This is a genomic window from Moorena sp. SIO3A2, from assembly GCF_010672265.1.
GTDB lineage: Bacteria > Cyanobacteriota > Cyanobacteriia > Cyanobacteriales > Coleofasciculaceae > Moorena > Moorena producens.
The window spans coordinates 1-57,671 of the sequence record NZ_JAAHHC010000034.1 but is presented as its reverse complement, the minus strand read 5'-3'; the positions used below and the strand labels follow the sequence as shown (position 1 = coordinate 57,671).

At 43.2% G+C, this 57,671-nt stretch carries 58 protein-coding genes (1 of these 58 running past the window's edge); 36 read left to right on the top strand and 22 right to left on the bottom strand.

Features of this window, described 5'->3' with window-relative positions; genetic code table 11:
- Positions 1-827, bottom strand: partial view of a diaminobutyrate--2-oxoglutarate transaminase gene (gene ectB / locus F6K64_RS28000; protein WP_008179102.1) — the 5' portion only. 427 nt of this gene lie to the left of the window's left edge; 827 of the gene's 1,254 nt are visible here — the first part of the coding sequence; its start codon is at positions 825-827; its stop codon lies beyond the left edge, outside the window.
- Positions 828-1,147: 320 nt separating this feature from the next.
- Here ectB and F6K64_RS27995 point away from each other — a divergent pair, with 320 nt between their 5' ends.
- The 5 genes from F6K64_RS27995 (at position 1,148) to F6K64_RS27975 (ending at position 5,014) form a co-directional block, all read left to right on the top strand.
- Positions 1,148-1,966 carry a class I SAM-dependent methyltransferase gene (locus F6K64_RS27995; protein ID WP_008179100.1) on the top strand — a complete coding sequence of 273 codons (819 nt, stop codon included), beginning with the start codon at positions 1,148-1,150 and terminating at the stop codon, positions 1,964-1,966.
- Positions 1,967-1,998: 32 nt separating this feature from the next.
- A complete protein-coding gene (locus F6K64_RS27990; RefSeq protein WP_154659661.1) occupies positions 1,999-2,151 on the top strand; it encodes a hypothetical protein in 153 nt (50 codons plus the stop codon).
- 89 nt (positions 2,152-2,240) lie between these two features.
- Positions 2,241-3,260: a daunorubicin resistance protein DrrA family ABC transporter ATP-binding protein gene (locus F6K64_RS27985; protein WP_008179097.1), complete on the top strand. Its 1,020-nt coding sequence runs from the start codon at positions 2,241-2,243 to the stop codon at positions 3,258-3,260.
- 79 nt (positions 3,261-3,339) lie between these two features.
- Positions 3,340-4,230 carry an ABC transporter permease gene (locus F6K64_RS27980; protein ID WP_008179095.1) on the top strand — a complete coding sequence of 297 codons (891 nt, stop codon included), beginning with the start codon at positions 3,340-3,342 and terminating at the stop codon, positions 4,228-4,230.
- A gap of 394 nt (positions 4,231-4,624) precedes the next feature.
- On the top strand, positions 4,625-5,014 hold the full coding sequence (locus tag F6K64_RS27975) for a hypothetical protein (protein ID WP_008179094.1): 390 nt from the start codon (positions 4,625-4,627) through the stop codon (positions 5,012-5,014).
- Positions 5,015-5,157: 143 nt separating this feature from the next.
- On the opposite strand, the gene F6K64_RS27970 is transcribed toward F6K64_RS27975, so the two are convergent.
- From F6K64_RS27970 to F6K64_RS27955, 4 genes are all read right to left on the bottom strand, one after another.
- Positions 5,158-5,520 carry a late competence development ComFB family protein gene (locus F6K64_RS27970; RefSeq protein WP_008179091.1) on the bottom strand — a complete coding sequence of 121 codons (363 nt, stop codon included), beginning with the start codon at positions 5,518-5,520 and terminating at the stop codon, positions 5,158-5,160.
- A 68-nt stretch (positions 5,521-5,588) separates the two neighbouring features.
- Complete coding sequence (locus tag F6K64_RS27965) at positions 5,589-5,981, bottom strand: response regulator (protein ID WP_044492223.1); 393 nt, start codon at positions 5,979-5,981, stop codon at positions 5,589-5,591.
- Between the two features lie 31 nt (positions 5,982-6,012).
- Positions 6,013-6,633, bottom strand: coding sequence for a RasGAP domain-containing protein (locus tag F6K64_RS27960; RefSeq protein WP_202799145.1), 621 nt, complete (start codon positions 6,631-6,633; stop codon positions 6,013-6,015).
- Positions 6,634-6,766: 133 nt separating this feature from the next.
- Entirely contained in the window at positions 6,767-7,012 is a 246-nt protein-coding gene (locus F6K64_RS27955) for a hypothetical protein (RefSeq protein ID WP_008179085.1), read from the bottom strand.
- A gap of 305 nt (positions 7,013-7,317) precedes the next feature.
- Between F6K64_RS27955 and F6K64_RS27950 the strand changes: the two genes are divergently transcribed.
- Both F6K64_RS27950 and F6K64_RS27945 read left to right on the top strand, forming a co-directional pair.
- Positions 7,318-7,986: a 2OG-Fe dioxygenase family protein gene (locus F6K64_RS27950; RefSeq protein WP_287267074.1), complete on the top strand. Its 669-nt coding sequence runs from the start codon at positions 7,318-7,320 to the stop codon at positions 7,984-7,986.
- Between the two features lie 2 nt (positions 7,987-7,988).
- Positions 7,989-8,930 carry a homoserine kinase gene (locus F6K64_RS27945; RefSeq protein ID WP_008179082.1) on the top strand — a complete coding sequence of 314 codons (942 nt, stop codon included), beginning with the start codon at positions 7,989-7,991 and terminating at the stop codon, positions 8,928-8,930.
- A gap of 172 nt (positions 8,931-9,102) precedes the next feature.
- Here the strand turns inward: F6K64_RS27945 and F6K64_RS27940 are convergent, their stop codons facing one another.
- From F6K64_RS27940 to F6K64_RS27915, 6 genes are all read right to left on the bottom strand, one after another.
- The gene (locus F6K64_RS27940) at positions 9,103-9,903 is read right to left on the bottom strand and encodes a phytanoyl-CoA dioxygenase family protein (protein ID WP_008179075.1); all 801 of its coding nucleotides are present in this window, start codon (positions 9,901-9,903) and stop codon (positions 9,103-9,105) included.
- A gap of 19 nt (positions 9,904-9,922) precedes the next feature.
- Positions 9,923-11,395 (bottom strand): aminotransferase class V-fold PLP-dependent enzyme, encoded by a 1,473-nt coding sequence (locus F6K64_RS27935; protein WP_287267072.1) that lies wholly within the window; start codon positions 11,393-11,395, stop codon positions 9,923-9,925.
- A gap of 703 nt (positions 11,396-12,098) precedes the next feature.
- A complete protein-coding gene (locus F6K64_RS27930; protein ID WP_287253904.1) occupies positions 12,099-12,479 on the bottom strand; it encodes a response regulator in 381 nt (126 codons plus the stop codon).
- Positions 12,469-15,309 (bottom strand): PAS domain-containing sensor histidine kinase, encoded by a 2,841-nt coding sequence (locus F6K64_RS27925; RefSeq protein WP_287267071.1) that lies wholly within the window; start codon positions 15,307-15,309, stop codon positions 12,469-12,471. Before F6K64_RS27925 ends, F6K64_RS27930 begins: the two co-directional genes overlap by 11 nt.
- A 124-nt stretch (positions 15,310-15,433) precedes the next feature.
- Positions 15,434-17,416: a response regulator gene (locus F6K64_RS27920; protein WP_287267069.1), complete on the bottom strand. Its 1,983-nt coding sequence runs from the start codon at positions 17,414-17,416 to the stop codon at positions 15,434-15,436.
- Positions 17,417-17,547: 131 nt separating this feature from the next.
- Positions 17,548-17,982: a peroxiredoxin gene (locus F6K64_RS27915; RefSeq protein WP_008179068.1), complete on the bottom strand. Its 435-nt coding sequence runs from the start codon at positions 17,980-17,982 to the stop codon at positions 17,548-17,550.
- A 257-nt stretch (positions 17,983-18,239) separates the two neighbouring features.
- On the opposite strand from F6K64_RS27915, the gene F6K64_RS27910 reads away from it, so the two are divergent.
- The 3 genes from F6K64_RS27910 to F6K64_RS27900 all read left to right on the top strand — a co-directional run bounded on the left by F6K64_RS27910 (position 18,240) and on the right by F6K64_RS27900 (position 20,611).
- Positions 18,240-18,656 (top strand): Npun_F0494 family protein, encoded by a 417-nt coding sequence (locus F6K64_RS27910; protein ID WP_008179066.1) that lies wholly within the window; start codon positions 18,240-18,242, stop codon positions 18,654-18,656.
- A gap of 73 nt (positions 18,657-18,729) precedes the next feature.
- Complete coding sequence (gene cobQ, locus F6K64_RS27905; RefSeq protein WP_287267067.1) at positions 18,730-20,220, top strand: cobyric acid synthase CobQ; 1,491 nt, start codon at positions 18,730-18,732, stop codon at positions 20,218-20,220.
- Positions 20,221-20,371: 151 nt separating this feature from the next.
- Positions 20,372-20,611: a 2Fe-2S iron-sulfur cluster-binding protein gene (locus tag F6K64_RS27900; RefSeq protein ID WP_008179060.1), complete on the top strand. Its 240-nt coding sequence runs from the start codon at positions 20,372-20,374 to the stop codon at positions 20,609-20,611.
- Positions 20,612-20,649: 38 nt separating this feature from the next.
- On the opposite strand, the gene F6K64_RS27895 is transcribed toward F6K64_RS27900, so the two are convergent.
- A complete protein-coding gene (locus tag F6K64_RS27895; protein WP_287248821.1) occupies positions 20,650-20,790 on the bottom strand; it encodes a hypothetical protein in 141 nt (46 codons plus the stop codon).
- A gap of 50 nt (positions 20,791-20,840) precedes the next feature.
- Here F6K64_RS27895 and F6K64_RS27890 point away from each other — a divergent pair, with 50 nt between their 5' ends.
- Positions 20,841-20,975 carry a hypothetical protein gene (locus F6K64_RS27890; protein WP_267871977.1) on the top strand — a complete coding sequence of 45 codons (135 nt, stop codon included), beginning with the start codon at positions 20,841-20,843 and terminating at the stop codon, positions 20,973-20,975.
- Here F6K64_RS27890 and mnmA read toward each other — a convergent pair.
- Entirely contained in the window at positions 20,934-22,022 is a 1,089-nt protein-coding gene (gene mnmA / locus F6K64_RS27885) for a tRNA 2-thiouridine(34) synthase MnmA (RefSeq protein ID WP_008179058.1), read from the bottom strand. The genes F6K64_RS27890 and mnmA overlap by 42 nt on opposite strands.
- A 340-nt stretch (positions 22,023-22,362) precedes the next feature.
- On the opposite strand from mnmA, the gene iscB reads away from it, so the two are divergent.
- The 5 genes from iscB (at position 22,363) to queF (ending at position 25,160) form a co-directional block, all read left to right on the top strand.
- Positions 22,363-23,697 (top strand): RNA-guided endonuclease IscB, encoded by a 1,335-nt coding sequence (gene iscB / locus F6K64_RS27880; protein WP_008179056.1) that lies wholly within the window; start codon positions 22,363-22,365, stop codon positions 23,695-23,697.
- Complete coding sequence (locus F6K64_RS27875; RefSeq protein ID WP_154659660.1) at positions 23,681-23,836, top strand: hypothetical protein; 156 nt, start codon at positions 23,681-23,683, stop codon at positions 23,834-23,836. Before iscB ends, F6K64_RS27875 begins: the two co-directional genes overlap by 17 nt.
- A gap of 33 nt (positions 23,837-23,869) precedes the next feature.
- Positions 23,870-24,238: a phasin-related domain-containing protein gene (locus tag F6K64_RS27870; protein WP_008179054.1), complete on the top strand. Its 369-nt coding sequence runs from the start codon at positions 23,870-23,872 to the stop codon at positions 24,236-24,238.
- A gap of 77 nt (positions 24,239-24,315) precedes the next feature.
- Positions 24,316-24,726: a hypothetical protein gene (locus F6K64_RS27865; protein ID WP_008179052.1), complete on the top strand. Its 411-nt coding sequence runs from the start codon at positions 24,316-24,318 to the stop codon at positions 24,724-24,726.
- A gap of 14 nt (positions 24,727-24,740) precedes the next feature.
- Positions 24,741-25,160: a preQ(1) synthase gene (gene queF / locus F6K64_RS27860; RefSeq protein WP_008179051.1), complete on the top strand. Its 420-nt coding sequence runs from the start codon at positions 24,741-24,743 to the stop codon at positions 25,158-25,160.
- Positions 25,161-25,327: 167 nt separating this feature from the next.
- On the opposite strand, the gene F6K64_RS27855 is transcribed toward queF, so the two are convergent.
- Entirely contained in the window at positions 25,328-26,095 is a 768-nt protein-coding gene (locus F6K64_RS27855) for a WecB/TagA/CpsF family glycosyltransferase (RefSeq protein WP_008179049.1), read from the bottom strand.
- A 1,374-nt stretch (positions 26,096-27,469) separates the two neighbouring features.
- On the opposite strand from F6K64_RS27855, the gene F6K64_RS27850 reads away from it, so the two are divergent.
- The 15 genes from F6K64_RS27850 to F6K64_RS27780 all read left to right on the top strand — a co-directional run bounded on the left by F6K64_RS27850 (position 27,470) and on the right by F6K64_RS27780 (position 46,863).
- Positions 27,470-29,137, top strand: a complete 1,668-nt coding sequence (locus F6K64_RS27850; RefSeq protein ID WP_008179042.1) for an alkaline phosphatase family protein — start codon at positions 27,470-27,472, stop codon at positions 29,135-29,137.
- A 376-nt stretch (positions 29,138-29,513) separates the two neighbouring features.
- The gene (locus F6K64_RS27845) at positions 29,514-30,575 is read left to right on the top strand and encodes a polysaccharide biosynthesis/export family protein (RefSeq protein ID WP_008179040.1); all 1,062 of its coding nucleotides are present in this window, start codon (positions 29,514-29,516) and stop codon (positions 30,573-30,575) included.
- Between the two features lie 253 nt (positions 30,576-30,828).
- Positions 30,829-32,358, top strand: a complete 1,530-nt coding sequence (locus tag F6K64_RS27840) for a GumC family protein (protein ID WP_008179036.1) — start codon at positions 30,829-30,831, stop codon at positions 32,356-32,358.
- 75 nt (positions 32,359-32,433) lie between these two features.
- The gene (locus F6K64_RS27835; RefSeq protein WP_008179035.1) at positions 32,434-33,672 is read left to right on the top strand and encodes a hypothetical protein; all 1,239 of its coding nucleotides are present in this window, start codon (positions 32,434-32,436) and stop codon (positions 33,670-33,672) included.
- Positions 33,673-33,750: 78 nt separating this feature from the next.
- The gene (locus F6K64_RS27830) at positions 33,751-34,725 is read left to right on the top strand and encodes a glycosyltransferase (RefSeq protein ID WP_008179032.1); all 975 of its coding nucleotides are present in this window, start codon (positions 33,751-33,753) and stop codon (positions 34,723-34,725) included.
- A gap of 85 nt (positions 34,726-34,810) precedes the next feature.
- Complete coding sequence (locus F6K64_RS27825) at positions 34,811-37,150, top strand: lipopolysaccharide biosynthesis protein (protein WP_008179030.1); 2,340 nt, start codon at positions 34,811-34,813, stop codon at positions 37,148-37,150.
- 148 nt (positions 37,151-37,298) lie between these two features.
- Positions 37,299-38,324 carry a glycosyltransferase family 2 protein gene (locus F6K64_RS27820; RefSeq protein WP_008179028.1) on the top strand — a complete coding sequence of 342 codons (1,026 nt, stop codon included), beginning with the start codon at positions 37,299-37,301 and terminating at the stop codon, positions 38,322-38,324.
- A gap of 35 nt (positions 38,325-38,359) precedes the next feature.
- The gene (locus F6K64_RS27815) at positions 38,360-39,385 is read left to right on the top strand and encodes a glycosyltransferase family 2 protein (protein WP_008179026.1); all 1,026 of its coding nucleotides are present in this window, start codon (positions 38,360-38,362) and stop codon (positions 39,383-39,385) included.
- Between the two features lie 60 nt (positions 39,386-39,445).
- A complete protein-coding gene (locus F6K64_RS27810) occupies positions 39,446-39,706 on the top strand; it encodes a hypothetical protein (RefSeq protein WP_202799154.1) in 261 nt (86 codons plus the stop codon).
- Between the two features lie 573 nt (positions 39,707-40,279).
- Complete coding sequence (locus tag F6K64_RS27805) at positions 40,280-41,293, top strand: glycosyltransferase family 2 protein (RefSeq protein ID WP_008179022.1); 1,014 nt, start codon at positions 40,280-40,282, stop codon at positions 41,291-41,293.
- Between the two features lie 153 nt (positions 41,294-41,446).
- Positions 41,447-42,460: a glycosyltransferase family 2 protein gene (locus tag F6K64_RS27800; RefSeq protein ID WP_008179020.1), complete on the top strand. Its 1,014-nt coding sequence runs from the start codon at positions 41,447-41,449 to the stop codon at positions 42,458-42,460.
- 243 nt (positions 42,461-42,703) lie between these two features.
- Entirely contained in the window at positions 42,704-43,492 is a 789-nt protein-coding gene (locus F6K64_RS27795; RefSeq protein ID WP_008179019.1) for an FkbM family methyltransferase, read from the top strand.
- Positions 43,493-43,647: 155 nt separating this feature from the next.
- Positions 43,648-45,996, top strand: a complete 2,349-nt coding sequence (locus tag F6K64_RS27790) for a beta propeller repeat protein (protein ID WP_287267065.1) — start codon at positions 43,648-43,650, stop codon at positions 45,994-45,996.
- A 311-nt stretch (positions 45,997-46,307) separates the two neighbouring features.
- The gene (locus F6K64_RS27785) at positions 46,308-46,490 is read left to right on the top strand and encodes a hypothetical protein (RefSeq protein WP_008179017.1); all 183 of its coding nucleotides are present in this window, start codon (positions 46,308-46,310) and stop codon (positions 46,488-46,490) included.
- A 235-nt stretch (positions 46,491-46,725) separates the two neighbouring features.
- On the top strand, positions 46,726-46,863 hold the full coding sequence (locus F6K64_RS27780) for a hypothetical protein (RefSeq protein WP_287248856.1): 138 nt from the start codon (positions 46,726-46,728) through the stop codon (positions 46,861-46,863).
- Here F6K64_RS27780 and dhaL read toward each other — a convergent pair.
- Together dhaL and dhaK are read right to left on the bottom strand one after the other, a co-directional pair.
- Positions 46,846-47,472 carry a dihydroxyacetone kinase subunit DhaL gene (gene dhaL / locus F6K64_RS27775; RefSeq protein WP_287267063.1) on the bottom strand — a complete coding sequence of 209 codons (627 nt, stop codon included), beginning with the start codon at positions 47,470-47,472 and terminating at the stop codon, positions 46,846-46,848. The genes F6K64_RS27780 and dhaL overlap by 18 nt on opposite strands.
- A gap of 121 nt (positions 47,473-47,593) precedes the next feature.
- Complete coding sequence (dhaK, locus tag F6K64_RS27770) at positions 47,594-48,667, bottom strand: dihydroxyacetone kinase subunit DhaK (protein ID WP_287248861.1); 1,074 nt, start codon at positions 48,665-48,667, stop codon at positions 47,594-47,596.
- Between the two features lie 409 nt (positions 48,668-49,076).
- Here dhaK and F6K64_RS27765 point away from each other — a divergent pair, with 409 nt between their 5' ends.
- The gene (locus F6K64_RS27765; protein ID WP_287267061.1) at positions 49,077-50,585 is read left to right on the top strand and encodes an arginase family protein; all 1,509 of its coding nucleotides are present in this window, start codon (positions 49,077-49,079) and stop codon (positions 50,583-50,585) included.
- Between the two features lie 136 nt (positions 50,586-50,721).
- Here F6K64_RS27765 and F6K64_RS27760 read toward each other — a convergent pair whose 3' ends face one another.
- Together F6K64_RS27760 and F6K64_RS27755 are read right to left on the bottom strand one after the other, a co-directional pair.
- The gene (locus F6K64_RS27760; protein ID WP_287257187.1) at positions 50,722-51,087 is read right to left on the bottom strand and encodes a Lin0512 family protein; all 366 of its coding nucleotides are present in this window, start codon (positions 51,085-51,087) and stop codon (positions 50,722-50,724) included.
- Positions 51,077-51,772, bottom strand: a complete 696-nt coding sequence (locus F6K64_RS27755; RefSeq protein ID WP_287267059.1) for a class I SAM-dependent methyltransferase — start codon at positions 51,770-51,772, stop codon at positions 51,077-51,079. The genes F6K64_RS27760 and F6K64_RS27755 overlap by 11 nt, the downstream gene beginning before the upstream one ends.
- Positions 51,773-52,244: 472 nt before the next feature.
- Here F6K64_RS27755 and F6K64_RS27750 point away from each other — a divergent pair, with 472 nt between their 5' ends.
- The 3 genes from F6K64_RS27750 to F6K64_RS27740 all read left to right on the top strand — a co-directional run bounded on the left by F6K64_RS27750 (position 52,245) and on the right by F6K64_RS27740 (position 53,388).
- Positions 52,245-52,427: a hypothetical protein gene (locus tag F6K64_RS27750; protein WP_287267057.1), complete on the top strand. Its 183-nt coding sequence runs from the start codon at positions 52,245-52,247 to the stop codon at positions 52,425-52,427.
- 281 nt (positions 52,428-52,708) lie between these two features.
- Positions 52,709-53,026, top strand: coding sequence for a hypothetical protein (locus F6K64_RS27745; protein ID WP_287267055.1), 318 nt, complete (start codon positions 52,709-52,711; stop codon positions 53,024-53,026).
- Positions 53,027-53,076: 50 nt separating this feature from the next.
- Positions 53,077-53,388, top strand: coding sequence for an aspartyl protease (locus F6K64_RS27740; protein ID WP_287267053.1), 312 nt, complete (start codon positions 53,077-53,079; stop codon positions 53,386-53,388).
- A 383-nt stretch (positions 53,389-53,771) separates the two neighbouring features.
- Here the strand turns inward: F6K64_RS27740 and F6K64_RS27735 are convergent, their stop codons facing one another.
- The 4 genes from F6K64_RS27735 to F6K64_RS27720 form a co-directional block, all read right to left on the bottom strand.
- Positions 53,772-54,512, bottom strand: a complete 741-nt coding sequence (locus tag F6K64_RS27735) for a PLAT/LH2 domain-containing protein (RefSeq protein WP_287267051.1) — start codon at positions 54,510-54,512, stop codon at positions 53,772-53,774.
- A 134-nt stretch (positions 54,513-54,646) separates the two neighbouring features.
- Complete coding sequence (locus F6K64_RS27730) at positions 54,647-55,084, bottom strand: hypothetical protein (protein ID WP_287267049.1); 438 nt, start codon at positions 55,082-55,084, stop codon at positions 54,647-54,649.
- Positions 55,085-55,551: 467 nt separating this feature from the next.
- Positions 55,552-55,755, bottom strand: coding sequence for a hypothetical protein (locus tag F6K64_RS27725; protein ID WP_287267046.1), 204 nt, complete (start codon positions 55,753-55,755; stop codon positions 55,552-55,554).
- 31 nt (positions 55,756-55,786) lie between these two features.
- Positions 55,787-57,070 carry an RNA polymerase sigma factor gene (locus F6K64_RS27720; protein WP_287267044.1) on the bottom strand — a complete coding sequence of 428 codons (1,284 nt, stop codon included), beginning with the start codon at positions 57,068-57,070 and terminating at the stop codon, positions 55,787-55,789.
- A gap of 52 nt (positions 57,071-57,122) precedes the next feature.
- Between F6K64_RS27720 and F6K64_RS27715 the strand changes: the two genes are divergently transcribed.
- Entirely contained in the window at positions 57,123-57,410 is a 288-nt protein-coding gene (locus F6K64_RS27715; protein ID WP_287267042.1) for a hypothetical protein, read from the top strand.
- The last annotated feature ends 261 nt before the right edge of the window (positions 57,411-57,671 follow it).

The window sequence follows — 57,671 nt, the reverse complement described above, 5'->3', positions numbered from 1 at the left end:
ACCACAGCCATCGGGTTTCCATAGGCGCTTAAAGATTTAGCCAGACAAACTAAATCAGGTTTTAACCCTGCCCGCTCAAAGCTAAAGAAAGGACCAGTTCGACCACATCCCACTTTAATATCATCAACAATTAGCAAAATTTCTCGCTCTTGAGTGATCTGGGCAAGGCGTTGAAGCCAAGGAACACTAGCAACATTAATTCCTCCCTCAGATTGAACAGTTTCTAGGATAACTGCTGCGGGTTTTTCCTGATTTATGCTCAGGTCATCAACCAGTTTTTCTAAGTAATCAAGACTGTCGTCTTTGGTGCCATTTTTATCCTCGAACGGGACCGTTAAGACATTACCGAGGGGAATGCCCGCAGCCTTTTGATAGGTCGGATTAGGTGTAACAGCTAGGGCACCTAAAGTATGACCGTGGTAGCCTTTGGTAAAACAGATGACTGTTTTTCGACCAGTCACTTTACGGGCTAGCTTCAAAGCAGCCTCCGCAGAATTAGTCCCTGTAGGACCGGTAAACATAACTTTATAGTTTAGTCCTCGCGGTATTAAGATTACTTCGTCGAAACGTTCGAGAAACTGCTGCTTGGCAGAGGTAAACATATCGAGGCTGTGGGTGATGGCATCTGACTCAATGTATTCGAGGAGACGCTTTTTGAGCTTGGGGTTATTATGTCCGTAGTTGAGGGCACCGGCACCTGCCAAGAAATCTATATAAGTACGCCCACTCTCATCTATCAAGGTATCTCCCACTGCCTTGGTAAAGACTGTTGGGAACAATCGACAGTAGCTTCGGACTTCTGACTCAAGCTTGGTGAAAATGTTCATATGCTAAACCTGCCTATTGTTAGTATTTTCAAGTAGGTGAGACAATTGTGTGTGGTGTACAAAACGCGAAGCTATTCCATTTGCTTCACTTTACTTTACGAACACCGAAACCTAGAAAAATATATACTATTTAGGGTGACTATAGCAATCCTAGATCATTTGTGAAAACCAAAATTATCCTTAAAAATCTTATAAGGCACAACAACTGGTATACCCTGATCAAAGAGCCAGTTTAACAATTAAAATAGGATTGCTATAGTCTAAATTTTTTTGATCAGTATCAGAAACCAACAAGAGCGTGGAATTAACTGGGATTAACTATGCAAAAAAGTAAATTTACTGAAGCTCAGACCGAGGCATTGTTTGATGATCGCGAACGAGACCAACGTTTCCGCAGTTTCTGGGATCCAGAAGGCAGTCTCCACTGGGGTTACTTCGAAAACTTAGCCAAGGCTCGGCCTGAGGACTTTGTGCCAGCCTGCAAGCGCTGGGATGAATATATGCTGGCACAGAGCGGTATTACTGCTGACTCCCGGGTACTAGAAGTTGCTTGTGGAAATGGCAACGCTGCCGTTTGGCTGGCTCAGCAAACGGGATGTGAGGTAGTAGGAATCGATATCAGTAGCAGTTATATCGAGAATGCTCGAGCGAAGGCTAGTAATTTTCCCTCTCTGCGGGTGAGCTTCCAAAAGGAATCAGCCCTTAACCTACCTTTTCCAGATGGCTCCTTTACCCATGCCTGGAGTCAAGGCGCTCTTTATCACATCCACGAGCGCGAAAAGGCTCTGGCGGAAGTTTATCGTGTCCTAGGAGCAGGAGGCATCTTCCTGTTTGATGACTTGGTAACGCCAGTACAGGAAATCAGCGAAACAGCCCGTAAGTATGTCTACGACAGACAGAGGGTTGATCCGACATATAGTCCCGAAGTCTACACAGAAAAACTCACTCAGATCGGATTTAACGTGTTGCAGGTCAAGGAAATGAGCGAACACCTGAAAAAGAGTTACGAATTGGTGTCCGAGCTGGCTCGGGAGGCTTATCCGGATTTGAGCGTTGCTTTTGATAAAACCCAGGAGGCGATTACTGCTCGTGAGTTAGGCTGGTGCTTCTACCTCTGTGACAAGGTTAGCGATCACTAATCCGTGGCAAGTTAAGACAGCTACGCCATAGGTTGAGTGTAGATTCAGTGGATGCGATTGACCTTGGCCAAAAGGCCACGCTACGGGAATGGTCACGCGGGGCGCGATGCTCGGTACGAGCCGCTACGCGAACGCATCTACGGGCTGGGCTATACACCCAATCACTCCTCAGCAGTTTTGCCTAAAAACCTTAAATTTTACCCCTAACCAGCGCAACCGGCTACAATAACAAGTGTTGAGATTTGTGTAGTCGTGACCGGCATAGGGAAAGCTTATGGCTGCCGCTGTATTAATCCAGAACCTCCAAAAACGCTATGGAGATGTCCACGCCGTCAAAGACATCTCCTTACAAGTCGAACCGGGTCAAATTTTTGGCTTACTCGGTCCTAATGGTGCCGGTAAAACCACCACCATTCGTTGCCTATGCACTCTCACGGCACCGGACGCTGGAAAAATTGAGGTATCTGGCATTTCAGTACTACACAATCCTAGGGCAGCACGCCGCCGCCTAGGCTATGTAGCCCAAGAAGTTGCCCTAGATAAGGTACTCACTGGTAAAGAACTACTCCAATTGCAAGCTGACCTCTATCACCTCCCCAAAGCAGTTGCCAAAGAACGCATCAATAAACTGCTTGACATTTTGCAGCTCAAGGAGTATGCCAATAAAAAAACGGGCGTTTACTCTGGTGGTCTGCGTCGGCGGCTGGACTTAGCCGCTGGCTTACTCCACCAACCCGATGTTTTAGTACTAGACGAACCCACAGTAGGTCTTGACATTGATAGCAGATTTGTGGTATGGGAACTGTTGCAAAAGTTGCGAGACTCAGGAACCACATTACTAATCACCAGCCACTACCTCGAAGAAATAGACGCATTAGCTGACCAAGTCGCAATTATTGACAAAGGCTTGATCATAGCTGAGGGGACACCATCTCAGTTAAAGGATAGTGTTGGAGGCGATCGCATTACCCTGCGCATCCGGGAATTCTGCCCCATGGAAGAAGCTAAGGAAGCCAAAGATATGCTTCAGTCCTTGCCCTTTGTGCGAGAGGTGATTATTAACAGCAATCAGGGCAATTCCCTTAACCTTGTGGTTAAACCCCAAAGCGATGCCTTAATGATCATTCAGCAAGCCTTAAAAGACGTTAGTTTACCAACCTTTGGCATTGCTCAGTCGCGACCTAGCCTAGATGATGTTTACCTGGCTGCCACAGGTAAAACCCTGATGGATGCTGAACTGGCTGAGGCTGGGAAACGGGATCCCAAGGCAGAGCGTAAACAAAATATGGCCTAAAGGAGAGATAGGACAGAGCTTAGTGGAAAGTAAATAAAGATTGCTCCAATTATTGTAAGAATCTATTGTAGAAATAAATATGAGTGAAACCTTTACCCCTCCTAAATCCGACCTTAACTGGCAACCAGACCTTACTGCACCAATCCCAGTCAATGATACTCCTGGTGTAAGTGAATTTATCCAAGAAACCCTAGCCCTAACCAAACGCCTGTTTATTCAGCTGCAACGGCGACCTTCTACCTTAATGGCTGGTATTATCCAGCCCCTAATGTGGCTAATCCTATTTGGGGCATTATTCCAAAACGCTCCTCAAGGGATTTTTGGCGAGAGTTTGAGCTATGGCAAATTCCTAGGTGCAGGTGTGATTGTGTTTACCGCCTTTGCTGGAGCACTCAATGCTGGCTTACCGATCATGTTTGACCGGGAATTTGGTTTCCTCAACCGCTTACTCGTAGCTCCGTTAGTATCTCGTTTCTCTATTGTTGCAGCCTCAGCCATATATATAATCGCTCTGAGTTTGTTGCAAACTGTGGCAATTGTCACCGCCAGTGCCTTTTTAGGAGCCGGTTTACCCAACCTAGCTGGTCTGGCTATGATTGCCTTGATTGTATTCTTGCTGGTGGTGGGAGTCACAGCCCTCAGTCTAGGACTAGCATTTGCTCTACCGGGTCACATTGAACTAATTGCAGTCATTTTTGTTACCAACTTACCCCTACTGTTTGCCAGCACAGCCCTTGCTCCTCTGTCCTTCATGCCGAAATGGTTACAGGTAGTAGCCAGTCTTAACCCCCTCAGCTATGCCATTGAACCAATTCGCTATCTCTATCTCCACAATGACTGGTCTTTTGGTAGTCTTGTGATGCAGGCTCCTTGGGCATCTATTACCTTTGGCCAATCCCTATTGGTATTGCTTGGTTTTAGCACAGTCGTATTACTCGCAATTTCTCCACTACTGAGCCGCCGCTTGTAACTATTCACCCTAGAGCCTTAGCCATAGGCCGGTGTTACCCTTGCTAGCCGGGGGCGGGGAGATGGGGAGATGGGGAGATGGGGAGATGGGGAAAACCCGAAAGACCTCACTGCATCCCGACTCCCTACTCCCTACTCCCTACTCCCGCGCAACCCATAAATTTGTACCTCACCCAATTGAAAACTGCTAGAAGCCATTGCCAATAATCTAGTAGTTGAGTTGATAGCTTTTTGTTGATGGTTGATGCTTGACGGTTGACTATTGACAGGGTCGCGTCAACCGTCCAAAATGAACCTGTAACAATTGTGCAGGTTAACTCAGGTTAACTCAGGTTAACTATATATAATTCTATAGCAGTATACCAGCGAGATTTATCCATTGAGGGGGGATTCCTATGACGATCAGCAACCAATCTGTTGTTACTGTAGCTGTATTGAGTGTAGCCCTTGGCATTACTACAGCGTTACTGCACGGGTCCGCTACTGCCCAAAGTATAGGTACTATTCGAGCGGATGAAAATTTTAATAACCCTAACGAGCAAGACACATTTGGGGGGTTTGGAGACAGTGGTTTCAACGCTTTTGATTTAATCCATAATGCCCAATTGGGTACAGTTGATATCGATCAGTTCAATCAGGGACAGTCTCAGAGACTAGACGATGCTGCTTCTGAGTTTCGGCGTTTACAGTTGGAACGGTTGCGCAATCCCCAACTAGCATATCCAGAAAACCAATATCCACAAAACCAACCTACTACATCTGGGGCTAGCGAAAGTTACCGATAATCTTAGAGACTTTGGATCAGGTTTGGATCAGGTTTGATATCAACTCCGGTTAATCCCTTGGTTTACGGGTTATCCCATGGATGGTATAGCAGTTCTCAATACCCAATTGAGAACTGCTATTTTATGATATAAACTTTGGGAAATCAAGCTAAGGAATCACAGGAGATAGACCTTGAGGTAAACGTTTTAGGCATCGGGCAATTATCCCAGCTGTAGTTTAACATTAGATGCAAGATATGATAGATTCCTGTGTGAATCAAGTTTTCTAAATACAGCTTATGCTCTGAGGATAAGTGACGTAATTCTTGGCTTTTTGATGATGGTTCAATCTTGTCTAGGGCTTCGTAATGATTCGGAATTCTGCTGAGGACATAAGCAATTAAATCCTGGCGTATTTTAGACTGAGAAAACACGTCTTGATAGGGAAACTCCGGATACGTTGCTAAGACGTTTTCAATTTCTTGAATCACTATCGGTGTAGTTACGTGAACAAGGGTTTTACCCATCGTTTACACTCCTTTTGCAAACCGATTTATTATGGCGAACTGGTTTTTTAATTAGTAAATAGCTTGTTTTAAGCCCTGTTTGAAGTCAAGGGAAGTATTCTTAACTGCTGATTAATTGCTGCTAACAGTTCCCGACTATCTACAGGTTTGGTTAGATAATCATTGGCTCCAAGTTCCTTAGCGCGAGCATAGCCATCCTCCTTTGACTGACTGGTTAGAAATATAAACGGTGTTTTCGCTGTCTTTAACCTATCTCGTAATATCTGGAGAAGCTCATACCCATCAAGGGATGGTATATTAATTTCACAAATAATTAAATCAGGTCGGACAACTTTAGCTAAATTTAAACCGAGCCAACCATCGTCTGAAGTAAGGACATTAAATCCTTCTAATTCAAGTAAATCGGAGAAATTTGAGCGCAATACTTTATCATTTTCAATTAATAAAATTGTTTTGTTCATCGCTCCAGGCTTTATAAATTCATGATCAAGATTAATCCCCAACTTGCATAATCCGTTCTAGCAAGAGGCGATCGCTAGTTGAGCTACCGAACCATAACTTATCTTTTGCCAGAGTACTGAGAGATAACTGACCATTCGGTTCAATGCTAAAATCTTGACCCAACACTAACCCTTGCTCCTGAAGCTTCTTGATTGCGACAGCCATCGCTACTGCCACTAAGTCAAGTTCGGGCATCAAATAATCGGGATGACGCAATAGCCAGTAACAAGCATCAAGGTTAATCTCTGGTAGTCGATAAACCGCTGCCAGTAAGACTTGCTCAATATAAGTGGGACTGGGTAAAACAGTCAGAAAGTCTTTAAGAGATTTGATAAATGTTGAGTCTTGACTCTGAAATACATCCACAGCTAATCCGATGTATGACTCATAGTCCTGGGCTTGGCTGGTGGTACCCATGTTTCCTTCCTTGGTCAAAAGCAAACTGTTGATACCCAGGACAACTGGTGTGAAGGTTTGTCTCCTCTGGTGCTCTGGGTGGTGAGGATAAGCTAAATCGATCGTAGGACTGATCGTGGGACTCAGGGATAATTGCTCCAAAGGAGTGGCGTTGGAACAATTACTGGAACTGCTACCTTTGTTTGAAAAAATCATACCCATACCCCGAAGTTCAACCCAAGATCGATTTACCTTACCTACAAATACAAATTAGGGCGCAAATGTGAAGATACTGTGATTGGGTAGGCTACCAACTTAGGGGTAATCTGTAAGATCTCAAAGGTGAGTGCTATCGAATCGGGAGCATCCCAATTATGCAAATCTTAACCAGAGGTCGAGGGGGGATATCTCGGGGATACCGAAGATGGGGAAGATTCCGAAGATGGAACTGAGGTGATGTTCCATCATACCAAGTTAATTCATACATCGCACCTTCTTCCCCCTCCTGCTTGGGAATGGTGATATCTTTGAACCCAGGGCAAATGCATCTAAAGTATAGAATCCTTACCATCAAGACAAAGATTTCAAGATTCATACGCAAAACTACGTTATAGTATGAATCTGATATGCAGTAAGCATTTCAAAATAAGATACCTTTACCCTGGGGTCTAAGAAGGCAATGCTCTAACAAAGCTTGGCCATTCGCTACGCGAATGAACACATTCACAGAAGCTTTAGAAGCATAACGGAGCCGCCATGTCTGATCGCGCATGTCAATTGGCTCAAGCAGAATCAGGACGTGTTTGCTGCTTACAAAGCCTCTTTGGGCTATGTTTGGTCTTGATTTTTGTCTAAGTTCCGATAGGAGAAAGAATTTAGGAGAAAATATTCATCAGAACTATGTCTAGTTTAAGAAAAGAAGGATATCTTCATTTGCAGTTGGACGACGGATCAATAAAGCCTAAAAATCCAGATTTTTTGAATTACTGGAATCATTTAGTAACTGATACCTATATTGAAGGCGATCATAAATTTAGGCAGAGAAGATATTCAAACATAATCTTTCACAGAAATAGTGAGATTGAATATTTGAGATCAACTTATTTTCAGGGAGAGAGATTTAACAGGCTGTTTGGAGGTCAAAGCAGAATTTTTGAAAAGATAGATGACAATTTATTGACTGATCCAATTTTCATTGACTTAATAAATTATGATTTTTGTTTTTTCTTAAAACATGGCCTTATAACTAGTAAGGAATATAATATGGGAATTCACCAAATTAGAACTCTTACTACAGCCCAAAATACTGGGCGAGTAACACCTGAAGGTATCCATAAGGATGGGCATCCTTTTTTCGCAATTCATTTCATAAATAAAAGTCAGATCACAGGAGGAACTACTAAAATATATGACAACAATCTGAAGTTAATAGAAGAAATAAACTTAAGTAATTTTGGAGAGACTATCTTTGTCCTTGATACTCTGGTTTACCATGGAGTAACAGATATAAAACCATTGCCTGGAAGTGATAAAGGGTTTCGAGATGTTTTGATAATAGAATTTTATTAAAGATGGCAATATATACTAATATAAGCTCTTTTGAGTTAGAAAAAATAGCTTCATACTATGGTATTGAAGCGATCAATTCTTTTCCTATTAATGGAGGAAATGCTAATTCAAACTACTGCTTACAGTCTAAAGATGGAAAATACATAGTAACTGTCTTTGAAGAAGCTTCTCTAGAAAAAATATGCACGATGGGGTATCTTCTTCAATATTTAGAAAGATACAAATTCCCCACTTCTCAAGTTCAAACAACTTATTCCGATAAAATAGTAACTCAATGGCATGAAAAACCTGTTCTAGTCAAGAAATGGATTAACGGAACAGTGCCTACTTTATTAAACGAAACTCTCTTAGAACAGGTTGGTCGTGTTATGGCACAACTACATAGAGTTCCTGCTCCTCCTTATTTACCTCAGTCACACGATTATGGACTGGAGCTTTTTTCAACAGTTTTTGGCAAGTCAATTGATCTGTCTTATGAGTCATGGCTCAAGAATCAGTATCAAGATCTCAATTTTTTATTGCCCATTAAGTTACCAATGGGCTTAATTCATGGTGATCTTTTTTATGATAACATTTTATATGAAAAAAATAACTTGAAAGCCTTTATTGACTTTGAGCAATCTTGTTACTATTACCTCTTATTTGACTTGGGAATGGGAATCCTTGGACTATGCCAAAACCAAGAAAAAATTGATATTGTTAAAGCGAAATATTTCATCAAGGGATATGAACAGGTTCGCTCGTTAGAGCCTCTAGAAAAAGAGCTTTTACAGGTATTAATCGGTTATGCGGCAACTGCAACCTCTTTCTGGAGATTTTGGAAGTATAATATTCATTCACCTAATATAGAGTTGAGAAATGAGCATTGGAAGATGGTTAGGATAGCTGAGGATGTAAAAAGATGTAGGCAAGAAGATTTCCTATCAATATTTGATCCGGCTTGATTTCTCCAGAGCTAGGGATGATGCCTGTTCAAGTGTTAAATTAGACCGAATAAAACGGGGGAAATGCTGGAACTCGTCGGATAAAATAAAAGCATGACCGGCATGAGCTCCACTCCTGTCTACCATTAGAACTCTTGCAAAAGTAGCGATCGCTACTTTTCAAGAGATATTATCACCTATCTACATCCCAAATACCCATAGGTAGATCTTTAAGATTGGGTTTATAGCGAGATCTAGGATCTTCATAGCAGCCTAGGAGTTGATTCCAAACAGGGTTATCTGTTTTTTTATGTCTTCTAAAAATATCCCGTGAAGCCAGCCATCTAAAACTATATCCATAAAAAAGAGCTTTCCTTGTAACGCTAGAGATATTTGGGCTTCGAGCATGCCAAACCCTTCGATCGAAAAATACAGCATCTCCTGGGGCAACAAGCATCGGGACTGCTTTTTCAAAATCTGCTTTGGAAAGAGATGATCTTTCCATCTTGTGGCTCCCAGGAATTATCAGAAGATTTCCCCGATTTGGCTTTGATACATCACTGAGCCAGTAAGAAACCTTGACAGAAAACATATGAGTTTTCAATACATTGAGATCCATTTCTATGATGTCACTATCTCGATGCCATTCTAGCTTCTCTATCGGCAATGGTTGTTCACCCGGTAAGTTGACATCTAAATGAGAATGGAATAAGAAAATGTTAGAGCTTAATAGGTTGACAACTTTAGTGATAGTTTTATCCCAATCTAATAGATTAAGAAAGAAATCTTCTTCTTCTACAAAGTCAAACAAGTGAATAGATTGAGATTCTGGCTCTTTCTGTTTGTGCTTTCTCCATAAATCATCGACCTTCTCTAAAGCTAATGTCACTACATCATCAGGTAAGACGCCTTTCAGTATTAAGTATCCATTGTCATCAAAAAAAACTCTTTCTTCTTCTGTTAGCGGGTAACGCTTATTAGTCTTTTCAGTCATTCCTAAAGTCTCAGTTAAATTAATGGACAAAACTACGTGAAAAAATCGTTGTCATTGCTTCTTGAGCTTGACAGTCTAGATTGATACTTGCTTGTGATTTAGAGTTTCGATATCTATCATACAAATAGTCTTGACTCCATTCTTGATGCCGATTGGCTAGCTGTATTATACTATCTGCTATGAATTTAATTTCTTCATCCATCATGACAGGGTGGAGGGAAACTCTAATCCACCCTAATTGTGGGTTGTGCTGCTGGTTATAATTGAACCTATCCTCTTGACTTTCTGGCTTACCTTCTTTTAGAAGACTATACCCGTAGCTTCCTGGTGCTGCGCGACTGGCTTTGCACTGTATTGCAAATTTATCGTTGAGCAATCTTGCTCCTATATACGAGTCCAAATTATCTATGTAAAATGAGATAATAGGAAGCCTATCTCGATGCTGAGATGCCATAATATGAAGGTTAGGGATTATTTCGAGTTTCTTCCACAGCATATTCAAAAGAATCTTATCTCGTGAGAGTATTTTGTCAACCCCCATCTCTTCTTTCAAGCGAATACACATAGCTGCTCTTATTGTCTGGAGTAATGCCGGAGTTCCGCTGTATTCTAGTCTTTCAATTTCTTTGATAGTTTTGTAATTGTCAAAATGCCTTGGTTGATTTTCTCTAGACTCTCCCCTAAAGAGGAAGTTAACTTGATGATAGAGTTTTCTGTTAAATGCTAAGATACCACACGAACCAGGTCCTCCCAAGAATTTATGAGATGAGAAAAAAATAGCATCTAAGTGAGTATTCTCTTGAGGAGGGTGCATGTCAATATCAACGTATGGGGCAGAGCAGGAAAAATCAACAAATATGAATCCTCCGGCTTCATGCATGATTTTTGCTATAGAGTTAAATGGTGGACTTATACCAGTAATATTAGAGCAGGCTGTGACTGACGCCATCTTGAGGGGACATTCCCTATACTTGTGTAGAAGTTCCTGCAAATGCCCAAGGTCAACTAGCCCAGTACAATCGGGATTAATGACTTCGACTGTTACGTCAGTCTCCATCCAACTATCATGATTGGAATAATGCTCCATATGTGTTACAAATACCACTGGCTTTTTGTTGCTCGGGAGAGATTGCGTGACATTTGTTTTTGGTGTCAATCCCAGCATTGCCTGAAACCTTTTGATTAGCATAGTTGCACCTGATGATGCAGTAATAATAATATCGTCTATACTGGCATTGATATGTTCTGCAATAAGTTTTCTGGCTGTCTTGTATGCATGTGTCATTGCTGTTCTTGTGTAATTGACTTCCGCTTCAGTATTCGTGATTAGGGGCATTATTTCTTGCTGTATTCTGGCCTCAATAGGCAGGTAACTTCGTCCACTTCCAGCCCAATCTGCATACACTAATTTTTTATAAATGCCATCAGCAGTCGGTATGGTTTTATTGACTCCAGCCATGCCAGATCTAAACTGTAAAAAGTGTTTTTCCATTATTTTTTATTAAGAAAACTAATGAATTATATAGTGCCTTGATGCTATCCATATTATAAGCTTTTTTAAAACTCTACTCCACAAGGTTGGACTGATTATTAAAAAAAATACTGCGATTCATAATAGCCGGATAGACTTTCTTGAAATTAATAGTTATTTTTTAATAATGATATCCATGGTCAAGCAAAATAGTAATTGTAGTAATGTTGACTGGCTTAGATTTGAATTAATCAATATTGACTGGAGTTTATGAGGGGGTGATATGAGCCCTAAAAAGCTTAGTATATAAGGCTTTGATACCAATTAACTCATGGAAGATACAGTCGGAAATTAACCCTCGATTCATTGTCTTGATGCAAAGCCCGAATGGGGTGGTCTCCTTTGAGCGCGCTGCATCGCTGTGTTTAATTTGTTGTCCAGATATTGTGGCGCAAGTGAAAGCGATCGCTTTCACGAAAATGAGAGTTATTAACCGCTTTGTTGCAGGAATAGGACTTACGCAAAGTCTCTATTTGTAGGGTTTGTTAGCGAAGCGTAACGCACCTTTACCTCTATATCTGGTGTAGCTGCGTAAGTCCTGAGCAATTAATTAAGTAAGGTAAGTTTACTAAGCCGACTAATTTACCAGCAATTAATCCTAATCAAGTTCCTTATGATTTGCTGCAGGTTTGGGAGTTTTAATAAAACCTAACACTTCGATGAGTCAATCGAGCCAATTAAGAATCCCTTGGATTTCCTCGACCAATTCCATAGGTTTAAACGGCTTGGTAATAACTCCAGTTACCCCCAAATCTAGAAACTGCTTTTGCTCGCTGCTCCTAGCTTTAGCGGTTAGCAAAATGGTTGGGATATTCGCCGTTACTGCATTAGCTTGTAACTGTCGAAAGGTAGCCGGTCCATCCAGCTCGGGCATCATGACATCTAGCAGAATAGCATCAGGCTGATCTGCCTCAGCCTTAGCTAATCCCTCTTTACCAGAAGCAGCTGTCAACACTTCCCACCCTGCTGCTGCTTCTAGAGAAAATTGGATGATTTCTCGAACCCCATCATCATCATCAATCACTAAAATGCGCTTAGTTGTCATGGTGATCACCTTCTGCTGCTGCTGCTGTTTGTTGTGGTAAGGTAAAATAAAAACTGCTGCCTTCACCAACAGTACTCTCAACCCAGATTTTTCCTCCGTGCTGCTCCACTATATTACGGCAAATCGCTAACCCCAAACCCGTCCCTCCTTTTTTACGGGCATCGGAGGCATCAACCTGTTGAAAACGCCCGAATATGCTTTCAAGTTTGTCAGCAGGAATTCCCCTACCTTGGTCTTTAACAGTAAATAAGATAGTGGCACTGTTTGGGTCAAGGGGTGAGGTGGTTTCTAGTTCCTCTGGGTGTTGCAGTTCCACTGTTAACCATAGACTAGAACCTCTGTCTGAAAATTTAATCCCATTGCTAAGTAAATTGGTTATGACTTGAATAATGCGATCGCTATCAGCCTCGAATTCAATCTCAGATTCAATGGCTTGGGGCGAGACTTCCAATTTAATCCCAGCTCGATTAGCCATCACCTGCACCTGATCAACAGCTTTAACCATCAACTCAGCTGCATTCACTGGCTGCTTCGACAAACGGATCTTACCAGATTCCAGACGTTCGAGTTCCAAAATATCGTTAACTAGTCGCACTAAACGCTCAGCACTGTCAGCGGCAATGCCAATCACACGCTGTCCTCGTTCAGACTGAGGTTGAATTAGACCAGTTGATAACAGGTTCAAGGCACCATGAATCGAGGTTAAGGGGGTACGGAGTTCGTGGCTGACCACGGAGGTGAATTCATCTTTCATCCGTTCAATAGCGTAGCGCTCGGTAATATCTTCCCCAATACTCATGGTGCCAATTGCCTCTCCTTGGACATTTTGGAGTAGGGTATTATTCCAAGCAATAATTTTTTCTTGCTTTGACTTAGTTAGAATCGAGTGCTGATAGTGGGATTGAAAGTCTGGATCTAGGATGTCCTGGAAGTATTGCTGTACTGACTGTTGCTGGGAATTGGGTAGGAAGTTTTCAAACCAGTCCTTGCCTAAAACTTCTGCTGCTGTGTACTTAGTCAATTCTAGGAAGAAGGGATTGACATACTCCACCTTACCCTGTCGGTCTAGTCCCACCACCACCAGTCGCACATTTTCGAGAAGGCTGCGCCACCGTCGCTCTGATTCCTGTAAACTAGCAATTAACTGGGTACGTTCTTCTTCAAATCGTTTGCGTGAACTAATATCTCGCTGCAACACTAAGATATAACTAATGTTTCCTTGGGTATCATGAACCACTGAGCAGGAGGAGTCTGTGGTAAGAACAGTGCCATTTTTGCAGACAAACTCAATTTCTTGACGATGGGTTCCCTGCTCCAGTAAAACTGGAAACTCTTGCTGGCAAATGTTTTGGTATCTGGGGGTAAAGAACTCTTCTAACCGATTACCGATCAATTCTGATTCAGAATAACCGGACTGCTGGATAACAGCGGGGTTGACTTGCTCAATCATGCCCTGAGTATCTAAGATATGGATAAAATCTGGGGCAGATTCAAACAACGAGCGGAATCGTTGTTCACTTTCGAGTAAAGCAGCTGTGCGCTGTTGAACCCTAATTTCTAATTCTCGATTGAGTTGTTGCAGTTCAGCTTCTTGCTGTTTACGCTTGGTGATATCCGTAGTGATGCCGTGAAGATGTACAGAGGTGCCATTATCACGGATAACCACATGAGCGCGATCGTTCAGCCAGCGAATTTCTCCATTACTGAGCTGAATTCTATATTCTAAATCCCACGATTCACGACGGTTTTCTTGAACAGCTCGCCATGCCTTCTCAACACGATCACGGTCTACTGGGACAATAAACTGTCGCCAGAGGTTGTCTTGATCGCTGAATAGCTCGAAAGTTGGGCGACCGTAAACTTGCTCGAACGCTATATTAACATAGCGCAGTATCCCAGAAGGGAGTGATACTGACCAGACCACGTCTTGAAGAGAACTCATAATTGCTTCGAGCCGCTCTTGGTTGGACTTCAGCGCCTTTTCATTTTCTTGCAATGCTTCTTCTGTCTGCTTGCGATCGCTAATATCGGTAATTGATCCAACCACTCGCACTGCATCACCTGCTTCATCCCACAGTGCTTGTGCCTGGTCAAGAATCCATTTGTAGCTGCCGTCGTTGCACTGTAAGCGATACTCTTGAATATAATAGGAGGTTTTTTGTGCTAAGTGATCCTCCATAGCTTTGATCACCTGGTCTACATCATCGGGATGGATGTGTGTCCACCATTGATGGTTATAGTTTCCGATGTCGTAGTTTTCATCATACCCCAGCATTTGCTTACATCGGCTGGAGAAAAAGGTTTCATTGGTTTTAGGGTTCCAGTCCCAAATTCCCTGATTAGCTCCGTGTAGTGCTAATTGCCAGCGTTGCTCACGTTTCCGTAAGGATTGCTCTGTCAAAATACGCTCTTCAATTTGAGATTTTAGCTCCTGGTTGAGCTGCTCAAGTCCAGCCAGACTAGGTGAATTTTGGATTCGAGGTAGAATAAAGTAGAATTTTATGGCAGTGTAGACAGAAACTATAGCTGTAATTGCTTTAATAGAGCCTGATAGCCAGTAAGCTGGATCCCAAACGGTCCATACTTCCATCAGGTGAGTGGTGCCACCGCAAATAATAAACGCCCCAAACAAAATCAAGAGTCCCTTGAAAGGCAGATTCTGCCGCTGCCTGATCAAGTACACTAGCAGTATAGGAATCACATAGTAGACTAGGGTAATGAGAGTATCACTGATCAGGTGTAGCCAGATTACTTTAGGCTGCCCAAGGTAGCAGTTACTTTGGGAAATAAAGGTTTCGGCCAATAAGATATAGTCAAAGAAATTGATCATAATTAGGTTGACAATTGACATGATTGCTGACAGTCAACCGTTAACCATCAACTGTGAATAAAATGTGATCAACTCTACTATGTCCGATCTGCCAATTCTACGTCCACTAACTGACCAGGGTTATTTATTTATCTGACAACATTTGATTTTTCTGTGCTATCATCTTAAGTCTTAGTTGACTGCGCTCAATGCGATTCAACACGCGAGCCAATAGCTCCGGGTCTCTTATTGGCTTTTGTACGTAATCATCTGCCCCTGCCATAAACACTTGCTGCAAAGTTTCAGCATCTTGAACAGCAGAGAGAAACAACACGGGTAACTCACCCCAGCGAGGGTCATTGCGTACCACCTGGCACAGGTCAATACCACTAAACTGCGGCATTTCCACATCCAAAATCAGTAAGTCGGGAGTACACTGCTCTATGGTCTCCCAGAACTGTTGTGGATCGTTTAGCAAAGTCAATTGGAATCCCCAAGGTTCTAGCACAGTGCGTAGCTGATCCAGGATTTGAGGGTCATCGTCAACAATCAATAGCTTTGCCTGTGGTGGACCGGATTGTTGCAACGCTTTAGCGATCGCATCCATCACCTTTTGGGGTGCTACAGGCTTCTGAAGAAAACCCCTTCCCCCCAAACGAGCCACTCTGACTCGTTCAGCAAAACTTTCTTGAGCCGTAAATACTACAACAGGTACAGGGGGCTGAGTTGTTTTCAGTTCTTCTAACAGCTCGAAACCATTTCCCAATGATTCAGGAAAACACAAGTCTAGCAGAACCACATCTGGGCGGTTACCAGCAATTGCCTTTCTCCCTTGAGATATATCACCTGCCACCTCAACCTGCATTTTCCAGGCTGCTAGCTCTGAAGCTAACCCTTGCGCTAGTGTTAAATCATCATCCACAATCAGTAGTCGTGGGGAGTTGGAAATAGGGAATGGGGAGTGGAAAGTGGAGAGTGGTTTACTTTGACTAGGTTTTGGAAGGTTAGGCTCTGTCTCTAGTTGTTCTCCTAGTTCTACCACTAGTTGAGACATATGTGCTATGGTCTCTTTGCTAACTTTTTTCGCAGATTTCAATATCTGCTCAATCTCACGGGATTTGAGAGAAGCTTGATCAAAACCAAAGCTACCGAGGGAACCAGCTAGGGTGTGTGCCTCCCGTAAAGCCTCCTGTTCCAATTTTCCGCAGTCGTCACCATCTCGCCAAGCCGTCACCAACTGCTCCAATACATTGATCCGCTTGATATAGTTTGACTTCTGCTGTTCCCAAATAGCACTTAATCCTGATTGCTTTGGTTCTTGGGATTGAGCCTTAGGGAATGGGGAAACGGAACTATCACTCTTGCTCTTTGATTGTTTGAGGTTAGATGGTGTCTTTTTAGCTACTTTTTTGCCTTTGTTTTTCTCAGTCTTTGTTTGAGCTGAACCTTCCTCAGGGGGTTGTCTGAGCCGATACCCCAAGCCGTAGACAGTTTCAATTAAATCATTTTTGGCTCCAGCTTGCTTGAGTTTCCGCCTTAAACTTTTGATATGAGCTCTAACGGCATTTTCTGTAGGGGGTTCTTCAAAAGACCACAGATTATCTAGCAGGAAACTTTGGCTAAAGATGCGGTGGGGGTTCCGTAAAAACAGCTCTACTAGACCATACTCCTTAGGTGTCAGATGCAAGAGTTCCTGATCGTAGCTGACCTGGCAGTTACTGGGGTCAAGGTGGAGCAATCCCCACTCCAGCACCGGCAGTAGGGGGGTGCTGCTGCGGCGCAGCACTGCTCGAATTCTGGCTAATAATTCAGGTATGTCTAAGGGCTTGACTAAATAATCATCTGCTCCTGCGTCTAAAGCTTCGACTTTGTTAGTGCTGGTGTCTTGGGCAGTCAGGAGGATAATTGGAGTGCGATCGCGTGCGTTTCGCAGCTGCTTGCACAAGTCAATCCCAGTGAGCTTGGGAAGCATCCAATCTAGCAAAATCAAGTCATACTTAAGTATCTCTGCTAGTGCTATCCCCTCATCCCCATCTGTAGCTAGATCAACCTGATAATGTTGACTAGCTAGCGCTGCCGTTACTACTTTGGCAATACCTTCATCGTCTTCTACTAGCAGGATTCTCACAGGGACCTAACAGCTCCAGCACTAAGGGGATGAGTTAGTTTCTAAATTAGATATATAGGGATTAAATAAATAGTGACGACTTCGCCCAAATTCACAAAAATTTAGACGAAGTTTGATGGTTTTGACTTTGTTTAGCCCATGGCTGCCAAGATATCTTGAGCGTGGGTAGCGGTTTTTACCGTCTCATCAACGTGAGTAATTTTGCCCTCGCCGTTGATAATGTAGGTTACACGCTTGGAGTAACCGCCACCATCTACATCATAAGCCTTGGTAATTGCGCCATCCGTATCCGCTAGCAGGGTGAAAGGCAGACCATACTTTTCCTTAAATTGTTTGTGGGATGCCTCATCATCCATACTGACCCCAAGTACCACCATGTCTTTACCTTGATACTCAGTGTAGTTATCCCGAAAGCTTTGGGCTTCCTTGGTGCACCCTGGAGTATCGTCTTTGGGGTAAAAATAAAGCACTACAGTTTTTCCCGCAAAGTCCGACAGTGAAACGGTATTGCCTTCGTCGTCTTTGACAGTAAATGCTGGTGCATCCATGCCAACTTGAAGAGCCATAACTTTGGTTTCCTATAAAAATATACTGAACTTATGTATAAAGTTTACAGTAATACGACTTACGTAGTAACTTGACTTTTAGGGTGCCTTTTCTGTAAGCACCATTATACATAAGCACGCTTGTTGCCCAGTTTGCCCTAGGTCTTGAGTAAATTCAAAAATTTCTAGAGTAAATTACAATAGGTTGGCCTCTAAAGTCAAAAAAACCTTAATATAGAGATAATCGGCGGTCAGTATAGTTCTGAGATTTAGTAACTGTGGCAAGAACTTCAATTCAGTCTCAAGGTAGCCAGCCTATTCAATATCCTGACCGAACTACTAAGCGTGCAGAGCAAGCAATGCGCTGTTTGCCATTCCGGATGCCTCTATTGGCAGCGATGCGTTCTAGCAGTGTTCCACTCTTATCTATAGTAGGTCTTGAAGGTGTCGAGAAAAACTACACAACGCGCCCTAGGTCTGAATTGGCAGTAGAAAACGATTTAATGTGGTTGATTCAAGTGGGTGTATTACGTCGAGAAGTAGACGGTCAGGGAATTACGGATAGTTTTCGATTGACACCTTTGGGTCGTCAGTTGTTAGAAAAGTGGGAACGGCTTGGAGAAACCTTACCTCCACCCTCATTATCAGATCGACTCGATCATACCTTGAATCGCTGGCTAAGATTGTCGGTTTAAATCAAGTTGGTGACAGGGTGATATCTAAATTTATTGATCATCTAGGCTAGTTCTGACGCCCTAACCCTGAATTATGAAAGCGATTATGGTGGTGGGTACTACATCCCACGCAGGAAAATCCTTGATAACCACAGCTCTATGTCGCCTTCTATCGCGACAAGGCTGGCGTGTCTGTCCCTTTAAGGGTCAGAACATGGCTCTAAATGCCTATGTTACACCCAATGGTGGAGAAATTGGACATGCCCAAGCAGTACAAGCTTGGGCTGCAGGTGTCATTCCCTGTGTGGAAATGAACCCAATTTTACTCAAACCCCAGGGTGACATGACCTCCCAGGTGATTCTTATGGGTAAAGCCGTAGGGAAGGTTAGTGCTGCGGAGTACTACGAAAAGTACTTTGATAAGGGTTGGCAGGTGATTGAAGAATCACTGCGACGTTTAACCAATGAGTTTGATTTAGTCGTGTGTGAGGGAGCTGGTAGCCCAGTAGAAATTAATATCAAGCATCGCGACTTGACCAATATGCGAGTGGCGCGGTACCTCAAAGCTCCCACCTTGCTGGTGGTAGATATTGACCGTGGAGGGTCTTTTGCTCAGGTAATCGGTACTCTCGAACTGCTCGAACCAGAGGAGAGAGCTTTGATTAAAGGTGTCGTGATTAATAAGTTTAGGGGTCAGCGATCGCTGCTCGAACCCGGGATAAAATGGTTAGAAGAACGCACTGGTATTCCTGTAGTTGGAGTTATTCCCTGGATTGATATACTGTTTCCCGCTGAAGATTCCCTTGACTTACTAGATCGCAACACCAGGAACAAGTCCAATAAGGAAGTCACTATCGTAGTAATTCGTTTACCTCGAATTTCTAACTTTACTGATTTTGACCCCCTGGAAGCTGAACCCAGCGTCTTTTTGAAATATCTGTCACCAAACGAAACCTTGGGATATCCAGATGCAGTTATTCTCCCAGGGACAAAAACTACCATTGCGGACATGATGGTACTCCAAAAAAGTGGCATGGCTGAGCAAATTCAAAACTATGCTGCCTCAGGTGGGACAATTTTGGGAATTTGTGGGGGATTTCAAATGCTAGGCAAAAGCCTAGTTGATCCTGATGGCTTAGAAGGTAAACAGGGACGTCATCCAGGATTAGGCTTGTTGCCCTTAAAAACCTTGATTACTAGTGGCAAAGTTGCCCGTCAACGGATGGTGACATCAAATTATCCTCAAGTTGGCTTACCGATTACCGGTTACGAAATTCATCAGGGGCGTTCGCGACTGCTTGAGGCGGAGATGGGAGACAATAAATCTGCTTATCGAGCTTTATTCGATGACCATGGTTTGGGCATTGTTGACGTGAATCAATCAATTTGGGGCAGCTATCTCCATGGAATGTTTGACAATAGTCCTTGGCGACGTGCCTGGTTGAATCAACTGCGCTCCAGACGAGGGCTACCTTCTCTCCCTACTGGGGTTGTCAACTATCGGGAACAACGAGAAGCGCTTTTGAATTCACTGGCTGATACTATCGAATCTCATCTTGATTTAACCCCGATTTTAAGGTCTTAGACCGTTAACTATCAGATTAGTTTTGTCAAAAGGAAAAAGTAAACTTGAGAATGGAAAATGGAAAATGGAAAATCGTTAAGGGAAATTATAAATTAAAAATTAACTAAACAATTAACAATAAAAAACTAACAAATGAAATGACTAATCAAACATGAGTGTAAGCGTTCGCTTTCTACCAGATGATGTGACAATTGAGGCCGAAGTTGGAGAACCCATCCTTCTAGTGGCTGAAAGGGCTGGTGTGTTCATTGCCACAGGTTGCCTGATGGGTTCTTGTCATGCCTGTGAGGTAGATATAGAAAATGGACCGACTGTTTGTTCTTGTATCACTGCTGTACCTGCAGGTTATGAACAGCTGACGATTAATCTATACTCTGACACCAATTGGTAGTCTATTATTGTAAGCATTCAGCGGTCAGCAGTCAGCGGTCAGCTTTGTGACACAGGCTCCAAACCTGGGGCTTTAGTAACATTAAACGAATGTTTAACTGTTTTCTTCAAAAGCTGTTCGGTGTAGCGTTCGCGTAGCCCATTAGCTGATAGCTGAATGCTTAGGTATATTACTACCATGGCAATCGGCTTTCGTCAAGGTCACTAGTTGATTTAACTGTCCACTAACCTTGGCCTTTCGGCCACGCTACGCGAACAACCTACCCTACACCGAATCGCCTTGGCCGAACAACCTTCAACCTTCAACCTTCAACCTTCAAACTTCAACCTTCAAGCAATTTGCCATTGGCTATTTTCTCTGGTAGCTGCTCAATAATGCCACCTCCGAGCACCAGCTCCCCGTCATACAGAACAGCAGCCTGTCCTGGGGTGATGCTGAATTGTGCTTCATAGAACACTAATCTGATCCGATTTCCTTCTAGAGGAATCACATTCACAGGTACAGCAGGTGAGCGATAGCGAACTTGCACAGAAGCTCGAATCGGAACAGTAGGTTGCTGAATCGATACCCAATTGACCCGATGAACCGTACATTCAGCTTGGGTGGCTTGGTGGCGTTCCCCTACAATTACCCGATTCCTGGCTGCATCCAGGGCAATCACATACAAGGGATTGGGAGCAGCTATACCTAGCCCTTTCCGTTGTCCAATGGTGTAGTGGTGAATTCCCTGATGTTGCCCTACCACATTTCCATCCAAGTCCACGATGTCACCTGTGGTTTGGGAAATATACTTGTCCAGGAACTTCTGCATGGAACCGTGGGATTCGATTAAACACAAGTCCTGACTTTCTGGTTTATCAGCAGTCTTGAGATTATACTCAGCAGCCAGGCGTCGCGTTTCCGTTTTCTTAAGTTCTCCCAAAGGAAATAGGGAAGCCGCCAACAGGTCTTGAGTCAAGTCATACAGGAAGTATGACTGGTCTTTTGTCAAGTCTATTGCTCGCCGCAATTGATAGCGATCGCATTCAGCATCATAAGTAATCCGGGCATAGTGACCTGTGGCTATTTTATCAATCCCCAATGTCTGATGGGCATAGCTCAGCATCGGACCAAACTTTACTGCTTTGTTGCACTGAGAACAGGGGAGTGGAGTAATCCCAGATTGGTAACCCGAGACTAAGTAATCCACAATGTTTTCCTGAAAAACATCGCGACTGTCCACAATGTGGTGGGGAATTCCTAATTGTTCACAGATAAACGCTGCATCGACCATTCCCTCAGAGCAGCATTGACCCTTGCCTTTCATTAACCAAAGGGTCAATCCTACAACTTCGTATCCTTTGTGATAGAGGGTGGCGGCAGCTACGGAACTGTCTACCCCGCCAGACAAGCCAACGACAACTTTATTCATCAACTCAACAGATTTCTGCCTTAGGGAGGTATTGCATTGTATAGTATTATTGTAGTCCTCCTGACCCCTAAGTCCGTCTACCTTAAGTCGAGTCAACTACCGCACACTGACCCTAACGGGTACAGTGTGGGCTTGAATAAAGCTTGTTGACCAGACGGCTAGAAAAATCTAGCAGCCGTTAGTGCCAAGAGTTAAAGTTCGTACCTTGGGATGCGTGCCAGTTCCAAGCTCTACAACCGGGTAATTAAACAGGCCATACGGGAAAGCCAGTGTTATTCGGAAAGTACCGAGCACTAACACCGTCGAGGCAAACCTTACCAAGAAATTGAGACGTGCAGTAATGTACACTTTTGTTCTAGATAAAAACCTCAAACCCCTAGACCCCTGCCATCCGGCGCGGGCAAGAAAATTACTCAATACGGGACGCGCTAAGGTGTTCAAGCGTTACCCATTTACGATCGTCCTACTAGACAGGACGGTCAAACATTCACTGACCCATCCCCACCGATGCAAAATTGATCCAGGTTCCAAAACTACGGGTATGGCTGTAGTTCAAGAGCAGACCGGACGGGTGACTAATGCTTTGGAGATAGAACACCGAGGACAGCAAATTAAGAACGCTCTTGACTCTCGTAGACAGTTAAGACGGGGGCGACGCAGTCGAAAACTCCGGTATCGCAAGCGAAGGTTTCTTAACCGGACTCGCTCAGAAGGCTGGCTCCCACCATCCCTTGAAAGTCGGATCGCGAACGTCGAAACCTGGGTTAGTCGGATTCTAAAGGTATGTCCTATCACTGCACTTTCTCAAGAGTTAGTGAGATTCGACATGCAGAAGATGCAGAACCTCGAAATTAGCGGCATTGAGTACCAGCGAGGAGAACTGTTCGGTTTTGAAGTGAAGGAATATTTACTTCAAAAATGGGGCAGAAAATGCGCTTATTGCGGCACTGAGGGAACCCCGCTCGAAATCGAACATATCCGAGCCTTAAGCAAGGGGGGGTCGAACCGAGTGAGCAACCTAACCCTAGCTTGCCGCTCTTGCAATCAAGCCAAGGGCAACAAGCCTGTCGAGGTGTTCCTCAAAAAGAAACCCATGGTATTAAAGCGGGTGTTAGCGAAAGCATTAGTCCCGTTGAAAGATGCAGCAGCGGTTAATACGAGCCGATGGGAATTGTTTAGGAGACTCAAAGCAATCGGATTGCCAGTAGAAATGGGCTCTGGCGGTCAGACTAAATTCAACCGTAAACTCCGGGGTATTGCCAAAACCCACTGGGCGGATGCGGCTTGCGTTGGGGCTTCTACTCCCGAAAGACTATTCCTGAAAGGGGTCAAACCTCTGATCGCCAAAGCCAAAGGTCACGGAAGGCGGCAGCGCTGTCGAACCGATCGCTATGGCTTTCCATTAGGGCACGCTCCCTCACAGAAGTTCTTTATGGGATTTCAAACGGGGGACTTGGTCAAAGCCGACATTCCTAAAGGAAAGTACGCGGGACAGCATACGGGGCGAATCGCAATTCGTTTTAGGCCGAGCTTTAAGTTGAGCACATTAGAAAAGCGATGCAGTCGGCCAAAGGAGGTTTCCCCCACTCGCGACTGCATCAAGAAGAGCTTTGACGTGCATCCGAAATACCTAAAAACCATTCAGCGAGCGGACGGCTATGAATACAGATTTTAAACAATCGACTCGCTACCGCTCGAAAAATTTGTTGGCGGTAATTCCCCGGACGCTAACCCTAACCGGTATAGTCGTCCGCCCCCTTACCGCTATTTTTTGGTGGGCAAAGTGGGATTTCACTCCTATCCTGGAATCATAGAGTATTACGATAACTCTGGGAGTATCAGTGTTCATGGCTGGTTTTGGAAATTTGGTTCAAAAAGCGTTTTATCTAGGCGTCGGTATAGCTGCTGCTGCAGGGGAGAGAGCTGGGGGAACCTTGTCAGAAGTGCGAGGTCAAGCTCAGAAACTGGTAGATGAACTGGTAGAAAAAGGGGAGATGACTACCGAGGAAGCCCGTAAACTGGTTGAAGATTTAGTGCAACAGGGGCAACAGCAATCCTCTCAAGCTAACCCTAATGATCCTAAACCTGAGCCGCGCCGGATTGAGATTATTACTGATGAGGAAGAAGAATCAGCACCACCCGAAGAGCAGGATGTTGACAAACTACGCCAGCAGGTGCAAGCTATGCAAGAAGAATTGCGTCGGCTAAAGCGCTAACTTATAGCACTTATCTAGCACTTATAATTAATTTGTGGACAACAACAGGGGTTGAGCACATGATGGTTTTTGAGTGAATGTTTACCATGGAAGATGATTGGTCTAAAAGTATTTTTGAAACCCTCGAATCAGTGGCTAATATGGTCGATGAGTTCTTCGAGGGTGTCAGTGAGGTGGTTGAGGAGTTTGCCAATGAGATAGACAATGCCCTTGGTGCGGAAATTGACCAGTGTTTGCAAGAGATTGTTGAACCGTTTGTTGAGATTTATTTTGACTTTGAGGTTATGGTCAGTGAAACAGACGAGGATTTTCCTGATTCCGTGACACCATCCTCACAGAAACATCCCGCTTGCATAGGTTGCCGTCATTATCACGGTCAAGCCTACGGTGGAAATTTATTAGTCTGTGCTATGCATCCCTATGGTTGGGACACAGAAGATTGTCCTGACTGGGAATCCCATCCTAGAAATTCCTCAAATCGTTTCTAATCCTAGCAAAACCAATGAGTAATTCCTTTACCCAGGAACAAGCATCACCAGAAGTAGACACACCCGAGATTAAATACGGTGAACAGGAGATTGCCCAAGCAAAACTTATTACTTTTCCCAATCCCCGTATCGGTCGTCCCTATCACATTAACATCACCTTACCGGAGTTTACTTGTAAATGCCCCTTTTCAGGTTATCCGGACTTTGCCACGATTTACATTACCTACGTTCCCAATGAACTGGTGGTAGAACTAAAGGCCCTTAAGTTGTATATCAATACCTACCGCGATCGCTACATCTCCCACGAAGAGAGTATCAACCAAATTTTAGATGACTTCGTAGCCGCCTGTAACCCCGAAGAAGTCACCATCAAGGGGGATTTTAACCCACGGGGTAATGTTCACACCGTTGTAGAAGTGCGACACCAAAAGTAATTGGTACAAACGTAATCGGTAATCTTGAGGATCCAGTTAGCTTGGTCAGTGACCTGACGAGAATGGCTCAATGATCAATTTTGTGCCTTCCTCCCTTCCTGTCCTTTGGATCTTCGCGGTTTTCCTCCAAACAATTCCCATATAAACCGAAACGATATCACTTGGGATCAATTCAGATTGACCCTAGCTGGTGGCAACATAGAACTCTTGAGTTTTTGTTTCAACACTAACCAAAGGAAGACCGGAGCATCAAACAGGTATCGCCGCCACAATCGTCGCGGTTCAGATAATAGCCTGTGTAACCATTCCAATCCTACATCACTCATCCATTCAGGCGACCTTGGTTTAGTGCCTGCTTCAAAATCAAGGGTGGCACCTACTGCCATGAATATTTTGATGTTTGGTAATTGATCTTTGTACTTATGTATCCACTTTTCTTGTTTAGGTGCACCAACTCCCACAGCTAGTACTGTAGCTCCAGAGTTCTTAACCATTTCGATGATTTCTCGGCATTCAGCATCATTCTTCTCAAATCCGAATGATGGGGAGTGCGCAGCGATAACAATTTCTCTGCCAACTCTAGCATTGACATTTTCTTGAGCTTGTTTAGCGACTCCTTCTCGTCCACCTAAGAGAAATATTTTAATAGTCTTATTGTTTCTGTGATAATCATAAAAAGCTGGAAAAAGGTCAGATCCAGAAATTTTCTCCTGTATGGGTGACCCCAAGAACCTCGACGCATAATACACAACTTTACTATCACATAATCTATAATCGGCAATTCGATATGCCTTCATGAATTCAGGGTCTTTTTGTAGCTTGACTAAGTGATCGACATTGGGAGTGAAAATCACCCCGGTATCGAGCCGCTTTAACAGCTCTGACTTGGATATATTATCAATCTCTAAGTTTAGTATTTTCACTATTTCTCTCATGTTTAACCTTTTTACTTTACGATGTCTCTCCTACCTAAGGAATAAGCACTAAAAACAGCCGCCAAGCTTTTCCCAACAATCTTCAGACTTGGAGCCGAACTCAGTCAATTTGCCATTTCCCGATCGGCTACCCAAGTTAGCTTGATACTGTTTCGAGCAAGAAGATTTTATTTGGAAAAGAATAAAATTACATTATCACAGTTTTAGTAATTTGACTATAGTAGCTCTGAAAAATTATTGGTAAATACCCTTAGGTGCCCTTGACCCGTAATTAAATTCGCTCAAGGTGCGCGCCTCCTAGGGCGAGTAAATCGCCCTAGGGTCGCACCTTTCGGCAAAGCCGACGCGGGGCGCGTTCGGGTCCCACCTGTTTTCTAGATAGCTGAACCTATAAATATTCCCTAATTAAACAACAGTAATCCCTTGAGGTAGATTACACCAGGGTTTGATAACAATGATCTCAGTAATTTGACATAAATCTATTTTGGTATTAGCATTAAACTCTAGTTCACTGTGTTAAGAAGCGATGAATTATCCCTCAGGACAGTGTTAGGTAATTCACGAAATATTCAATCTCATTGTCACAGCGTGAACTAGAACGTATCGAGGGGAGAATTGGTTACTAATCATAACGTTATAGATTAGAGTCAACTCTGATTGAATCAATCATGCTGTCTGGGAATGAATTAAGTTTTCCCTCCTCCTAGTAACTCCCAATCTGCTTAGATGCTTATAGCTTAAAAACCTCAAGTCAATTCCTCTCTATAATACTTAGGAAGAATAGCTTTATTTAGGCTTTATTTAGGCTTTATTTATTTGTTATGTATTAGGGATTTACTTTAATTAAAATTACTGGTTTTTATGGTTGCACCAGTCCTCCGTTATGGTTCATTGATGGTTAGTTAATGGTTAATTATACCATTAATATCATAGCCTATGGGCGAGTCCAGCCTAGTATTTTCTCTGAACTTAATAAAATCTTTAAATATTCTTCATCGACTCTACATAAATGAGCTAACAAGGGTAATTTTTCCAGATCACGAGTCGTTGTTTTGATCAGGTAGTATTGATCAGGTCTATGCCTTATTTTAAGAAGATTTTTTACCAGGGAGTAGCTCACCAGTCGAGTCGGAGAACTAGTCGAGCTAACAAATGCCTCAAATCTTTGCTACTTATAGAATGAGACTACATAGTGTGATCGATAGCAGTAGTCTTTACAGAAACTTTATAAAAGCCTACTCTAAGATTCATCGATCCTTCAACCTTCATCTGTGTGAAGCCGACTATCGTTATTTGTAAGGTTAGATGCTGAGCTAAACTAGGCACACTACTTAACCTACCAGAAAATTACCCGCACATCTACCGACCACAACAATGAGAAACCCTGTAATTGCCATTGGCTTGGATGCTGCCGACCCTGCCTTGATAGAGCAATGGATATCTCAAGGACATCTGAAAAACCTGCGTCGCTTACGAGAACAGGGATCTTACGGACGTTTAAAGACATATGAATACTACCGGGCTGAGACTCCCTGGACAACATTCCTTACTGGTTGTTCTCCTGAGCAAACAGGGTACTGGGCACCTCTGAAAATTAAGGAAGGCACTTACGAAGTAGAAGACATTCAAGCCTACGACTTTGCTGAGTATCAACCCTTCTATGGCTTGGGAGATGACTATCGGGTGGCAGTCTTTGATATGCCTCAAGCTCCCCTGTCCAATCAGGTCAATGGGTTGCAAGTCCTTGCTTGGGGAGCTCACTCTCCTCAGACTCCCAGTCATTCCATACCCAAATCCTTGCTACAGGATGTGATTGATAAGCATGGTGAGCATCCTGTCTTACGCAAAGACCATGCCAGTATTATGGATGTGGCAGCACTCAAGGGTCTTCAAGCACAACTGGAGATTGGTATCGCCCGCCGGGGTGCCATTTGTCAAGACTTGTTGCAGCAGATGCCGTGGGATTTCTTCTTAACAATCTTTGGTGAAACCCATACTGCAGGGCATTACTTCTGGCACCTGAGTCAGCCGGATCATCCTCTCTACCCATCTGTAGGTGCTAAATGCCCTGGAGATCCCGTGTTAGAAATTTTTGAAGCTATTGACGAAGCCATTGGTGGCATTTTGAGCAAAGCCCCGGATAATGCCCAGGTCGTAGTATTTGCTGCCCATGGTATGGGGTCTAACGTCATGGATCTACCGAGTATGTTGTTCCTGCCAGAATTTCTCTATCGCTGGAGTTTCCCAGGTAAATATGGCATTGCTCGTGGCAAGTATGGTAAACCCCCAAAACCCCTAGTCAATGATGCCAGGGCGAAAAAGGGTTGGATGGGAAAAGTATGGAGCCTCAAGCATGAATCGAATCCACTCAAAGGTTTTTTGAGACGTCAACTCCCTACCAAACTTTTCAATCCCATCGCACCCTTGTTTGGTTCCACTCCTGCACCGGATCTCATTTCTCCGTTCAAGATGCAGGCAGAATCTGATCCATTCTTCTTCCAGAGTCCATCCTGGTACCAACCGTGCTGGCCTCAGATGAAAGCATTCGCGCTGCCTAGTTATTCGGAAGGATATATCAGGATTAATCTCCAGGGAAGGGAACCTCAGGGTATTGTCGCCCCTGATCAGTACGATGCTGTATGTGAGGAATTGACTCAAAAACTCTACCAGCTTAAAGATGCTCGCACTGGGGAACCAATGGTGAAGGAAATTATCCGCACCCGCCAATCGGCAACTGAAACTGGTCCGAAATTACCTGATGGTGACTTAGTCGTTATCTGGCAAGAAAAATATGCTACTGACGTAGTAGATAGTCCCGATATTGGACGGATTGGTCCAGTTCCCTTTAATCGTACTGGTTCTCACCGCTCTGATGGCTTTTTGGTGATTAAAGGACAAGATATTGAGCCAGGTTCTAGTTTACCAGCTGGTCATTCTCTAGATTTAGCCCCCACTATTCTGAATTTGATGGGAGCGCCCATTCCTGACTATTTTCAGGGTAAGCCCCTCTCGGCAATTAAAGAAACTGTTGTGGTTGGTTAACTTAAACTTAACTATAGCATTTGTATGTATTTGAGATGTAAACCTAGAAGGTCTTTTGTTATTTTCCAATAAAACTCCGGAGCTCTTGCCCCTCTAGCATGCATGCCTCTTGCCTCTTGCCTTTTTCGGCAATACGTGTGTTTACAACCTAGATACAAACGCTATAGTTACTTATATACTTGAATTACTCGCAAAGGGAATTGAGTGTTTTTTGTTAAGTGTTTTTTGTTGAATGTTTTTTGTTGAGTGTTGATCGTCAGTCAACACTCAAACACTGACCCAAACCCCCCTATACTAAGTGTTATCACGTGTTATCACTAAGTGTTATCACTAAGTAATAGCACTAAGTAATAGTTGTGAACCCAGAGATTCTTCAATGTCCATTCTCAAGTTTTGGATAGCAGGGTTAATTACTACCGTAGCAGCAATAGGTTTATCAGTTCCCAGTTGGGCTCTACCACTGTCTCCTGGCGATCGCCTTAGACTCTTTGTGGCTGGCGAAGAAGAAATCCCGGAAGCTGAACGCTTCAGTGCCACCTATGAAGTTAATCTGGATGGTTACATCAAATTCCCCTACCTAGACCCGATACTGGCAGCGGGTCGAGAAGTATCAGAAATCGAGCAAGACCTAGTCAAGGCTTTACTTGAAGGAGGCTTTTTTCAGGCTGATTTCCTCAAAGTCAGCATTCAACTGTTTGAGTGGGCTCCAATTCAGGTAACTGTGGGAGGAGCGGTTTTTGAACCTGGTCGGGTTTTGATTAATGATACGGATTCTAAAGGTCGAGACTTACCGGCATCGATTGCTACTGTCTCAGGAGACTATCCTCCAGAACGCTACCTAACCTTTGCCATTTTAACGGCTGGCGGCATCAAACCAAATGCCAACATTGAACAGGTGCGGTTGGTTAGGGGTGAACAGGAACAGGTAATTGATTTATCTGGTGTCTTCACCGGATCACCAGTGGAGGATATTCCCTTGATTGCTGGAGACCAAATCATTGTTCCTACTCGGGAGTTGCCTCAATATTATCTAGCCAGACCTTCCCAGCTTACTCCCTCAACTATTCCTGTGTTTCTCTCCAATCTGACTAATCCCAATAATGGACGTGACCTTAGAGTCCAGGAAGTTGAATATGGCTCCCGTCTGTCTCAAGCTGTAATTGCTGCTAGTTGTGTCGGAGGCACAGAAACCACAAATGCAGATCGCCGTGCTCTGTTACTGCAAACTGACCGTACTACTGGGGAAACTCTGGCAATAGAACGTTCTGTAGAGGACTTGGTGAAGAAGCCTAATGATGACCAAGTTAATCCAGTGCTGATGCCAAGAGATAGTGTCGCTTGCTATGATTCAACGGTCACTAATGTCAAAAGTGTTTTTGACTTTATTGGGGATATCTTCAATCCCATTCGGATTATTAAAGACATATTTATACCCTAATTCATATTGAGGATAGCTGAAATGTTATAATTAATGTATCTATCACAAGTTATAAGCTCAGGGGATCTGACTCTTCATCAGGGGTGTATTGGCTAAGGGTTTAAGCCATTGCTTGATAGTGGGGTAAAACTCTCTGCCAAGTCTTTCATAATAGAAACTATAAAAAATCATAACTTAAGACTACAACTTAAAACTACAACTTAAAACTACAACTTAAAACTCAAAATGTGGATTTGCCAGGTGAGATGCTCCAATGACTACTAATTATAATACCATAGCCCCATATCCCTATGAAAAATCAAATCTCATGCCTCTACGTTGGCTATTTTACTTGTGTTTAGGGATATCCATTAATGCCGGAATTTGGGGCTTAACATTTTTTTATTTGAAATCAGCTCAGCCAACTTATACCAGTAAATGGGCAGTATCACTTCCTGTCTCAGGCTCATCCACCAGAATTAATATCCCAGAATTAGGGGGAGCGAGTTCAGATGTTAGGTCACCATTTGGCGATCGCTCCCATGACCCGAGGGAAAAGATGAAATTCATTGCGGAAAGTAAGCCGGTGCTTAAGGATGCTGCCAGTATACTGAACATGTCCTCTCAAGAGCTGGGCAAGCCTAGGGTCAAAATTGTTGACAATTCAACTATGATGGCCTTTGAAATCACAGGAGACTCTGCTGAGGAAGCCCAACAGAAAGGTTTTGCTATGCACCAGGCTTTCCAGGAGAGACTTGAACAACTTAGGCAAGAAGAAGTAGGAGACAATCAGCTACCAATTCAAGCTGATTTGGAGGCAGCTAAGAAAAATTTAGCAGATATTCAAAGACGTCTGTCTGAACACAAAGCTAGAACTGGATTGAACTCGAAAGAACAAGTTAACCAGCTATCATCCACTATAGAAAGTTTACGACAACAACAAATCGATTTGTTAGCCCAAGGGCGAGAAGCAAAAGCCAATCTTAGCAACCTCTCAGCTAATCTCAAGTTGTCGTCTGGACAAGCTGCTGATGCTTTTGTACTTAAGGCTGACCAGATATTTCAGCAAACCCTAAGGGAATACAGTCAGGCTACGGCAGCCCTGACGGTTTTGAGTTCCAAATACGGTTCCAAGCATCCATCTGTAGTGGACGAGAAGAGCAAGCAAGAGAGTGCTAAAGCAGCTTTGCTAGAGCGTAGTCAATCTCTGTTAGGTCGCCCCATGTCTTTAGCAATTATTGACCAGCTCAGTGTTAACTCTGGGCCTGAAACTGGTTCTTCCCGGGAAAATTTGCTGCGCCAAATTGTTGAGGTGGAAGCACGGCAACAGGGTGTGGAAGCTAGAGCCTGGGTATTAACCAACCAGATTGCTGAGCTCGAAGCCAAACTCAAACAAATGAGCCAGGATGCTTTGAGGATGGAGATCCTAGAACGCAATATGCGCATTGCGGAAACTATCTATGCTTCAACCTTAACTCAATCAGCCATTGGTCGATTCAACCAATCCCTTTCCTATCCTCAAGTTCAGCTGCTAGCTGAACCCAGCTTACCCCCAGACGCGATAGCACCGAAAAAGTCATCGGCCTTACTTGGTGCAGCAGCTGGTTCATTGTTAATTAGTGCAGGACTATTTTTACTCTGGTTACGTCCCCATTTACAAGGTAAATCACAACCCTCAATGTACGGCAAAGTAGAATCGTTTAATTCTGATGTTCCACCCTTACGTTCTCAACCATCAAATAATAGTTTCACAACATCTAATAGCTTCACATCGCCAATCGGGAACCAAAGAAAAGATTTCTGATGCAACTAATCCACTTGTTATCAAGCTAGACATCATAGCATGGCACCAGTAACCTAAGCCATTAGGCAGGCTTTAATGAAACCCCAAAACTTTGAAGAAAAAGTAGTTTTCTATTATATAATTTCCACCTACTTATTATTTTTTTTAGGCGCACAGTTTGTTTTTGCCCCAGCTCTAGCTTGGCTGCTAACCTTTTATCTAATTAAGAAGCTTTGGCAGCAAACATCAGATACTCCACCGGAAGAAAGGATTCGGATTCCCATTGGAGTCTGGGTCTGGATTGTTTGCATATCAGTCATTGGCCTAGCCTTAGTTGTGGGTCATTTAGATTGGGGTTTTTCAACTGTTAAAACGATAAAATCCTTTATTAACTCCTTTTTGAGAACTTGGGCGCTTCTGGCCTTATTTCCTTTAATTGGTTGCCTCAACATCCGACCACAAATAATCTATAGAGCAATTTCTATCCTTTCCCTACAAACTCTGATCTTGGTGCCAATTACCTATGGGTTAAGTCTAACTGGGTTAGAGATGCCATTGTATACTAGCACCCTAATGGCAAAAATTGGGGGTAACAGTCAACGTTACTACGCCGTAAGTCCTTACGTGATAAAAAGTGGTGAAACACGGCTTTTCTTATTTGCGCCTTGGGCTCCAGCATTGGCATTTGCCTGTAACGTACACTTTTTCCTTAGTAGTAGAGACCCGGACATAAAGTGGCGTTTTATTGGTATGATTGGTTGTGCTGCTGCAATTGTAGGTTCATTGTCCCGGATGGGGATAATCTGCTTAGTGGGTATACCAATACTGGTAACATTTTTGGGAAATATAACCGAACCCGCCATCCAAATTACGGCAGGAATAGGGAGTTTTATTGGTGGTCTATTTGGTCCCCAACTGCTGATGATAGCTAGAAACTTGAAAGACTCTTTTTCCAGTCAAAGATCTGCTTCTTCGCGGGTTAGGTCGGCTTTAGCACGGCTTTCTCACCGTAAGTGGGAAGAAGATGCACCGATTTGGGGTCATGCCATTAAAGTAGGTAAAGGCCCTGATGTTGTCGCTGGTATGCCTATTGGAAGTCACCACACTTGGTATGGTGCTTTATATACTCATGGAATCGTCGGGTTTATTGGAATATTAATTCCTATAGTCTATACTTTTATAGAACTTTTAATTAAAGCTCAAAGGAGTAAAGTTGCCACAACAGCACTAACAATACTATTAATTTGTATCCTGTTTTCCTTTGGGGAAAATCTAGAGGGATTAGCTTACCTCTACTGGCCTGGTTTGGTTGTAGTAGGGATGGGACTAAAATAAAAATGCTCAAGGGGTTTGTCTAGACCTTTTGTGGGTAATTACCATGTACTAATTATATACAGAAAAAGGATAATCGCCATGGCCACCATATCTGTAATAGTTCCAGTTTATAACGGAGAAAAAACTATATTAGAAACGATCCAATCGATTCAAGCACAAACGTTTTCAGATTTTGAGTTAATTGCCATTAATGACGGCTCCACTGATGGGACATTAGATGTAATCAGTACAGTCAACGATCCTCGATTGAAAGTGTTTTCCTATGAAAATGGCGGATTGCCAGTGGCACGTAATCGTGGCATTCGTCGCTCTAGGGGCGAGTTTATTACGTTTATAGATGCCGATGATTTATGGAAACCCGATAAATTGGAGCTACAGTTAGCAGCACTGCAAAAAAATCCTGAAGCCGGAGTGGCTTACAGTTGGACTGCCTTTATAGATGAGAATAGCAAATTTTTGTTTGCTTGGCAACCACTCTATTGGGAGGGTAATGTTTATCCCCAATTACTAATTCGTAACTTCATATCCAGTGGTTCCAATATCATGGTTAAGCGGAAGTATATTGAAGCAGCTGGAGAATTTGACCCATGCCTGAAATCAGTTGAAGATTGGGATTATTACCTCAGGCTAGCAGCTTTATGTCCTTTTGCACTGGTTCCTAAATACCAAATTCTCTACCGTCGCTCTTCCCAGTCAATGACCTCTAAAGTGGATGTGATGGAGAATGCGAACCTAATTGTAATTGAAAGAGCATTCAAGGCAGCTCCACCAGAACTTAAGTCTCTTAAAAATAAGAGTTTAGCGAATGCCTATCGTTATCTTGCTAAGCAGTGTATAGCTAATGCTTTTGATAATGAAGCAGTAAAGCTAGCTATTAAAAAACTAAGCTATTCCATAAAGCTTTATCCAAAATTTTTGCTAAGCAAGGAAACTATGCGTCTGATTTTAAAACTATTAATAATCAAAATTATGCCTAAAAAACTAGCTGGACATTTAATCCAACTAATCGGCCAGAAAATGCCGATGGTATCTGTTGATAATCGGATGATTTAAGAGCACTAACTACCACTCTAATTTTACAGATATCAATTTCGACAGATATCAATCATCACAAGGATGGCAGGATGGGAGATCCACTGTGAAAATTGTCAAAACAATCGGGAGTCGCATTAAGCAAAAACTAGGTAACCGTAGCACTTTTACTCGCAATCTTGGTTGGATGGGAGTGGCACAGGCATTTATTCGGGTTTCCCGTTTAGCTGCAACGTTTATTTTGCCACGCTTCTTAACTCCCCATGACTTTGGATTAGCTGCACTGGTTCTGACGACCTATGAATATTCACAAACAATAACGCGGATCGGTGTTCATGCTAGAATTATACAGGCGGAAGCCGATGAGCTGGAAGACATTTGTAATAGTGCTTATTGGTTAAATTGGGTACTTTTTGCAAGTCTATTCGTTATGCAGTGCCTTGCTGCTTTTCCAGTTGCGTGGTTTTATAAGGATAACCAACTTATTTTACCCATTTGTCTATTAGCATTTAACTTTTTGATTGCTCCCTTAGGAGCAGTACAGTCAGCACTAATTCAAAGGGATAATCGAATTCAGGTAACGGCTACTGCTCGCGCTCTCAGATATGCCACCGCCAATATTTTAACCGCTGTCTTTGCTGTTCTTCATCTGGGAATGTGGGCGATAATACTTCCCATACTAATAGCTAGCCCTATAGAATTCATTACCTATCTGTTCAAACATCCCTGGCGGAGAACTGGCTCTTTCACAACCAAATACTGGGGTAAGATTTTTCGCTTTGGAATCAATTTCCTGGGGATTGAACTTTTAAAGACTCTCAGGGAAACTCTCGACTATCTTATCATTGGTCGCTTTATAGGAATTGACCTATTAGGTGTTTACTACTTTGCTTACAATGCTGGATTGGGAATTAGCTTGACTATCGTCCAATCCATTACTACTGCTTTATACCCTGCCCTATGTGAAGTCCGGACAAACTTATCGAAATTTAAGCAAACATACTTTAGCAGTCTGAAGACGATTGGGAAAGTGATTGTTGGTTTTGTTGCTTTACAAGCAAGTCTAGTTCCGTTTTATATTCCCATTATGGTTGGGGAAAAAATTCATACGGAAGGCTGGAGTATGGTTGTTCCCATCGTCATTTTAGTTTGCTTATCAGCAATTCCTAGACCCTTTGATATTGCTGGATTTCAGCTTTTAGCAGCCATTGATAAACCGCAAATTGGCTTGCTCTGGAATGTCTTATTTACTATCATCTTTTCCTGTAGTCTACTGATAGCAGTGAAATGGGGAATCATCACGGTCGCTGTATCGGTTTTACTGGTTCATGCCCTTTTAATTCCGTTATTTGTGGTTTGGTCTGCTAGGTATGTCTTTGCTAAACCTCAAACGTCTCCTGTAACCTTAGAGCATACTGTACTCCAATCTCATACTGTACTCCAATCTCAAGATGAGACTGATACTGATCAGTTTTATGTCAGCCAATGGACTTTATCATTAGCCAGTAGTGGGACATTCCCTAACACTCAGGGTTCTGAATTTGGTGATTGTGACTTTAATAACAGTAATAATAGTAATAGCAGTGCTGGGTTAAGCGATCGCTTCGATGATCCCAGAAAACAGCTGAAGTTGATAGCTGAAAGTGTGACGGTTTTAGAAGAAGCGGCAAAGCAGCTAAATATATCTCTAGATAGCTTAGATAAGCCTTCGATTCAACTAATCGATAACTCTACAATGATGGTTTTTGAAATTTCAGGAGTCACCCCTGAGGAAGCGCAACGGAGAGCCTTCGCCATTAATCAGGCGTTTAACAAAAGACTGGAACAACTCAGAAAGCAAGAAATTGCTCAACAAGAAAAGACTATCCCAGTGTATATAAAATCAGCCGAAAACGATCTAGAAAAAGCACAGCAACGCCTAGCTGAAAAAACGGCGAACATAGGATTGCCCTTAAACCAGCTCTTAGAGACAATAGAAACACTACGGCGGAAAAAGATTGAATTACGGCGCAAAAAGATTGAATTGCTGGCTGAGCTAGTACCGACTCAGTCTGATCATAGTCATTCTACCAATCCTCAGATTATGAATCCTGTTCACCATCAGCCTCAAGCTAGCTTATTCCAAGATGATCTACCCTTAGAAATGGATGATATTAAACCACAACTACAAGGTAGTGATGACAAGGCCAGGGATCTAGAGTTTCAGATTTCTCAGCTTGAAGTAAAACTTAGCAAAATGTCCCAAGATGCCTTGACTCTGGAAATTATAGAGCGAGATTTACGGATTGCACAAACCGTCTATTCCTCTGTTTTAAGCCAATGGAAAATTATTAAGTCAGACTCATCTATTATGTATTATCCCCAACTGCAATTGGTAGCGGGTCCCACCTTAGCTACCAGATCACAAATGCAAAATAGTCTAGTACACTTGGGCATAAATTTGTGATCAGTTCCTGGGAAGATGATAGTGGTCAGGAGGTAATTTTTAGTCGTCAGTTGTCAGTTTCAAGTATTTATCTATTTTTTTTGAGAAATTTTCTTTAAAAAAATAAATAAAATTAAAACTAGTTCTATTTAAAACCACTGGTCAAACAATGAAACATGTTTCTGTCATTATTCCCGTCTACGGAGTTGAAAAGTATATTGCAGCAGCGGTGCAGTCTGTTCTCGACCAGACCTATACCAACTTTGAACTGCTCATTATTGACGATGAATCCCCAGACAGTAGTATAAAAATTTGTCAAGAATTCTCGGATCATCGAATTAAGATTATTCATCAAACTAATCGGGGACTTGCTGGAGCGCGCAATACAGGAATTCGCCATGCCGAAGGAGATTATTTAGCGTTTTTAGATGGGGATGACTTATGGTTGCCTCACAAACTGGAAAGACATATTGAACACCTAGAAAAATTGCCAGAGGTAGGGGTTAGTTTTAGCCGTTCTGCATTGATTGATGAATCTGGAAATTTATTGAACACTTATCTAATGCCTAAGTTAAAGGACATTACCCGATCAGATTTATTCCGGTCTAGTCCTATTGGTAATGGTTCAGCTCCCGTAATTCGACGGGAAGTCTTTGAAGCCCTTAAGTATCAAGATAACCTTTACGGCACTACAGAAGATTTTTACTTTGATGAAAACTTTCGCCGCGCTGAAGATATTGAATGTTGGCTACGTATTGCGATTCAGACAGACTGGAAAATTGAGGGAATCCCTGAAGCACTAACCCTATATCGAGTCAATTCAGCCAGTCTTTCAGCGAACTTAGTCAAACAGTTAGATTCCTGGAAACAAGTACTAGAAAAAACTCGCTCCTACGCTCCTGAATTGATTGAGAAGTGGGGAAATTTAGCCCTGGCCTATCGATTGCGAAACTTTGCTCGTAGTGCAGTACGTCTTAAAGATGGACCAATGTCTGTCAAACTAATTAACGCTGCTTTGGCAACTTACTGGCGTCTTCTCTTGGAAGAACCAAGCCGTACCCTTCGGACTTTGGCTGCTGCCTATTTACTTTGGCTGTTGCCTAAGCCCCTATATTCCCACCTCGAAGTTCTGGCTGTTAAAGTAGTGGGAATGATCCAAAGACGTCAGATTTTGCAAGACCAACTTGGACAATAATTGTCTTAGTCATTCACTATAATATCGGTGATAAAATGAAAAAAGTTTCTGTCATTACTCCAGTCTACAACGTTGAGAAGTATATTGCTGCTACAGTACAGTCAGTTTTGGATCAAACTTACCAAAATTTTGAATATTTGCTCATTGATGATGGTTCTCCTGACCACAGTGTAGAGATTTGCCAGGAGTTCCTAGACCCGAGGATCAAAATTATTCGTCAGGAAAATCAGGGAGCTAATGCAGCAAGGAATGAAGGCATCCGCCAAGCCCAGGGAGAGTATATAGCATTTTTAGATGGCGATGACCTATGGTTGCCTCAAAAGCTAGAAAAACATATTGAACATTTGGAAAACAATCCAAATTTGGGGATTAGCTTTAGCTGTTCTGGGTTTATCGATGAAGCAGGAAATCCCCTAGGAATCTATCAACTTCCCAAGCTGAAGGACATCACCATCGGTGACATAATTTGCCGTAATCCTATTAGTAATGGCTCCTGTGCTGTGTTCCGCAAGCAGGTATTTGAAGCCATTAAGTACCAAGAGACTATCAACGGAAAGACCAAAGACTTTTATTGGGATGAAGGATTGCAAGGGTCACAGGATTTGGATTGTTGGTTTCGCATTGCTATCCAAACCAATTGGCACCTGGAAGGCATTGCTGACTCTTTGACTCTATACCGAGTAAATTCCGGTGGTATATCAGCTAACTTGTTCAAAAAACAAAAGTCTTGGGAACAGGTAATTGAGAAGACTCGTTCCTATGCTCCTGAGGTGGTGGTTGAGTGGGAAAACCGTGCCCGTGCTTACCATTTGAGGTATCTAGCTCGTAGGGCAGTTACCTTGAGAGATGGTGCCATGGCTGTCGAATTCTTCAACCAAGCTCTGGGTACCTACTGGCAGATGCTCTGGGAAGAACCACGTCGTACTGTGTTAACTGGGGCTGCAGCCTATTTGCTCTGGGTTATACCTCAGAATCTTTACAAGCATATAGAAGCTGTAGCTTTAAAAACCACAGGGTCTTCACAAAAGCGCCGGATTTCTCAAGCAATCAGAGGTACATGAAATGTCATCTATTAGCAAATAGCTAAAACCCTGCTACCAATGCATGCTGGTTTTGGGGTAATGGGTAATAGGTCTGCCAATGATCCATTCCCCATTACCCATTACCCATTACCCATTACCTATTACCTATTACCTATTACCTATTACCTATTACCTATCTCCAAAGTAAAAAACCTACCCTTGTCAGCCACTCCCCACTCCCGATTCCCGACTCCCCACTCCCCACCCAAATGTAAAAAACCTACCCCTGTGAGCACAGCCCCTCTCCATTCGCGACGGCATCAAGACAGTGAAATTGGATATTTTGTGAGTTGTAGCTAATTGTAAAATTTATGTCTACTAATTGTGAAATTTATGTCTAGTTTTGATAAATTATATCTATCGCTAGACATTTTTTTTTGCTATATTTTTTGATTATGATATACTTCTATAAAGTCTGGTTTTATCGCTTTTATATAAGCTTACAGGGATGGCAGATTGAAATCATGATATTGCTTAATTGCCTACTTTTGACGTTCACTGTCTTATCTAGTTGTCGTATATACTACCAATGCTACCGGAAAATATATTATACAATTAAACAAAAATTATTATACAAAACTTGATAACTATAAAACTATAAAACAAAAACTAATAAAATTTATCTGGGGGGCGACCAGCGCCCCAAAGTACTTGCCAGCTTGAGGTTTAAGCTTACAGTGACTTATCAACTATACATAGACAAAACTATACATAGACAAAAGAAGCATAGTTTGAATTATTGAGAACTCAATCCCTGATTAGTTCGTCCAAGTTTAATAAAAATCGGGTTGATAATTTTGGTAAATTAAGTACCTAAAGCTAGACCAGATAATACTTATAGCTAACCGATCACAACCTCATAAATTTTAGCCTATGAAAACTGTTTCGATAATTATCCCAGTATACGGAGTTGAAAAGTATATTGCTAGCGCAGTACAGTCGGTTATCAACCAGAATTATCAAAACTTTGAACTGCTCATTATTGACGATGAATCCCCAGACAGTAGTATAAAAATTTGTCAAGAATTCTCGGATCATCGACTTAAGATTATTCACCAAACTAATCGGGGACTTGCTGGAGCGCGAAATACAGGAATTCGCCATGCCAAAGGAGATTATTTAGCCTTTTTAGATGGAGACGACTTGTGGTTGCCTCAGAAACTGGAAAGACATATTGAACACTTAGAAAAATTTCCAGAGGTAGGGGTTAGTTTTTGCCGTTCTGCTTTGATTGATGAAGCTGGAAATTTTATGGGTGCCTATCTAATGCCTAAGCTCACTAATATTACTATATCTGATTTGTTTCGAGAGAGTCCGATCGGGAACGGTTCGGCTGCTGTAGTTCGTCGCGAAGTCTTTGACAAAATTAAGTATCAGGATAATCTTTACGGCCCTACAGAAGATTATTACTTTGATGAAAACTTCCGTCGTGCTGAAGATATTGAATGTTGGCTTCGCATCGCTATTCAAACTGACTGGAAAATTGAGGGAATACCTGAAGCACTAACCCTGTATCGAATTAATACACAAGGGTTGTCAGCCAATCTCTTCAAACAGTTCGAGTCCTTGGAACAAATGATTGAAAAGACCCGTTCCTATGCTCCCAAAGTGACCAGCCGATGGGAAAACATTTCTAGGGCTTACCAATTGCGGTACTTGGCTAGGAGTGCGGTTCGTCTTAAAGTAGGTTCAGATGCTGTGACATTTATACATCGCTCATTATCCAATCACTGGCTTATCCTACTAGAACAGCCACAGCGAACAATCTTAACCTTAATAGCCGCTTATATGCTTTGGTTATTACCGAAGTCTTTATATGCTCAAATTGAATTGCTTGTCTCTAAGCTGCTCAAAAATGTTAAAAAACAGCCTCTTGTCCAAAACTAGTACCGCTGGGCGGAATTCAAAATTCAAAATTCAAAATTAAAAAACCTTATAGAGTAATATTATTCTATAAGGGTTTACCTAGTTTGGAATCGTATCTTTATTTACTTTGTGCTTTTCTAGCATGATTAACTAATTTCAAGGTTTGAGTCTACTATGAAAAAAGTATCGGTAATTATTCCAGTCTATAAGGTTGAAAAATATATAGCAGCCACAGTAGAATCTGTGCTCGCCCAAACCTATAAAAATTTTGAGTTGCTACTCATTGATGATGGCTCTCCTGACAACAGTATCCAAATATGTCAACAAATTAACGATCCGAGAATTAAAATTATTCGTCAGGATAATCAAGGAGTCTCAGCCGCTAGAAATACTGGTATTCGCCATGCTCAAGGAGAGTATATCGCTTTCTTAGATGGAGATGATCTATGGGTTCCAGAAAAGCTAGAAAAGCATGTTTTACATCTAGAAACATCACCCCATGTAGGAGTCAGTTTTAGCTATTCTGCGTTCATTGATGAAACAGGAAGTCCGTTAGGAATCTATCAAATAGCCAAAACTAAAGATATAACTACAGATTATATCATGTGTCGTAATCCGATTGGGAATGGTTCAACACCAGTGATTCGGCGAGAAGTGTTTGAAGCAATTCGATACCGAAACGATCAAGCTACGGAGGAGGCTTATTTTGATACTGAATTACACAATATCGAAGACGTGGAATGTTGGCTGCGCATGGCGATTAAAACTGATTGGCAGATGGAAGGTTTGCCAGAGGCGCTAACTTTATATCGTATTCATTCACAAGGGCATTCAGCTAGTATACTCAAGCATATAAACTCTCTAGAAAAGGTGATTGATAAAACACGTGCCTATGCTCCAGAGGTAATTGCTGAATGTGAAAACCCAGCCCGCGCCTATTATTTACGGTTTGGTGCTCGACGTGCCCTCAGCATCAACGAAGGCTTGATGGCAACAGAATTGTTTAATAAGGCTTTAGCGACTTACTGGCGTATTTTGCTAGAGGAACCGCTTCGTACTCTGTTGACGGGGGCTGCTGCTTATTTGCTCCGACTTTTACCTAAAACTATTTACCAGCAAATGGAAGCTGTGGCTTTAAAAACGACAGGAGCTTCACAAAAGCGCCGAATTTATCAGGAGCAAGCTTAGTATTTGATACTAAGTCCGGTTGTGAAAGTAGCTTTTCTTACTGATGGGGAGATGGGGTGATAGGGACATGGGGAGAGGGTTTGAGGTTTTGCACGCCTAAGCCACTGTGTGAACAGGATTTAGTATGATATGGTGCTTTACAAACACTTTGTAAAGCTTTTATAAAAATTTGTATATAAAACTCCTCAACCCTCATTATTTTCTGCGATAAAATAAAAGCTGAGGTTTATACGCAGCTAAAAAATGAATCTACCTTTAACCATAAAAACTAATCTGAAAGAGTTATTGATTGGCACACCGTTTGAGCCTGTGGCAAGAAGTATTGTTGATTTGATCAAGCCTCCTAGCCAAAAGATCCTGACCAGCAGGCAAGATGACACCTATGTCTATCAGATTATGAAGCGGATTTTAGACAAATCCTCAAACTGTATCGATGTGGGTAGCAACATGGGGAGTGTGTTGACAAAAATATGCCAACTGGCTCCCCTCGGTCATCACTATGCTTTCGAGCCGCTCCCCCGGCTGGCTACTAGGCTGCAAAAACGGTTCCCAAAGGTTGATGTTAGGCAAATTGCCTTGAGTGATTTAGAGGGAGAAACCACGTTCTGGCATGTTGTTGATGCCCCAGCACTCAGTGGTCTAAAACAAAGAGACTACAGCTATTGGGGTTATAACAATGCTCAAACAGAATCTATTGCTATCAAAACTCAAAAACTTGATGACATCCTTCAACCTGACTTCAAGGTTAATTTCATTAAGGTAGATGTAGAAGGAGCAGAGTTTCAGGTTTTCAAAGGTGCTATCCGAACCTTAAAAACCCACAAGCCTTACCTAGTCTTTGAATTTGGTCATAGTGGCATGGTTGATTATAAAATAACGCCAGGTATGATGTATGATTTGCTAGTCAACCAGTGTGGTTTGAATATTTTTAAACTTAACAGTTGGCTAAAGGGGTTAGCTCCCCTCAGTGAGCCTGAATTTACGATAATCTGTGAAGAAGACTCTGCTTGGAATTTCTTGGCTACGCCTTAGCGGTAGCTAGAAGACACAGCAGCATTCTGTAAGACTTAGAAAAAACTGGGCAACAAACCCTATAAATCGATATAAATAGTAGGGTGAGTTATTAACGTACTCTATTAGTAGAGTTACTGGGTAAGTCTTGTCCAAGTTGCTGATCTATTTTTTTGATGATTGACTTGCTTGCGATCGCACTCAGGGTGCTTTTAGGCTTATTTATTTTTGCGATTGGGCTAACCCTTGCTAAGTGGATTCCCAATCACCGGATTCGAGCTATTACCCAACCAAACCCTTGGTTTAGGCAAAGGGTTACTCTAGGACTGATGATCCTGACTAGTTTGATGATGCTGGGGTCAATTGTATTAGTCACTGATATCGTTAAGGTAAATTCAGGACAGGCTGAGGTAGTTAGCTCTCGGAAATACCAGAACAACATCCGCCTCGGCACAACTAATGTAGCGATCGGAGGTGGTGGTTATGTCACTGGTGTTTACCTCCATCCACTGGAGAAAGACTTAGTTTATATTCGGACTGATGTGGGTGGCTTCTATCGTTGGGATGAGGCGAAACAACGTTGGATTCCCCTGACAGAACACTTTCCCTTCTCTCAGAGAAACTACTATGGAGGAGAAGCACTGGCTGTTGATCCCAATGATCCCACTATTGTCTATATTGCAGCTGGAAAATATCCCTGGGCTGAACCAGGAGCACTATTTAAATCTACCGATAAAGGACAAACTTGGACAAAGTTGAACCTAGAGCTCAAGATGGGGGCTAACCACAAGAAAAAATGGCTAGGAGAGAGACTAGCTGTTGATCCGTTCAATTCCAATATTATCCTGTTCGGCTCTAGAGAAGATGGACTTTGGAAATCATCGGATGCTGGTGCAACCTGGGAAAACGTGACTTCTTTTGCAGGTAAACCAGATAACAAAATTGGTATTACAGCGATTGTCTTTGATACACAGGTACCGGGCTTAGTGTATGCTTCGCCCTATGGAGATGGCATCTACAAATCTACTGACTCTGGGGTCAGCTGGACTCAGGTAGCTGGTAGCCCAAAAACAGTCAATCGCATGGCTGTGGGAAACAATAAAATCCTCTACGTTACCAGTACCAGTAATCCTGGAGTCCACAAGTATGCCAATGGTGTCTGGAAAACCATGAAACCAGGGGGATCTAATCGGATTTTTGGTCCGGTCAGTGTGAATCCTGCTAATCGTGAGGATATCATAGTTGCCCTAAACCGCACACAAAAAACTAAATTCTACCGTTCGTTGGATGGCGGCGCTACCTGGAAACAGCAGCAGTCTTCTGCTAACAACACTATTCCCTGGTGGCCGAAGAAATTTTTTGCCAATCATATGGCAGGGATGGAATTTGACCCGAAAGTACCGGGAAGAGTGTGGTTTACGGATTGGTATGGTGTATGGCGGACAGATGATCTTAATGCTAATCCCGTTGTTTGGACTAACTATGCCGCCGGACACGAGGAAGTTGTTCCGTTCACTCTGGTTTCACCACCCCGTGGTCCCATACTGGTAAGTGGGGTGGCGGATGTGGATGGTTTCTACCATAACCAAGGATTAGATACTTACCCCTCTCAACGACTTGGTCTGGGGGAACCTGGTAAGTCATTCCAGGATACCTATAGTATTGCTTACTGTGAAACTAAACCCTTACAGATGGTTCGGGTTGGTGGTTACCGCTGGAATTCAACCTATACTGGCGCGACTTCCACTGATGGTGGTCTGACATGGCAAGAGTTTGCCTCATTCCCAGACAATACTATGCCGATGCGGGTGGCTATGTCTGCTACTAACCCCAATTTATTTGTTGTGACAGTTAGTCAAGGTCAGCCGTTGCGCACTAAGGATGGAGGGGTGACCTGGCAAAAGGTGTCAGGATTACCCAATGGTCCCGGTGGTCCATGGAATTGGTCTCAATCTTTAGCGGCAGACCCTGTAGATGGCAACAGGTTTTATTACTATGCCAAAGGCAAAGTCTATCGTTCCAATGATGGTGGCTCATCCTTTCAAGTTGTGAATGATTCACTGCGGAATGAAGGTTGGCATTCCCTGAAAACGGTGCCAGGGGTTAAGGGCGAAATTTGGCTGAGTCTAGACCGCAAGGGTTTCTATCGCTCTACCGATGGCGGTAAGTCATTCCTTAAGCTGCCTTCAGTCACCAGAGCTCACCTATTTGCTTTTGGTAAAGCACCCCAGGGGAGTGACACTCCAGCACTGTATATTTATGGAAATATTGATGGAAATGTTCCCAATCTTGAGAATGGGGTTAGGAATCAAGAAGCTACAGGGACTTCAGGAAGCTCAGCCAAAAGCCGTGCCGAAGAACCAGGAATATTCCAGTCTCTTGACATGGGACGCACATGGACACGGATGGGCGATCGCTCCCGACCAATTGGCAATAGACCTGGTGTGATGGAGGCGAGTAAGCAGGAGTTCGGACTTGTCTTTATTGGTACCAATGGTAGGGGAATATACTACGGATCACAATAGGGTCAATGTAAGCATATGCGCTACGCGCACGCTGCTTGAGGTGCCGTCAGCCGTGAGCTAAAAGCTCACGCTACTTGAGGTGCCGTCAGCTTATTTTTCAAGTAACGTGCACTATGGGCATAAACTGTTCCCGTAGCGTGACCACATGCCTTTAGCTGATAGCTGATAGCTGATAGCTGAATGCTTAGCGGTTAATTTTGATTGATTGTTTAAGATTTTTCTAAAATTTTCCTTGTAATTAGGGTACTCCTTATTGAATAGGGAATACACTAGATTACTGACTTGTTTCGTGTTAATCAGGGAATCAAACTATGGCACTCCTGCAATTTTTAATCATTAGCGCCATTTGTATGGTGTTAATCAAGTTTGTTGCCTCTTGGTTTGGGTATGGCAACATACCGATACTGAATAAATTAGTGACAATTATTCTCAGCGTCTTCGTCACCTTTGAAATTATTCAGCTGGTGCAAGCTATGATTATCAAATTTGGTTGAGGGCTGACGGTTGAGGGAGAGTTGAAGGTTGAAGGTTGAGGGTTTAGGGTTGAAGGTTGAAGGTTGAAGGTTTAGGGTTCAAGGTTGAAGGTTTAGGGTTCAAGGTTGAAGGTTGAAGGTTGAAGGTTGATGGGTGACGGTTGATGGGTGACGGTTGACCTTCAATAAGATGCGATCGCTTAAGTTATTAATAAGTTACTAAAGTTAAACGTTAACTATAGCGTTTATGCTACTTATGAGGTACAGTCAATTTTCTTACCCCTACTCCCTACTCCCTACTCCCTACTCCCTACTCCCTACTCCCTACTCCCTAAAACCCAAGAATTTGTACCTCACCCAATTGAAAACTGCTCTATTACCCAATAGTTTCTAGCAGTGTCTGGAGAATCAAATAGGCTGAGGTAGCACCAGGGTCTTGATGTCCCACACTGCGCTCCCCTAAATAACTGGCTCGTCCCTTCTTGGCCACCAAGGGAATAGTATTTTTCATCCCTTGTTCTGCTGCCTTGACAGCCTGTTGCAAGGCTTCTAGCATACTGTCTCCTTTATCTACAGCTTGTGCGAAGGCATTGGCTGCGGGTGATAGAGCATCTAACATGGTCTTATCTCCCAAGTTGGCTTTGCCTCGCTGGACGACTCCCTCCACTGCTGCTTGGAATAGTTTTACCATATCCTCTTCTGTCAGTTCTTGCTTTCCTGCTACTGCTGCACTTGAGCGCAAGAACAGGGTGCCATAAAGTGGTCCACTGGCACCTCCCACAGTGGAAATTAGAGTCATGCTGACGGTTTTGAGAATACTGCCAATGTCTTTATCTGCCACTTTAGGAAGCTGAGTGATCACCTTTTGAAAGCCACGATTCATATTGATACCGTGGTCAGCATCACCAATAGCAGCATCAAGTTCGGTTAGATAGTCCTTGTTTTGTTCTAGTACAGTAGCTACTGCTTGTAACCACTGTATAATTTGATGTTTAGTTACCATAGTGGCAGAGTTGCTCAGGGGCTCAGGGCGTCAAGGTAGCAATTAGCAATTAGTAATTAGCAATGAGCAATTAGCAATTAGCTAAGCTGTACCATACCAATGCTCCCCGATATGATACCAATCATAGTCCCCAACGCAGGGCTGGTGTCTTGACTGGTGCATCCCAGAATTTAATTAGCTCATCGTTCATTTTGAGTAGGGTAATCGAGCAGCCTTGCATTTCTAGAGACGTAATATAAGGACCAATCAGACTACGCACGATTTCCAGTCCCTTTTGTTCACAGATTTGGGCTAATTTGCGATACACAATGTACAGTTCCGACAAGGGAGTACCACCCATGCTATTTACGAATGCCAGAATGCGATCGCTTTTCTGAAAAGGCGGGTCAGTTATTTCCAACTCTGTCCATTCTGCTTTATCTTCATCCCACTCTCGCACTGTGCGGCTATAGGCAGAATCTTCAATAATCGATAGCGCTAGCATTTCAGTCATCTCATCCGCTGATTTGAGGGACATTCGTTGTCTTCCCGGTTCCCCGTGAATGCCAATCCCAAATTCTATTTCTGCTTCCCCCAAGTCAAACATGGCACTCCCTTTAGCAGGAGGAGTGCAGGATGTCAAGGCCATACCCATGCTGCGTCCATTACTATTAACCTGGCGACAGAGATTAGCCAGTTGTTTGAGGTCATAACCGGCAGCAGCAGCAGCGCCACAGATTTTCTCGGCTAATAATGTTGTCCCTACCCCCCGCCTGCCTTGAGTATAGAGGCTATCTTTAACCGCTACATCATCATCAATTAGGATATTGAGGACTCGGATGCCTTCTGAGATAGCTAATTCGGCAGCTAACTCAAAATTCATGACGTCACCGCTATAGTTTTTGACAATATTAAGAACCCCTGCACCACTGTTGACTATTTTGGCAGCTTCTAGCATTTGGTCGGGGGTGGGAGAGGTAAACACTTCACCGGGACAGGCGGCATCTAACATTCCGGCACCCACAAAGCCCCCGTGCAAGGGTTCATGACCACTACCGCCACCGGAAATAATCGCTACTTTGTTTGATATGGGAGCATCAGCGCGGTAGATCAAGGGGGGGTCAAGATTAATTTTGAGCAGGTCAGGATGGGCTAAAGCCATCCCTTCTAGGCTTTCTCTGACAACATTATCGGGATGGTTGATTAATTTTTTCATGATTGATATCAGTGGTAATGGGTCATGGGTCATGGGTCATGGGTAATTGCCCCAACTTCCCCTTCTACCAATACTGCCATCCGTTACATCCGTTACTCATCCGTTGCCCGATCTTCTATTTGTCACAAGTCTAAAGCTTTGCTTATTCTTACTTCCACAACAAGATAAATAGGCATTGCTTAATGATTCAACGCCCTTTTGTTGAAACCGCAATTTTTTTTGGCTTGGAAATATAGCGCTGCGCTATAGCACTATATTTCAGGAGTGCGATCGCAAAAAAACTATATCGCTAGTTCAGCCATGCCCTGTTCATACAACCTTTAACCAATTATGCCATGGTTCAATCCAAATGGTAGTATAATCCCGATCCCAATTTTCCCAAATAGGTAACAGATAAGGAAATTCAACTATGACCATAACCAAAGCAGTGTCATCTCAACGATATGCAGAATTTGACCAGGTATTCCAGTTGTTTGATGCCAATGGTGATGGATTTATCACTCGTCAGGAAATCATCGATGCTCTAGAGGTTTTGGGACAAGGCATTTCCCTTCAGGACCGAACCAATCTTTTCAATCTGCTCAACAAAGATGATGTTGTGACACGGGATGCCTTTATGGAGTGGATGGTAAACCGCCAAGATCTCGATATTAGGGCTGATCTGCGACAGGTGTTTGAACTGATTGATGTTGATGGTAGTGGCAAATTATCGATTGAGGAGTTCACCCAGATTATCCAGTGCTTAAACACTACCGTAACTGATTCAGAAATTGCTGCCTTAGTGAGAAAAGCTGATCTAGATGGAGATGGTGAAATTGATTTTGAAGAGTTTATTGCCACTCAGACTTATGAATCGGGTCTGAAGATTTCCATCGCAGGCTTACGCAGTTTTAAAAAGATTTTGCTTCAGTACCAGAAAGTCGCAAAGTTTTCCTCCATTGCCCTGATTGAAGTTGATTCTGAATTAGGAGCAGGAACGCGCGGTCAATCCATGGGAACTGCTGCTTTGAGAGAAGCTGCTATCCAAAAACAGGCGGCACGAATGCATGCCGAAAATGGTGTTTTGAGTCTGGATAGTTTACAAGTACAAACGGAAAATTGGGCAGATGCTCTGGGACACAAACATCAGTACGCCAAGTATATTGAGAAGCTATATCAGGTGCTGAGCCGAACTACCGATGTAGTCGCCCAAACCCTACAGGAGGGGCTGTTTCCAGTGGTACTCGGTGGGGATCATTCAACGGCAGCAGGCACAATCGCCGGAATCAAAAAAGCCTTTCCGAATCATCGCTTGGGAGTGGTTTGGATTGATGCCCATGCTGATATTCACTCTCCGTATACAACTCCATCAGGCAATATGCATGGGATGCCTTTGGCGATGGCGACTGCTACTGATAATCTGGCCAAGCAAATCAATGATCTTGACTCAGACACCTTAGAACTGTGGAACCTGTGCCAAAGATTGGGGCTGGCAGATAGCGCGAATTTGAGCATTGAGGATCTGGTGTATGTTGCGGTACGAGATACGGAAGAGGCTGAAGACCACTTGATAGAAACACACCAGATCTTAAACATGACCACTGAGCAAGTTCGTACCTTGGGTGCGGATGTGGTTGCCCAACGGTGTTTAGAGAAGCTAGAGGGGGTGGATCTGATTTACGTTACTTTTGACGTGGACAGTATGGACTCCACAATTTGTATGGGAACGGGAACCCCAGCTCCAAATGGGATTTTTGTCAAGGAAGCCTGTCTGCTCAACGAAACTTTGGTTAAAGATCCACGGGTGTGTTGTTGGGAAATCTGTGAAATTAATCCCCTGCTCGATACCCTCAACACCATGGTGGAAAACTCCCTGGGCATTTTTGAAACCGTAGTGGATGCCATTGCCAATCGCGTAGAAGTAACACCGAAAGCATAAGACTATTGTTCAACGATGATTAAATTTTGTATTCCTCTTTTATTCAAAAGCTGATAGCTGATAGCACCTCAAGTAGCGTGCGCGTAGCGCTAATCGCTGATAGCTGATAGCTGATAGCTGATAGCTGATAGCTTACCTAATCACTATCCACCAAAACAGTAACGGCTGCAACAGCAATCAGCATCTCATCATTTTTATCATTAAGTTCTGGAATCGCCCTGCCTTGAACCACCATTCCACCGGACTCAAGGGATAGAGTTTTCTGACCGAAAGGGAGTACAGCCAGTACTTCATTTTCCCGGACTTGCTCTGGGTAAGGCACGGCGACTTGAACTTCAACTATCATTTGATTGGGATGCTCTAAACCAGCTACTTCCCAAACACCAGGTAAGGCATTGTGAGCAATAGCGTTCCGTACAGCTCGTGCTGCTGCTACGGTTGGGTCTTGACCGTGTTGGTCTACTCCCATTCCCATTTCAATAATTAAGCGTTTACGAACCATGGCGAGTATATTCGCGATTATATTCAATGCGTAACCTTTGAATTGGGTCATCCTCTGATTCTGGGACAGTATCACGACCGATTTCTTGTAAGCCCAATTCCTGAAAGTAAGCTAGTTCTGTATCGGACAACGGCCAAGGAGGACCATCCGGTTCAGTGTCGGTATCGCGAAACCGAGTGATAAGTAACAGGGTTCCTCCTGGGGCGAGTAAGAATGCGATCGCATTCATAACAGTTGACCGTACCTTGAGCGGTAAGGCTTGGATATTACGACATTCGAAGACAAAATCAAATTTCTGATGCCATGCTGGATCTAATGCAAATAAATCCGCAACTTGGTACTTGACCTGGGAATCGGGAAATCGTTTTTGGCACCATGCGATCGCAGTCGGGGAAATATCAAAGGCAGTGACTTGGAAACCCTGCTGCGCCAAGGCTTCAGCATCATCCCCCAACCCACAACCAACCACTAGGGCAGAGCGACCCGACCCTTGGGCTGTATTACGCGCTAACCAATCCTGTAGATAAGGATGGGGTGTTAAACGCGCCCAAGGTATTTGCCCTGAATCCCCATTAGCTTCCGCATATAAAACCTCAAACCATTGAGATGGATTATCTTGGCGGATTGATTCCAATGCCAAGAGTTTGACCTTTTGCTGTAGTGCTTGGGGTTGTTCCTCGAACATAGATCTGGGGTTGGTAATGCTTCCTAATTTTATAGCACTACCGATTAAGCTGTTTTAGTTAACTTTTGCCTCTTGCCTTTTGCCTCTTGCCTTGCGCGTAGCGCTATAACTATTCCAATCTAAATCCCTCTCTTGTGACAGAGATCAGGTTATAGCAGTCGCCAGCGATGCAGCGCGGTCTTGGGGGTTCCCCCCATGAGCAACTGCCGTGGTTTCCCCCACTCGCGCTTTGCATGGCTGACAGGGGAGTTAGGACATGACAAAAGTCTCAAACCTAAGTAAGCGCAAGAGTTTTACTTCTGACAAAGGACTTCTAACTTCTGACTTCTGCTATAGCAGTACCAAATTCCAAGCTAAGCCATTTGGCTGATTTTAGCAGTGAGGGGTGACACCCCTCATTTTCTCAGGTATATTTGAAATATAAGATGCACCCTGATGATCGAGAGAGTCAGTAAAACGACTCTCTTTTTTTTTGCCTGTTGCCTGTTGCCTGTTGCCTGTTGCCTGTTGCCTGTTGCCTGTTGCCTGTTGCCTATTGCCTATTGCCTGTTGCCTGTTGCCTGTTGCCTGTTGCCTGTTGCCTGTTGCCTTGCGCGATGAAGCGAAGCTTCCGCTAAAAGCGATCGCACCTTCTACTAAGGGAAGGCATTGCTGATTAATAGAATGATGGAAAGTAACTGAGGAGTACGCAAATAATCCTAATGGCTGGTGTTATTATGCCCGGTGTTTGTTTGACAGGGGTGAAAATCAGGGAGCGGCTGAAGCTATTCAGAAAGCTGATCATCTATGGTCGAATAATTGGCTAGTTTATAGGGCCTTATATAAGATTTTGAACAAGCCACTCCTTATCCCTTTCTTAGTAGGAGAGGGCGAAATAACCTGAGGGGGGATATCTTCGTTATTATAAACCTATCTACAGCGTTTTGTATAACTCAAATGACACCATCATCTTCCCATCACACTGTAAGGCGAGGACGGCTTTTTCCCGAAAAACGACTGTCTCCTGAAGAAAAAGCCAGAATTAAAGCAGAAGACGCAGTATTTTATAAGCGTTGTCGAGAGGTCTTTGAGCGAGTACAACCAGAATTGATTCAAGAGCATTATGATTGGTTTATTATTATTGAACCTGATAGTGGGGAGTATTTTATTGATCAAGATAAAAATGTAGCACTGGCAAAATCCCGTTCTAAACATCCAGGTAAAAAGTGTATTATTATGCAAATTAATGAAACTGGAACTTGTGGAACAATATGATCCAAGGTGAATTTAATAGGTTCGGGGAGTTATTTTTTTAAATTGGCTTGATGTCTGCTGATGGGGAGGTTTTTCCCGTTATGGCACTGTTAGATACAGGGTTTACAGGTTGGTTAGCTATTGATAGTCAAGATGCTGATAGTTTAGGGTGGATAAATTATAACTATACAAGAGATATGCAAACGGCAAGGGGAGAAGCACAGTTTAATTTATATGAGGGAAAGGTGGTTATTGAGGAAGAGGAGTTTACGGTGGAGGTGTTAGGAGGGAATGAACTGGTAAATAGTCTTTTAGGTGTTTTGTGGTTAAGAACAAAGCGTTTAGTTGTGGATTTTCCTATGGGAGTTTTAACCCTAGGATAAGCGATGCGCGAGCATTGAGCCGCTACGCGAACGCACTTTATAGCAGTAACCGTAGGTTGGGTTGAATTTTGTGAAATCTAACTCTCTTAAGCTAACAGAAGGGAGAGATAATGTTGGGTTTCATTGCCAAGAGACCAACCTACAATATCAGGCGATCGCACTAACCGTTTAGCATAGTAATATCATGTTCTGATAATTAGTTATAAAACACCATTACCCTTGAAACCTTACTCCTTTACTTCTGCATAGCTCCCTTAATAAGGGGGGTTAGGGGGGATTCCCTCTGCCTTGCTTTCGCGCCTAGTATAAGTATTCAACCGGACATGATATAAGTCCGGAAGAGCCTCAATCTTTTTGATCAAACCCAAGGCACCTTGACTCGACTATTGCAGCCTTCTATAACGATTCTTGGCATCCAACCATCCTGGATGCCATTCTTTGTAAGTATACCAGCCCTTGTTGGGGATCTCCGCTTCCAGATTCAACCAATTCACGTACCAATCCGGCCCAACATACTTACCATCGTGCTTAAGCTCAATGGGAACCCTCGAGAGTTCCGTTGCTTTTAGATTGCTGACCTTAAAAGGTCCGTAAGTATCTGTATCGCCCCGCTCAAAGTCATTGTAGCAAGGCTTATCCAGCAACCACCAATCACCCTTAGCAACCCGAAAATAAACGTTGGCATCCGTACCCGCGTATTGCTTATCTCCTGTATGGATCGTCGTCTTGACCTGAGTAATTAGAGTTTCTGGAGCAACAATAAGTTGACCATCGAACCAATTAAGGATGATCGACTTTTGAGGATCTCCCTCTTGACCAACGTAACTGAGCGCAACGGTAACAGTAATGCTGGGAGTTAAGTTGTTAATTGTAATGACTGAGTTGTTTGGCTCGATGGTCTTTTGCCACGGACTGTTACCGTAGGTAATTTCCACAGGAAGGGCTTTTTGTCCCCACATTACCACCATGTTAGCGGGTAACTTTTGAGAGTTATCCGGGCTTTCGTTGGCAATGGTGATGACGTTCTGGGTTTCCGTAGTATTTTCAATAGAAAGGGAATTATTACCGGAACTCGGTAAACTGTATTCCTGGATTCTGGTTAGTGTTACTTGGGGACCGGACATTTCAACCTCCGAGAAAAACCTTTATTTATGGAAAGAAGTAGGGTCCCAATTCCCCTACTTCTTTTCTACCTCAGTTAGAGTGCATTGTCACGGAGTGCATTGCCACGTTTGTGAGGTTTTAGGTCAAACTCCTATCATTTTAAGAAGTAGAATGACATTTCAGATTTAGAACTGACGCTAGTATTATTCACCGTCATTTCACTGTTTTTGGGATTGAAGTCGTCATCTTGTGGCTTCCTATCATTGGCATCGAAGTGGAAATTTTTGATATTTTGAAGGTAGCTCAACCGCAAATCCCCACTGTACTCGGAGCTATCGTTTTGGACTACTATCGTGATTTCTCGTTCAGGAGTATCGGTAATGGTCATGGTCTTAACGGCTTTGGGCAAGTGGTAGATTTTATTGTATTTAAAAGTTTCACAAGGACAATCAGCGATTAAGGTACCACCTTGGCTAAGTTCGCTCAAGGAAGCATCGGGAGCTGCACTAGCAGAACCGACTTGTAGGCCAAAAACGACAGCAACAGTGAAAACAAAGGCGACAAGAGTGCCGAAGATACGTTTGATGTTCATAGTTTTCCTTAATTTCAACAAACTTAGCAAGCAAATACATCGGTTGGCATCGGAAGTGGTGGGGTATTCTCTGCACATTCGTCAGAGTCAGCATTTTCCATAGCCTTGGATGGACTACTCAAGAATCAAGGGGTGGACATCATCCACAGACCTAACAATCATGGATTCCAGGCTTTAAGCTGAATTTTCCTCAATTGTCTGATTCTGTAATAACGACGATTCTCAAAGGCAATTTCTGAATTTTTGGAGATAGAAGATTTTTTGATATAGCACTACCCATTAAAGTTAGGACATTGATAAAAGCTCAAAAGCTTTTGTAGTAGACTTTTGCCTCTTGCCTATTGCCAATGCCATTGCGCGTAGCACTATAACTCGATATCCCCTATGAAATGATCGCATTTCTTTGTCCATTTTTGAGGGCGATCCCCAGCTTCATTGCACATCAACAATACTTGAGCAGGTGTTGCTCAATTAAGGAATGAATAGGAGTATGGTGGGTATCCTGCCCGCCCGAAGATTGTAACGGGCAAGATGCCGGTACCACCAAGATGCCGGTACCACCAAGATGCCGGTGCCACCAAGATGCCGGTGCCACCAAGATGCCGGTGCCACCAAGATGCCCGTTCTTGATCTTTTCGGGCGGGCAGAATGCCCACTCTACTCCTATTCATGGAAAGATTCAGCAACGCCAAAATTTAGGCTCTAGAAGAACCAAAATTTGTACCTCACTTCATTGAAAACCGCTATATATTCCAGTTTCCCAACAGAAGGAGGAGACCGAGAAGGTCGCAGAAATTCTCCCCTTCCATTCCCCAGCTCTGACTCTTCTTGCCTCTTCTGCACTGCCGGACAGGAATTCCCCCAATACTGCTCCGATAAGGAAGTGTGGGGAGTGTGGTAAGTTTGGTAAGAAAAAATATTATAACTATGTAAAGTGTGGGGAGTCTGGGGAGTGTCGGAAGTGTGGCAAGTGTGGCAAGCGTGGCAAGTATGTTTTTTTCCTGTCTGCTCCCTCTGAACCGAGCAGTATGGGGAATTTCCCCAACTTCCAGTTTCTTGATCAAATTGAGCCAAAGCCAAAATCGCTGCAGGCTGCCTTTCACACACCGCCGCCTCAACGCACTGACAACTATCTTTATTTACCTCTAACTTCTCCTCAGAAGTAGCTGGAACAGGAACCGACTCTGAATACTGCAGCGATGGGCAAAGCCCCGCTTTCAGCGATCGCACTTCCTCCTGCACTTCCTCACTAACAACACTCTCCACTTCTGCCACGGCAACAGATGATGTCACCGTCTCGCCCACAATCGGTTCTACTTCCCCATTCGGCTGGGACATTTCCCCAATTCCTGACTCTGTTGCTGCTAAAGTTGGTGTAACCGATAAATCCTTATCAGTCTCATCCTCGCCGATAAAATATTCCCTCAACTCCTCTCGCAGAATGGCTCGCGCCTGGGAGATGCGCTTACAGACATTCTGGTAGGAAATATTTTGCTGTTGGGCTATCTCTCGATAAGAGAGTTGCTGATAAAAATGCAAGATAAAGGTCTGGTGCAGCCGAGCAGGTAAATTATCAATGGCACGGCGGATGGCAATCTTTTTCTCGTCTGTTTCCAAAGCTCTTTCTGGGGTATCGTCACAGGAAACCAATCCTTTTTCTTCTGGAATCCCTTCTATATTCTCAACGTGGTTGGCGCTGCGGCGATGTTCTCGATGAATATCCACGCAGAGATGATGAGTCAGCTTTGTGAGCCAAGCCTTAAAATTAGCGATTTTCCCCGCAAATTTTTGCACCTTTTCCCATGCCTTGAGCATCGCCCGACTCAGGGCATCTTCAGCATCGGTAGGGTTCCCACCCATCCAACTGAGACAGCGATGATAGAGATAGTCTCGATATTGCTGCCATTGCTGCCAAAACTCTTTCTCTGAAAAGTGATGGGATTGGCTCAATGCAGTAGAAGTAGCTTCTAATTTAATATTTGACATCACATCATAATTGATCAACTTGTAGTAAATTTTGGCGTTGCTTAATAATGGAATGATTTTAAGAGTGAGGTGGCATGGGCATCTTGGCTGTTACCAATATTTTCGGGCGGGCAGGATGCCCACTCTACTCCTATTCATGTCAAGATTCAGCAACCTGGAACAGGCATCTTGGCTGTTACCAATATTTTCGGGCGGGCAGGATGCCCACTCTACTCCTATTGATCCGAAGAATCAGCAACGCCCGTTTTCAGACTATCCTTTAGGTAAAGAACCTTTGTTCAGGACAATCTGGTTTGACGCTATCCTTTTCTTCTTCCGTTTTGGTTATGTCTATTTCTAGAACGATTTCGGATTCATTTTGTGACCAGAAATATTTTTATGTTTGATTTTGAAACTGCCAAGGCTTGACATTTATAAAAGCTGAAACGCTGTTGTAGTCAACTTTTAGGTGCGACCCGTGGCGAATTTAATAATTGTAAGGATTCAGGTAGGGGCTTGACAAAGTCCGGGATGGAGCTGGAGAATCATCAGAAGAATGTGTAGCTTCTCACTAACCCCAGACACAGTTCAGTATAACCAGTTGTCCAAGGAAGAACTGGTG

Coding starts and splice junctions, on each gene's coding strand:
- F6K64_RS27810 (WP_202799154.1), top strand. CDS start 39,446: ATGGGTAATAGGTCTGCCAATGATCCATTCCCCATTACCCATTACCCA.
- F6K64_RS27760 (WP_287257187.1), bottom strand. CDS start 51,087: ATGGTTCGTAAACGCTTAATTATTGAAATGGGAATGGGAGTAGACCAA.
- F6K64_RS27830 (WP_008179032.1), top strand. CDS start 33,751: ATGGCCACCATATCTGTAATAGTTCCAGTTTATAACGGAGAAAAAACT.
- dhaK (WP_287248861.1), bottom strand. CDS start 48,667: ATGAAAAAATTAATCAACCATCCCGATAATGTTGTCAGAGAAAGCCTA.
- F6K64_RS27875 (WP_154659660.1), top strand. CDS start 23,681: ATGAATACAGATTTTAAACAATCGACTCGCTACCGCTCGAAAAATTTG.
- iscB (WP_008179056.1), top strand. CDS start 22,363: ATGTACACTTTTGTTCTAGATAAAAACCTCAAACCCCTAGACCCCTGC.
- mnmA (WP_008179058.1), bottom strand. CDS start 22,022: ATGAATAAAGTTGTCGTTGGCTTGTCTGGCGGGGTAGACAGTTCCGTA.
- F6K64_RS27975 (WP_008179094.1), top strand. CDS start 4,625: ATGACGATCAGCAACCAATCTGTTGTTACTGTAGCTGTATTGAGTGTA.
- F6K64_RS27715 (WP_287267042.1), top strand. CDS start 57,123: ATGATTTTAAGAGTGAGGTGGCATGGGCATCTTGGCTGTTACCAATAT.
- F6K64_RS27985 (WP_008179097.1), top strand. CDS start 2,241: ATGGCTGCCGCTGTATTAATCCAGAACCTCCAAAAACGCTATGGAGAT.
- F6K64_RS27955 (WP_008179085.1), bottom strand. CDS start 7,012: ATGAATCTTGAAATCTTTGTCTTGATGGTAAGGATTCTATACTTTAGA.
- F6K64_RS27995 (WP_008179100.1), top strand. CDS start 1,148: ATGCAAAAAAGTAAATTTACTGAAGCTCAGACCGAGGCATTGTTTGAT.
- F6K64_RS27780 (WP_287248856.1), top strand. CDS start 46,726: ATGAGGTACAGTCAATTTTCTTACCCCTACTCCCTACTCCCTACTCCC.
- F6K64_RS27745 (WP_287267055.1), top strand. CDS start 52,709: ATGACACCATCATCTTCCCATCACACTGTAAGGCGAGGACGGCTTTTT.
- F6K64_RS27915 (WP_008179068.1), bottom strand. CDS start 17,982: ATGGCTCTTCAAGTTGGCATGGATGCACCAGCATTTACTGTCAAAGAC.
- F6K64_RS27725 (WP_287267046.1), bottom strand. CDS start 55,755: ATGAATAGGAGTAGAGTGGGCATTCTGCCCGCCCGAAAAGATCAAGAA.
- F6K64_RS27930 (WP_287253904.1), bottom strand. CDS start 12,479: ATGACAACTAAGCGCATTTTAGTGATTGATGATGATGATGGGGTTCGA.
- F6K64_RS27925 (WP_287267071.1), bottom strand. CDS start 15,309: ATGATCAATTTCTTTGACTATATCTTATTGGCCGAAACCTTTATTTCC.
- F6K64_RS27895 (WP_287248821.1), bottom strand. CDS start 20,790: ATGGTAGTAATATACCTAAGCATTCAGCTATCAGCTAATGGGCTACGC.
- queF (WP_008179051.1), top strand. CDS start 24,741: ATGAGTAATTCCTTTACCCAGGAACAAGCATCACCAGAAGTAGACACA.
- F6K64_RS27785 (WP_008179017.1), top strand. CDS start 46,308: ATGGCACTCCTGCAATTTTTAATCATTAGCGCCATTTGTATGGTGTTA.
- cobQ (WP_287267067.1), top strand. CDS start 18,730: ATGAAAGCGATTATGGTGGTGGGTACTACATCCCACGCAGGAAAATCC.
- F6K64_RS27965 (WP_044492223.1), bottom strand. CDS start 5,981: ATGAACAAAACAATTTTATTAATTGAAAATGATAAAGTATTGCGCTCA.
- F6K64_RS27845 (WP_008179040.1), top strand. CDS start 29,514: ATGTCCATTCTCAAGTTTTGGATAGCAGGGTTAATTACTACCGTAGCA.
- F6K64_RS27790 (WP_287267065.1), top strand. CDS start 43,648: ATGATTGACTTGCTTGCGATCGCACTCAGGGTGCTTTTAGGCTTATTT.
- F6K64_RS27940 (WP_008179075.1), bottom strand. CDS start 9,903: ATGACTGAAAAGACTAATAAGCGTTACCCGCTAACAGAAGAAGAAAGA.
- F6K64_RS27935 (WP_287267072.1), bottom strand. CDS start 11,395: ATGGAAAAACACTTTTTACAGTTTAGATCTGGCATGGCTGGAGTCAAT.
- F6K64_RS27865 (WP_008179052.1), top strand. CDS start 24,316: ATGTTTACCATGGAAGATGATTGGTCTAAAAGTATTTTTGAAACCCTC.
- F6K64_RS27980 (WP_008179095.1), top strand. CDS start 3,340: ATGAGTGAAACCTTTACCCCTCCTAAATCCGACCTTAACTGGCAACCA.
- F6K64_RS27730 (WP_287267049.1), bottom strand. CDS start 55,084: ATGAACATCAAACGTATCTTCGGCACTCTTGTCGCCTTTGTTTTCACT.
- F6K64_RS27950 (WP_287267074.1), top strand. CDS start 7,318: ATGTCTAGTTTAAGAAAAGAAGGATATCTTCATTTGCAGTTGGACGAC.
- F6K64_RS27795 (WP_008179019.1), top strand. CDS start 42,704: ATGAATCTACCTTTAACCATAAAAACTAATCTGAAAGAGTTATTGATT.
- F6K64_RS27755 (WP_287267059.1), bottom strand. CDS start 51,772: ATGTTCGAGGAACAACCCCAAGCACTACAGCAAAAGGTCAAACTCTTG.
- F6K64_RS27800 (WP_008179020.1), top strand. CDS start 41,447: ATGAAAAAAGTATCGGTAATTATTCCAGTCTATAAGGTTGAAAAATAT.
- F6K64_RS27900 (WP_008179060.1), top strand. CDS start 20,372: ATGAGTGTAAGCGTTCGCTTTCTACCAGATGATGTGACAATTGAGGCC.
- F6K64_RS27835 (WP_008179035.1), top strand. CDS start 32,434: ATGAAACCCCAAAACTTTGAAGAAAAAGTAGTTTTCTATTATATAATT.
- F6K64_RS27720 (WP_287267044.1), bottom strand. CDS start 57,070: ATGTCAAATATTAAATTAGAAGCTACTTCTACTGCATTGAGCCAATCC.
- F6K64_RS27840 (WP_008179036.1), top strand. CDS start 30,829: ATGACTACTAATTATAATACCATAGCCCCATATCCCTATGAAAAATCA.
- F6K64_RS27820 (WP_008179028.1), top strand. CDS start 37,299: ATGAAACATGTTTCTGTCATTATTCCCGTCTACGGAGTTGAAAAGTAT.
- F6K64_RS27870 (WP_008179054.1), top strand. CDS start 23,870: ATGGCTGGTTTTGGAAATTTGGTTCAAAAAGCGTTTTATCTAGGCGTC.
- F6K64_RS27945 (WP_008179082.1), top strand. CDS start 7,989: ATGGCAATATATACTAATATAAGCTCTTTTGAGTTAGAAAAAATAGCT.
- F6K64_RS27970 (WP_008179091.1), bottom strand. CDS start 5,520: ATGGGTAAAACCCTTGTTCACGTAACTACACCGATAGTGATTCAAGAA.
- F6K64_RS27815 (WP_008179026.1), top strand. CDS start 38,360: ATGAAAAAAGTTTCTGTCATTACTCCAGTCTACAACGTTGAGAAGTAT.
- F6K64_RS27740 (WP_287267053.1), top strand. CDS start 53,077: ATGTCTGCTGATGGGGAGGTTTTTCCCGTTATGGCACTGTTAGATACA.
- F6K64_RS27960 (WP_202799145.1), bottom strand. CDS start 6,633: ATGATTTTTTCAAACAAAGGTAGCAGTTCCAGTAATTGTTCCAACGCC.
- F6K64_RS27765 (WP_287267061.1), top strand. CDS start 49,077: ATGACCATAACCAAAGCAGTGTCATCTCAACGATATGCAGAATTTGAC.
- dhaL (WP_287267063.1), bottom strand. CDS start 47,472: ATGGTAACTAAACATCAAATTATACAGTGGTTACAAGCAGTAGCTACT.
- F6K64_RS27855 (WP_008179049.1), bottom strand. CDS start 26,095: ATGAGAGAAATAGTGAAAATACTAAACTTAGAGATTGATAATATATCC.
- F6K64_RS27805 (WP_008179022.1), top strand. CDS start 40,280: ATGAAAACTGTTTCGATAATTATCCCAGTATACGGAGTTGAAAAGTAT.
- F6K64_RS27850 (WP_008179042.1), top strand. CDS start 27,470: ATGAGAAACCCTGTAATTGCCATTGGCTTGGATGCTGCCGACCCTGCC.
- F6K64_RS27735 (WP_287267051.1), bottom strand. CDS start 54,512: ATGTCCGGTCCCCAAGTAACACTAACCAGAATCCAGGAATACAGTTTA.